This window comes from bacterium, from assembly GCA_021372535.1.
Lineage (GTDB): Bacteria > Latescibacterota > Latescibacteria > Latescibacterales > Latescibacteraceae > JAFGMP01.
Window position 1 is genome coordinate 1 of record JAJFUH010000047.1, and the last position, 57,671, is coordinate 57,671.

Annotated in this window: 47 protein-coding genes (1 of these 47 running past the window's edge); 26 read left to right on the plus strand and 21 right to left on the minus strand. The window is 50.7% G+C overall.

Annotated features, from left to right (window positions below):
• Nucleotides 1-993, plus strand: a 993-nt coding sequence (locus tag LLG96_04780) for a radical SAM protein (protein MCE5249518.1), incomplete at its 5' end; no start/stop codon positions are given.
• A gap of 87 nt (nt 994-1,080) precedes the next feature.
• Here the strand turns inward: LLG96_04780 and LLG96_04785 are convergent.
• A complete protein-coding gene (locus LLG96_04785) occupies nt 1,081-2,319 on the minus strand; it encodes a beta-galactosidase (GenBank protein ID MCE5249519.1) in 1,239 nt (412 codons plus the stop codon).
• 287 nt (nt 2,320-2,606) lie between these two features.
• On the opposite strand from LLG96_04785, the gene LLG96_04790 reads away from it, so the two are divergent.
• The 3 genes from LLG96_04790 to LLG96_04800 are packed head-to-tail and all read left to right on the plus strand — an operon-like array spanning nt 2,607 to nt 6,493.
• Nucleotides 2,607-4,289, plus strand: coding sequence for a ribulokinase (locus tag LLG96_04790; GenBank protein MCE5249520.1), 1,683 nt, complete (start codon nt 2,607-2,609; stop codon nt 4,287-4,289).
• Between the two features lie 4 nt (nt 4,290-4,293).
• A complete protein-coding gene (locus tag LLG96_04795) occupies nt 4,294-5,007 on the plus strand; it encodes an L-ribulose-5-phosphate 4-epimerase (GenBank protein ID MCE5249521.1) in 714 nt (237 codons plus the stop codon).
• A gap of 4 nt (nt 5,008-5,011) precedes the next feature.
• Nucleotides 5,012-6,493, plus strand: a complete 1,482-nt coding sequence (locus LLG96_04800; protein ID MCE5249522.1) for a fucose isomerase — start codon at nt 5,012-5,014, stop codon at nt 6,491-6,493.
• A 347-nt stretch (nt 6,494-6,840) separates the two neighbouring features.
• Here the strand turns inward: LLG96_04800 and LLG96_04805 are convergent, their stop codons facing one another.
• The 6 genes from LLG96_04805 to LLG96_04830 form a co-directional block, all read right to left on the minus strand.
• A complete protein-coding gene (locus tag LLG96_04805) occupies nt 6,841-8,013 on the minus strand; it encodes a hypothetical protein (protein ID MCE5249523.1) in 1,173 nt (390 codons plus the stop codon).
• 25 nt (nt 8,014-8,038) lie between these two features.
• On the minus strand, nt 8,039-9,352 hold the full coding sequence (gene rlmD / locus LLG96_04810; protein ID MCE5249524.1) for a 23S rRNA (uracil(1939)-C(5))-methyltransferase RlmD: 1,314 nt from the start codon (nt 9,350-9,352) through the stop codon (nt 8,039-8,041).
• Between the two features lie 45 nt (nt 9,353-9,397).
• Complete coding sequence (gene yidD / locus LLG96_04815; protein MCE5249525.1) at nt 9,398-11,551, minus strand: membrane protein insertion efficiency factor YidD; 2,154 nt, start codon at nt 11,549-11,551, stop codon at nt 9,398-9,400.
• A 50-nt stretch (nt 11,552-11,601) separates the two neighbouring features.
• Nucleotides 11,602-12,045, minus strand: coding sequence for a hypothetical protein (locus LLG96_04820; protein ID MCE5249526.1), 444 nt, complete (start codon nt 12,043-12,045; stop codon nt 11,602-11,604).
• A gap of 198 nt (nt 12,046-12,243) precedes the next feature.
• Nucleotides 12,244-13,050 carry a hypothetical protein gene (locus LLG96_04825; protein ID MCE5249527.1) on the minus strand — a complete coding sequence of 269 codons (807 nt, stop codon included), beginning with the start codon at nt 13,048-13,050 and terminating at the stop codon, nt 12,244-12,246.
• Nucleotides 13,051-13,114: 64 nt separating this feature from the next.
• The gene (locus LLG96_04830; protein ID MCE5249528.1) at nt 13,115-16,144 is read right to left on the minus strand and encodes a hypothetical protein; all 3,030 of its coding nucleotides are present in this window, start codon (nt 16,142-16,144) and stop codon (nt 13,115-13,117) included.
• 242 nt (nt 16,145-16,386) lie between these two features.
• Between LLG96_04830 and LLG96_04835 the strand changes: the two genes are divergently transcribed.
• Both LLG96_04835 and LLG96_04840 read left to right on the plus strand, forming a co-directional pair.
• On the plus strand, nt 16,387-17,247 hold the full coding sequence (locus LLG96_04835; protein MCE5249529.1) for a TIGR02757 family protein: 861 nt from the start codon (nt 16,387-16,389) through the stop codon (nt 17,245-17,247).
• The gene (locus LLG96_04840; GenBank protein ID MCE5249530.1) at nt 17,208-18,074 is read left to right on the plus strand and encodes a hypothetical protein; all 867 of its coding nucleotides are present in this window, start codon (nt 17,208-17,210) and stop codon (nt 18,072-18,074) included. The genes LLG96_04835 and LLG96_04840 overlap by 40 nt, the downstream gene beginning before the upstream one ends.
• A gap of 45 nt (nt 18,075-18,119) precedes the next feature.
• On the opposite strand, the gene LLG96_04845 is transcribed toward LLG96_04840, so the two are convergent.
• Entirely contained in the window at nt 18,120-18,683 is a 564-nt protein-coding gene (locus tag LLG96_04845; GenBank protein ID MCE5249531.1) for an LOG family protein, read from the minus strand.
• Nucleotides 18,684-18,975: 292 nt separating this feature from the next.
• Between LLG96_04845 and LLG96_04850 the strand changes: the two genes are divergently transcribed.
• From LLG96_04850 to LLG96_04905, 12 genes are all read left to right on the plus strand, one after another.
• Nucleotides 18,976-19,716: a hypothetical protein gene (locus LLG96_04850; GenBank protein ID MCE5249532.1), complete on the plus strand. Its 741-nt coding sequence runs from the start codon at nt 18,976-18,978 to the stop codon at nt 19,714-19,716.
• 354 nt (nt 19,717-20,070) lie between these two features.
• On the plus strand, nt 20,071-21,048 hold the full coding sequence (locus LLG96_04855) for an MlaD family protein (GenBank protein MCE5249533.1): 978 nt from the start codon (nt 20,071-20,073) through the stop codon (nt 21,046-21,048).
• A 13-nt stretch (nt 21,049-21,061) separates the two neighbouring features.
• A complete protein-coding gene (locus LLG96_04860; GenBank protein MCE5249534.1) occupies nt 21,062-21,829 on the plus strand; it encodes a PqiC family protein in 768 nt (255 codons plus the stop codon).
• A gap of 1 nt (nt 21,830) precedes the next feature.
• On the plus strand, nt 21,831-23,360 hold the full coding sequence (locus LLG96_04865) for a hypothetical protein (GenBank protein MCE5249535.1): 1,530 nt from the start codon (nt 21,831-21,833) through the stop codon (nt 23,358-23,360).
• Between the two features lie 8 nt (nt 23,361-23,368).
• Nucleotides 23,369-24,460 (plus strand): ABC transporter permease, encoded by a 1,092-nt coding sequence (locus LLG96_04870; GenBank protein MCE5249536.1) that lies wholly within the window; start codon nt 23,369-23,371, stop codon nt 24,458-24,460.
• A gap of 142 nt (nt 24,461-24,602) precedes the next feature.
• Nucleotides 24,603-25,364, plus strand: coding sequence for an ATP-binding cassette domain-containing protein (locus tag LLG96_04875; GenBank protein MCE5249537.1), 762 nt, complete (start codon nt 24,603-24,605; stop codon nt 25,362-25,364).
• A 212-nt stretch (nt 25,365-25,576) separates the two neighbouring features.
• Nucleotides 25,577-25,780 (plus strand): hypothetical protein, encoded by a 204-nt coding sequence (locus LLG96_04880; GenBank protein ID MCE5249538.1) that lies wholly within the window; start codon nt 25,577-25,579, stop codon nt 25,778-25,780.
• Nucleotides 25,781-26,332: 552 nt separating this feature from the next.
• Entirely contained in the window at nt 26,333-26,545 is a 213-nt protein-coding gene (locus LLG96_04885; protein ID MCE5249539.1) for a DUF6485 family protein, read from the plus strand.
• A 56-nt stretch (nt 26,546-26,601) separates the two neighbouring features.
• Nucleotides 26,602-27,660 carry a DHHA1 domain-containing protein gene (locus LLG96_04890; protein MCE5249540.1) on the plus strand — a complete coding sequence of 353 codons (1,059 nt, stop codon included), beginning with the start codon at nt 26,602-26,604 and terminating at the stop codon, nt 27,658-27,660.
• Between the two features lie 99 nt (nt 27,661-27,759).
• A complete protein-coding gene (locus LLG96_04895) occupies nt 27,760-28,872 on the plus strand; it encodes a DUF5009 domain-containing protein (protein ID MCE5249541.1) in 1,113 nt (370 codons plus the stop codon).
• A 65-nt stretch (nt 28,873-28,937) separates the two neighbouring features.
• The gene (locus tag LLG96_04900) at nt 28,938-31,613 is read left to right on the plus strand and encodes a glycoside hydrolase family 3 C-terminal domain-containing protein (GenBank protein ID MCE5249542.1); all 2,676 of its coding nucleotides are present in this window, start codon (nt 28,938-28,940) and stop codon (nt 31,611-31,613) included.
• Nucleotides 31,614-31,797: 184 nt separating this feature from the next.
• The gene (locus LLG96_04905; protein ID MCE5249543.1) at nt 31,798-31,977 is read left to right on the plus strand and encodes a hypothetical protein; all 180 of its coding nucleotides are present in this window, start codon (nt 31,798-31,800) and stop codon (nt 31,975-31,977) included.
• Between the two features lie 174 nt (nt 31,978-32,151).
• On the opposite strand, the gene pruA is transcribed toward LLG96_04905, so the two are convergent.
• The 6 genes from pruA to LLG96_04935 form a co-directional block, all read right to left on the minus strand.
• Nucleotides 32,152-33,783, minus strand: a complete 1,632-nt coding sequence (pruA, locus tag LLG96_04910; protein MCE5249544.1) for an L-glutamate gamma-semialdehyde dehydrogenase — start codon at nt 33,781-33,783, stop codon at nt 32,152-32,154.
• A gap of 607 nt (nt 33,784-34,390) precedes the next feature.
• Nucleotides 34,391-35,572 carry a nucleotidyltransferase family protein gene (locus LLG96_04915; protein ID MCE5249545.1) on the minus strand — a complete coding sequence of 394 codons (1,182 nt, stop codon included), beginning with the start codon at nt 35,570-35,572 and terminating at the stop codon, nt 34,391-34,393.
• Complete coding sequence (locus LLG96_04920) at nt 35,565-36,683, minus strand: glycosyltransferase (GenBank protein ID MCE5249546.1); 1,119 nt, start codon at nt 36,681-36,683, stop codon at nt 35,565-35,567. Before LLG96_04920 ends, LLG96_04915 begins: the two co-directional genes overlap by 8 nt.
• A gap of 63 nt (nt 36,684-36,746) precedes the next feature.
• Nucleotides 36,747-36,929: a hypothetical protein gene (locus tag LLG96_04925; protein ID MCE5249547.1), complete on the minus strand. Its 183-nt coding sequence runs from the start codon at nt 36,927-36,929 to the stop codon at nt 36,747-36,749.
• On the minus strand, nt 36,911-37,780 hold the full coding sequence (locus LLG96_04930; GenBank protein ID MCE5249548.1) for a hypothetical protein: 870 nt from the start codon (nt 37,778-37,780) through the stop codon (nt 36,911-36,913). The genes LLG96_04925 and LLG96_04930 overlap by 19 nt, the downstream gene beginning before the upstream one ends.
• Nucleotides 37,768-38,076 (minus strand): PqqD family protein, encoded by a 309-nt coding sequence (locus LLG96_04935; GenBank protein ID MCE5249549.1) that lies wholly within the window; start codon nt 38,074-38,076, stop codon nt 37,768-37,770. Before LLG96_04935 ends, LLG96_04930 begins: the two co-directional genes overlap by 13 nt.
• Before the next feature lie 335 nt (nt 38,077-38,411).
• On the opposite strand from LLG96_04935, the gene LLG96_04940 reads away from it, so the two are divergent.
• From LLG96_04940 to LLG96_04950, 3 genes are all read left to right on the plus strand, one after another.
• Nucleotides 38,412-38,852: a hypothetical protein gene (locus LLG96_04940; GenBank protein ID MCE5249550.1), complete on the plus strand. Its 441-nt coding sequence runs from the start codon at nt 38,412-38,414 to the stop codon at nt 38,850-38,852.
• Nucleotides 38,853-39,053: 201 nt separating this feature from the next.
• Complete coding sequence (locus tag LLG96_04945; protein MCE5249551.1) at nt 39,054-40,490, plus strand: DUF362 domain-containing protein; 1,437 nt, start codon at nt 39,054-39,056, stop codon at nt 40,488-40,490.
• Nucleotides 40,491-40,702: 212 nt separating this feature from the next.
• Entirely contained in the window at nt 40,703-42,139 is a 1,437-nt protein-coding gene (locus tag LLG96_04950) for a DUF362 domain-containing protein (protein ID MCE5249552.1), read from the plus strand.
• A gap of 533 nt (nt 42,140-42,672) precedes the next feature.
• Here LLG96_04950 and LLG96_04955 read toward each other — a convergent pair.
• From LLG96_04955 to LLG96_04985, 7 genes are all read right to left on the minus strand, one after another.
• Nucleotides 42,673-43,053, minus strand: coding sequence for an MliC family protein (locus LLG96_04955; GenBank protein ID MCE5249553.1), 381 nt, complete (start codon nt 43,051-43,053; stop codon nt 42,673-42,675).
• Between the two features lie 80 nt (nt 43,054-43,133).
• A complete protein-coding gene (locus tag LLG96_04960) occupies nt 43,134-43,643 on the minus strand; it encodes a shikimate kinase (GenBank protein ID MCE5249554.1) in 510 nt (169 codons plus the stop codon).
• 110 nt (nt 43,644-43,753) lie between these two features.
• On the minus strand, nt 43,754-44,497 hold the full coding sequence (locus tag LLG96_04965) for a T9SS type A sorting domain-containing protein (GenBank protein ID MCE5249555.1): 744 nt from the start codon (nt 44,495-44,497) through the stop codon (nt 43,754-43,756).
• 724 nt (nt 44,498-45,221) lie between these two features.
• Complete coding sequence (locus LLG96_04970) at nt 45,222-45,566, minus strand: hypothetical protein (GenBank protein MCE5249556.1); 345 nt, start codon at nt 45,564-45,566, stop codon at nt 45,222-45,224.
• A gap of 13 nt (nt 45,567-45,579) precedes the next feature.
• Nucleotides 45,580-45,900, minus strand: a complete 321-nt coding sequence (locus tag LLG96_04975; GenBank protein ID MCE5249557.1) for a hypothetical protein — start codon at nt 45,898-45,900, stop codon at nt 45,580-45,582.
• A 327-nt stretch (nt 45,901-46,227) separates the two neighbouring features.
• Complete coding sequence (gene ileS, locus LLG96_04980) at nt 46,228-49,365, minus strand: isoleucine--tRNA ligase (GenBank protein MCE5249558.1); 3,138 nt, start codon at nt 49,363-49,365, stop codon at nt 46,228-46,230.
• A 321-nt stretch (nt 49,366-49,686) separates the two neighbouring features.
• Nucleotides 49,687-50,544, minus strand: coding sequence for a metallophosphoesterase (locus LLG96_04985; GenBank protein ID MCE5249559.1), 858 nt, complete (start codon nt 50,542-50,544; stop codon nt 49,687-49,689).
• A 517-nt stretch (nt 50,545-51,061) separates the two neighbouring features.
• Between LLG96_04985 and LLG96_04990 the strand changes: the two genes are divergently transcribed.
• The 5 genes from LLG96_04990 to LLG96_05010 all read left to right on the plus strand — a co-directional run.
• A complete protein-coding gene (locus tag LLG96_04990) occupies nt 51,062-52,090 on the plus strand; it encodes a glycosyltransferase (GenBank protein ID MCE5249560.1) in 1,029 nt (342 codons plus the stop codon).
• A gap of 85 nt (nt 52,091-52,175) precedes the next feature.
• Nucleotides 52,176-54,500 (plus strand): glycosyltransferase family 39 protein, encoded by a 2,325-nt coding sequence (locus LLG96_04995; GenBank protein MCE5249561.1) that lies wholly within the window; start codon nt 52,176-52,178, stop codon nt 54,498-54,500.
• Between the two features lie 91 nt (nt 54,501-54,591).
• Nucleotides 54,592-55,929 (plus strand): hypothetical protein, encoded by a 1,338-nt coding sequence (locus LLG96_05000; GenBank protein ID MCE5249562.1) that lies wholly within the window; start codon nt 54,592-54,594, stop codon nt 55,927-55,929.
• Nucleotides 55,930-56,026: 97 nt separating this feature from the next.
• Complete coding sequence (locus LLG96_05005; protein ID MCE5249563.1) at nt 56,027-57,403, plus strand: hypothetical protein; 1,377 nt, start codon at nt 56,027-56,029, stop codon at nt 57,401-57,403.
• A 73-nt stretch (nt 57,404-57,476) separates the two neighbouring features.
• A protein-coding gene (locus LLG96_05010; GenBank protein ID MCE5249564.1) for a TIGR00266 family protein crosses the window boundary here: on the plus strand, nt 57,477-57,671 show its beginning. It continues 561 nt past the right edge of the window; 195 of the gene's 756 nt are visible here — the first part of the coding sequence; the start codon lies at nt 57,477-57,479; its stop codon lies off the right edge, out of view.

Here is a 57,671-nt window from a genome sequence, read left to right on the forward strand (position 1 = left end):
AAAAAGCGCGGCATACCGGTTATCGCGGGAGGAGCGGGCTTTTCGTTCATCCCCGAAGGGATTTTACGGTATCTCGGCGCAGACTGGGGCGTTTACGGCCCCGGGGAGCGGGTGCTCGTCACGCTGCTCGACAGCCTTGAACAGAATCCCCCTCGGGTGGGAACGGTATTCGACGGCTGGGAAGCGGGATTTGATCCGGACATCGATCACCAGAGAGCGCCGGTCATCGACTATGGACGGTATACTGCAAACCGCGGCCTTCTCGGTTTTGAAACCCAGAAGGGGTGCCACGAATCGTGCTCCTTCTGTTCCGAGGGTAACAAACGTGTCCTGTTCAAAAAACCGGAAAAAATCGTTCAGGAACTGCGAGAACTCGCGCGGCAGGGTTTTACCGATTTTCACCTGTGCGACTCGGAATTCAACCAGAACCTCGATCACTGCAAGGCATTCCTCGGGAACCTCATCGGCAGGGGGCCGGAATTTTTGTGGGCCGTGTACATGAAGGTTGCGCCTTACGATGACGAGCTGTTCTCTCTTCTCAGGAAAAGCGGGGTGCAACTTATAACCCTTTCCGTACCAACCGGGCAAAACTCTTTCGAACACGCACGTGAGACAGGGCGACTGTCGAAAAAGCACGGTATCAAGCTCGCGGTCGATTTTCTCTGCGGCTTTCCCGGCGATACGGTGCAATCGGTGAAAGAGAGCCTCGAAAATCTGCGGAGGATAGAACCTGCAACTGTCGGTATAAACACATATTTCCGTCTCGGCCCGAAACTGCCGGTTACGAAGCGGATACTGGCATCTCCCGAATACACACAGCATCTTCTGGGAGCATTGCCCGAAGAAAATCCGGATTATGTCAAACCGGTTTTCTACAATCATATCACCGTGGAGATGCTCAGAGATATGGTCGGGGACGATCCCCTGTTCAAGATCGAAGGCTTCGAACAGACGAGCAATTACGAGCGGATACGTACAGGCGGGGTACAGTAATACTTACAGAGCCGGTATGTTATTGGAAACGGTGTAATCTTATTGATATGTGCGCCTGACGGATGCTTCAGGGAAATGTTACATGTATCATTTTTTACGGCCGGATTTTGATTTTTCCCAGGTGAAAATGACGACATCTCCGGGGCCAATATTGATGCCGGCTCCTGTGTTGATAAATGATTCCAGCGTTCCATCCTTTTGCACACGCTGAATCGCCGCATCTTTTTCCGTGTTGATAGTAAACTGCATATCATATTTGATGTTACTGTTGACGATAACGAGAAATTGCCGTCCACCGTTCTCCAGCCATGAAATGAGAGCGCTTTCCTCGTTGTTGAAATTTTCTATACTGGTAAAAGGGGGCATTACGGTAAACGGCTTTGTTCCCCGAGGGAGAACCGGGCCGGAATGCCCGACCGAAAGGACTTTCGCTCCGATAAAAACTCCGGCAAGATTCTGAATTTCCTCGTTGATCTGTTTTACCCGCTCATATACCACCGTTCTCTTGCCATCCGTTTCGATCGGGCCCTGGTGGAAATTCCACGTCGTGCTCCTGGGTGTCCAGTACGTAAAATACTGGATTCCCTGAGCGCCATAGGCCAGGTCACTGTAAATCTGGACCCGGAGATGAGATAGTGTGGGAACCGGATAAGGATCATGGGCAACCGCAAGAGCAAAAGCCCAGAACGGCTTGTTTGCCTTTCTGGAAGCTGCCGAGATTATTTCGAGATTCTCGTACCATTCGGGACGGAGCTTGTCGCCGATGACAGGGTAATGGTCGAAGGTGATGACCTGTACCGGTATGGTTCTGACGAATTCATCCACATATTCACGGTAGGTTGGAGTTCCGAGCTGCTCTGCCGTGGCATAATTGGGGAAAAGATTAATGTAGCAGAAATGCTCGTCGTCAACAGCCCGTATCCGTTTCACCCAGGCCGCAAGGTCGGGAAAATCCTTTGCATTGGGCTCGTCACGGAGATAGTATCCCGCCAGCGCCGGGTGGTTTTTGAAACGCCGGGCAATCCCCTCGGGGTCTTTACTGAGCTCGGGAATGCTGATGAACAGTTTGACGTTTGCGGCTTTCGCGATATCGAGGGCTTTTGCCATTGCATCGGCATCGGGGAAACCGGAGAAGCTCTGGTTGAATCCTGCATCCGCCATCTCGCGGTACCGTGAATATATCGTATGTTCTGCGGGCGGTCCCAGCCATGCGAGAATGGGAAGCGGGTCAGGTGATTTTAACCGGGCAGGCTGCGAAATGACAGGTGCGGACAATAAAACTAATGCAGAAACAGGCCAAATCCATTTAATCAAATCTTTTACCATTATTATCTCCTCCGAAATAAATTTGAAATCCACCAGAAAAATACGAGAAATATTATAAAACCTCAACAATGAAAATCATCAATTTCTTTTTCATTGAACCGGTCACAAAGATTTACAATGCCGGGAAAACAACAAATTTTGTCATCTGATTCAAGAGGCTGTTTCTTTTATCCAAAAAAAGTATTAAACTACTCAGGTACGGATTCATACTCTTTTCTGCTTTTACAACGACATGTGCGATTTTATACTTTTTTACCCTGATATGACGGCGTGAAGGAGGATACGGTATGGCCAGCGGCGCCAATTACGTGATTGGAATCGACTTCGGAACCGATTCGGTGCGGTCGCTCATAGTAAATGCCGAAAACGGCGAGGAGCTCGCAACCGCGGTTCATCATTTCACACGGTGGAAAGAGGGAAAATACTGCAATCCCGGAAAAAACAGGTTCCGTCAGCATCCCCTCGATCATATGGAAGGACTCGAAAAAACCATACGGGAATCCCTTCGGCAGGCTCCTCGCGGCGCTGCCGAATCGATCAAGGGAATTTCGGTGGATACCACCGGTTCGACCCCGGGGCCGGTAACCCGCGATGGAACAGCGCTCGGACTTGTTCCCGGATTCGAAGACAATCCCGATGCGCTCTTTGTTCTTTGGAAGGATCATACCGCCGTTGCCGAAGCTGAGGAGATCAATCATCTGGCGCGCTCATGGGGTGGCGTCGATTTCACCATGTATGTCGGTGGAATCTATTCTTCGGAATGGTTCTGGGCGAAGATGCTCCATGTTCTCAGAGAGAACAGCCATGTGCGCGAGGCCGCATTCTCATGGATTGAACACTGCGACTGGGTGACCGGTATTCTCACGGGTAACACGGCCCCCCTCACCATGAAACGGAGCCGTTGCGCGGCGGGTCACAAAGCCATGTGGCATGCATCGTTTGACGGGCTGCCTTCGCAGGATTTCCTCGCCCGTCTCGATCCGCTACTTTCAGGGATTCGCGAGCGACTCTATACCGAGACCTGTACCTCCGATGTTGTGGCCGGAACATTGTGCGCCGAATGGTCAAAACGGCTCGATCTTCCGGCAGGAATCCCCGTGGGTGTCGGTGCGTTCGACGCTCATATGGGTGCGGTCGGCGGCGCAATCAGGCCCTATGCCCTCTCCAAGGTTATCGGAACATCCACCTGCGATATGCTTGTCGCGCCGATGGAGGATATGGGTGACCGGCTTATACGGGGCATCTGCGGGCAGGTGGACGGCTCGATAATCCCCGGAATGCTCGGCATGGAAGCAGGACAGTCGGCGTTCGGAGACATCTATGCATGGTTCAGGGATGTGCTTGCCTGGCCACTCCGAAAGGGTATGTGCGGTGACGCCGCGAATGATGCCCGATCGATTGAACAGGCGGTTGATCGTATCATACCCGGGCTGACCGCAGAAGCGGAAAAACTCCCCATCGACGGGAACGGCATTGTCGCTCTCGACTGGATGAACGGCAGACGGACACCCGATGCCAACCAGATGCTCAAGGGTGCCATAACGGGTCTCAATCTCGGAAGCTCCGCCCCTGCGATATTCAGGGCGCTCATCGAGGCGACCGCGTTCGGTTCGAAAAAGATCGTGGAGCGCTTCGAATCCGAGGGAGTACCGATCAAAGAGGTTATCGCACTCGGCGGAGTAGCGAAAAAGTCGCCCTTTGTCATGCAGGTGCTCGCCGATGTGCTCAACCGGAATATCAGGGTGGCGAAATCCGAGCAGACCTGCGCGCTTGGCGCTGCAATGTTTGCAGCTACAGCCGGAGGAATCCACGGGAATGTCGAGAAAGCCATCGAAAAGATGGGAAGCGGATTCGAGCACGAATACAAACCTGATAAGGACCGTGCCGGACAGTACGGGATACTTTACGAGAGATACGGCAGGCTCGGCGCTTTTATCGAGGATGAAACAACGCGTGGGAAAAGGGGATAATCACATGACATCCCTCAAAGAACTCAGGGAGCGGGTCTGGGAAGCGAATATGGAGCTTCCCCGTCGTAACCTCGTTATCTACACCTTCGGGAACGCGAGCGGCATCGACCGTGACCGCGGGGTGTTCGCCATCAAACCGAGCGGTGTACCGTACGAGGACCTGACACCGGACAGCATGGTGCTCGTCGACCTCGAAAACACAGTTGTGGAAGGAACTCTTAATCCCTCGTCGGATACAAAAACCCATACGGTATTATACAGGAATTTCCCATCCATAGGGGGCATCGTCCATACCCATTCGCCATATGCAACCGCATGGGCGCAAGCCAAGAAATCCATACCCTGCCTGGGGACTACCCAGGCTGACCACATGCCGGGTAACATCCCATGTACGCTTGTTATGAGCGATGAACGGATTCAGCGTGATTATGAGGAAGAAACCGGTAACCAGATTCTCGAATGTTTCCGGAATAACTCATATGAGGACACCGAAATGGTGCTCGTGGCATGCCACGGACCTTTCACCTGGGGTACAACTCCCGAAAAGGCCGTCTACAACAGCGTGGTACTCGAAGAACTGGCACGTATCGCTTTCATTACTACGCTTATAAACCCGGCGGTACAGCCCCTGAAGGAGTCGCTGATTTCCGTGCACTACAGCCGCAAACATGGCACAGGCGCCACCTATGGCCAGACATCACCGAAGAAAGGAGCATGATAATATGATCAATATGCCTGAAGTTAAGATGGGAATTGTCGCAGTGAGCCGTGATTGTTTCCCGATTGAGCTGTCGAGAAAACGCAAAAACATGGTTGTGGCGGAATGCGCAAAGAAACGCATCCCGCTTGTTGACTGTGAAACGATTGTCGAAAACGAATGCGATGTTCTGAAGGCGCTCGACGAGCTCAACGAAAAGGGAGTCAATGCGCTCGTGGTCTATCTCGGTAATTTCGGCCCCGAAGGCCCGCTCTCGATGCTTGCCGAGCTTTTCGACGGCCCTTCCATGCTTGTCGGCTCGGCGGAAGAGACGAAGAACGATCTCATCGACGGCCGCGGGGATGCTTTCTGCGGGATGCTCAATGCCTCGTACAATATGGCGCTCAGATATGTCCGTCCCTATATCCCTGAATACCCTGTGGGGCTTCCCGCCGAGATTGCGGATAAAATCGCTGATTTCATGCCGACCGCCCGGGTGCTCCTGGGAGTCGGATCACTCAAGATTTTCTCATTCGGTCCCCGGCCGCAGGATTTTCTCGCCTGCAATGCGCCTGTCAAGCCTCTGTACGATCTGGGGATTGAAATCATGGAAAACAGCGAGCTCGATCTCCTCGATATATTCAACCGCGCCGACAATCCCGCCGCGATAGAGGCAATCGCCCGTGATATGGCCAAAGAACTCGGCCATGGCAACAACTATCCGGATATGCTCATCAAGCTGGCGCGGTACGAGTACGCGCTCCTCAAATTTGTGGAGGACAATCTGGGCGCATCCGAATACGGCATTCTTGCCAACAAGTGCTGGCCGGCGTTCGAGAAATATTTCGGATTCGTTCCGTGCTATGTCAATTCACGGCTTGCGGGCCGCGGGATACCGGTATCGTGCGAAGTCGATATCTACGGCGCCCTGAGCGAATACATGGTCTCGGCGGCGACCGATTTTCCCGCCACGCTGCTCGACATCAACAACACCGTACCACCCGATATGATCGAGGAGTCACGCGCGGTTGTCGGGGATTATAAACCGACCGACCTGTTCATGGGATTCCACTGCGGAAACACCGCCTCGTCATGCATGGCCACCTTTGCCCTCAAACACCAGATTATCATGAAACGGCTTATGGAGCCCGAAAGCGAGCCCGACATCACCCGTGGAACCCTCGATGGTATCATCAGACCGGGTGACATCACCATTTTCAGGCTTCAGGGCACCGCCGACACCGAACTCCGGTCGTACGTGGCCCAGGGCGAAGTCCTCGATATCGATCCGCGGTCTCACGGGAGCATCGGGGTATTCGCCGTCCGCGAAATGGGGCGGTTCTACCGTCATGTGCTCATCGGGAAGCAGTTTCCGCACCATACCGCTGTCGGATTCAAACATGCAGGCAAAGCGCTCTTCAACGCGGTTACCATGCTCGGTATCGACGACATTTCTCATAACCATCCGCACGGGGTATACTATCCGGACGAAAATCCGTACGGATGATAAAGCGCAGTCCAACTTCAATTTGAAAGGGAAACCCAGCGGTTTCCCTTTTTCTTTTATCTGGCTATTCAATAGAGCGTAAATTTATTTACACGTTAAAGTGTCATTCCCGTGAAAACGGGAATCCATTATCTATTGTTTATGTATGGCTTATGACAGAGCGATGGTAATACTGGATTCCCAATTCACTGCGTTCTTGGGAATGACAATACTTATACAATATATTTGCGATTATAAGCCAATAACTGTCCAGATTGTTTTATTATAATAATACTCTTGTTATAATTCTCAGTATTAGTCTGATAACAAACATAGTATTACAATATTATTTACATATACTTAAAAAATTATTCAGAGAGCATATCCCGTATCCTGATCAGCCGCCCGAATTCCGCATCCGGGGGAGTCGTATCGGAAACTCCCAGAATAAACCGTGACCGTCCCTTCACCGCTTCTATGGTCGTGTCCATGAACCGCTCGAAGTTATCCGCCGGATAATCGGGCATGAGTATCACGCTCGGTATTCCGCCCCAGACAGTCATGCCTTCTGTTTTCTCAAGCACCTCGTGGATATCGGATTTGGTCATGGGAGCGGTCGCCACCGCTTCGAGAATGTCGATTCCTGTCCGGCGGTAGAGATCGAAGAGTGCCTGGTTTTCGCCATCGGCATGAATGAGAACATATTTTCCCTGTTCATGAGCCATCCCGGCAAATCGTACTATCCACGGCATGATATGCTCCTCGTAAAACGGCGGATAGGTGATGGTCTCGTCCATATTGGCGCCGAACATGACAATCTCACCGGGAGATGCCGCCGCAAGTGGCATCAACTGTTCGAAATAACAGCCGATAGCATCCGCAAGCGCCTTCAGCTTGTCCGGAGTATCCATCATCGCCATGTAAAACATATTCATCTCCATGAGGTCGCGCATTATGTACTGCATGGGAGAACCCGGCATGCTGCCGTTTGCAACGACAACGGTATCCTCACCCGTTTCGTCAATCATCGCCAGCAATCCCCCGTATGAGGGCTCGACTTCGAGATGCTCGAAAAGGTATATAAGCGGTGCGTAATCCTCGTCACCCTTACATGCGTGTTCTGTAATCCATGATATGGTTGCACCGGAGGCACGCATTTCTTCAGTTCGTTCGAAGCTCACACGAACTGTGCCCTTCGGCGTCCGGTATGAAACCGTCGTCGTATATTCGTCAGACTCGATTTTCCGCTCGACACTCCGCAGTTCGACGTGATACGGCACCTGAGGAAGGTGATAGATGCCGATTCCACGGTCGGCCATCTGCGATGGGTCCCCGGGACGTATATAGTCTGGAACGACGAGATGACCGCCAACGCCGAGCTGCCGCGAGATATCGAGTGGGATCGCGCAGTCATGGTACTCTTCGGGCAGGGTTCCGCGGTACTGGTGAGCGTTGAACCAGATATCGAAGCGCGGCGCATAGGGAAGTATCTCGGGAATAACACCCTGTACGGTTCTCAGTAGGTCAGTTTTATGGCCCATTGTCTCTCTCCCAGAATATTAACATTCAGTCTCGCTCCAATTTCACAACAGTCTCGATATGAAATGTGTGGGGGAACATATCCACCGGAACAATTCTTTCAACGGAATAACCGTTTTCGGCGAATATTTTAAGATCACGGGCCAGTGTTGCCGGATTACATGAAATATAGACAATAGTGGATGCCCCAGGCGAACATACAGCTCGAACCGCCTTAAGACCGAGCCCCGTTCGCGGCGGGTCGATAAAAAGCACATCCGTTCCCTTCAGTGAGTCGATCACTTCCTGAGCTGTGCCCTTGACCGCCCTGAACCGTGAGAATCCTCCGTTCCGGGCATTGTAGATGCTGTCCCTGACCGCCGTTCCGGACACATCGAAGAGAAAAATATCTGTATCGGTAGGCGGAACGCCGAGCGAAAACAGCCCCACACCTCCGTATCCGTCGACAAGCTTTTGCCTGGAGTGTACGCCGGTCATTTCAGTGACTATATTCACCAGACTCTCGGTCTGGGGTATATTGATCTGAAAAAAGGAGCGCTCTTCGATTCTGAAGAGTTTTCCGTTCACTGTCTCGTACCGGTGACGGTCGCCATAGGTTTTCAGGTGACGGAGAGTATTTTCCCCACCGGTAATCCAGAGGCTTACACCGGCAAGATTCTCTATTTCTGTCAGCATGGTCTCTGCCAGCCCGGAACAGCCAGCTTCCGACCCAAAAACCATGCTGACGAGAGACGAGGGATGATTATGGGCGGCGCGGATGGTCAGCTCACGGATATCGGTGCGTTGAAATCGTTCTGTGAGAAGGCTGCGGAGAGCCACAGCGATATCATTTACCCGGTCTTCCGCCACGGGGCAGGATAGAATATCGACAATACGGTGCGACCGTCGCTCGTTATAACCGAATACGAGGCCCTGCGATGTCCGTTCCACAGGGTATCGCGCCACCGTACGATAATTACGGTCATTCGGTGAGGCATGGCACGGTTCGACTTCCGGGAGCTCGATACCGCCGATGCGTTTCAGCGTTTCCGAGACAATCGTCCGTTTCCAGGTGACCTGTGCCGGATAATCAACCGTCTGCCACTGGCACCCGCCGCACTGCGAAGCATACGGGCAGAAAGGCTCGACACGATCCGGTGAAGGGGTAACCAGTTCGCGTAACTCCCCTCGCATGAACGAACCCTTGTCCTGAAGTATTTCGATCCGGGCAACATCCCCCGGAACACCATCGGGCACGAATACCACGCGGCCGTCTGCATGACATACGGCATCCCCGCCATAGGCGAGGGATTCGATGGTAACGGTTTCTTCACTATGAGATATTGCCGGGTTCAATTCCATTCCGGATACACCGCCTTGATACGATATGTAAACGATTATTATATGCTACTTCAGGCTATATGGATCCATCGACCTGTCGAATGTTCTGACATCGTTTCTGATTGCGTTGAACAGCAGTCTGTTCTGAGTTTCGTTATACTCATGGCTGAAACGCTCCGCATTATAAAGATTCCCCGTATAGAACCGGTCGAACAGGAGAACGACGATCAATCCCGCATCGAGCCAGTTCTCGGACTGAATCGACCGGACAGTCGAATAAACGATCGAGCCGTTGATTATGAAAGCCCCCATGCCGTTCAGAGGTTTCCCGGCATACGCCTGTCCCAGACCGGGCACAGCCATCGAGAGATACCGCGCCAGTCGTGGCGATTTACGGGGGATTTTTTTCTGTGCGCTAAGTCTCTTGTAGACTATACCTGATGCGCGGTCAATATTATCATGTACATTATCTGTTGGTTTGGTGTCAAGCAAGGCGCGGGCGCCCTCCCAGTTATAATTAGCCAGGGAGACCCACGTTTTCAGGTACCGCGCTTCCGCAATACTTTCCGGATCGCGGCCCATCAGAATTTCCTCATCGATTTCGAGTTGTGCACGGTCGTCGTCGTTCCGCAGGTGGAGACGGGCAAGATCGAGCCGTGCTTTCTCCGCCAGCTCCGAATCGAGGTTTCTGTCGAGAATACGTTCATAGAGAACCCGGGCTTTTTCGTGCTCGCCTTCGTACTCGAGCGATTTCCCCAGCCTGTAGAGTACATTGATATCCTGTTCCTGTGCCGGTGTGAAAAAAAGGTACAGCCTGAAGGATCGTTCCGCTTCACGCCACCGTCCGGACCGGAAGAAACGGTCGCCGTCGCTTCGTGCGCTGTCTGAAAGGATAGGGTTGGGAACGCCTCCGTTTTCGTTTTCATGGTATGGTAGAAGGCTGGCGAAACGCCGGGCAGCGATCTGACCCGGTAAAAGACCTTTTTGGTTTGCCTTCGTCACCATATATCGAACAGCGTTGTCGACAGACCGGTGGTTTTCAGTACGAGCCGAGATAATGGAACCATAGACATTTCCGGCATAATATCCTGCCGCTGCAGCGCTGAAAAAGGCGGCTTTTGTCCAAGGTCCCGTTCCGATGGCACGGAGAGCCAGTCCGGATGTTGCGCCGGTCACGCCGAAGGAGAACACGGCATCCCCGTACCGTCCGGTATATACTCTTCCGAGCCCGGGTACGAGAGCCGAGAGCGGACCCGAAATCCTCCCTTTTTTATGGATGTGTGTTCCAGTAGAATCAAGCGATGCCAGTACAGCCCGGCTTGCATCTTCAATCTCGCGGTCGCCGGATTCCGAAAGCCCCTCCAGAGTAAGCCGGGCGCCGGAAAAATCTCCCTGTCGAATAGTCGACCATGCCGAAATATAGGTATGAAAATAGTCTATTGAATTATATTCTATTATAGACTTCAAGGAGTTGGTATCGTTCAAGATTTCACTCTTTGCAAGATATTCCATAAGCGCTATGTTACCTGCTCCTTCGAATTTATCCCCTGCAAGTGTCCTTGCTTCGTGAAATGCCGCTGCAGCCCCGGAATAATGGCTACACTCATACAGTATCCAGCCGCCGTGCACGAGCGCTTCAATTCGTATCTCGGGAGGAAATGATTTTCCCGTAAGCGCATGGTATTCCTCCATGGCAAGCTTTGTTTCCCCGAGATGTGCCATGGAATCGGCAAATTTCAAAAATGAATCGGGGTGATTGAACAGAACTGAAGAAGTATCGAAGACGGCTTTGTACCCGCCGAACGAAGCACCCGGTGTTTGCGGCAGGCTTTTCGGATGAGCCGATCCCCAGAGAAGGTGGTCTGTTACCGGGTCGCTGAAACGGCCGTCGGCAATCGGATATTCGCCGTATATAAAGTAATTGCAGCGCATGAGCCGGTCAAAAGTTATCAACGTGGCCTGAAACGGGTCGGTCGTTTCAAAGGCGTCCATACTGAATCGTGAGCATGACGGGTTGAAATGGCAGGTGGGAACATCCTGTTCGGAGATGAAAAACCGGTAAAACCAGATCGCACCGCGGCTGGGCAAACCCGCTAAACGGGCGGCGGGATTTCTGCGACTGATATGCAGCGAATCCGCAGGTGTGTCCGCCCATGCGGTAAAAGCGCGAGCAAGCGAGAACACCACAAAAAAAAGGGCCGTGATCAAAAACATTTTCATATGATCATCCGGCCCTTTGTACTTTTTATGAACAGGCATCAGCCCAGATATTACCTCTTCAGGTTTTCTTCTTTCTCGATCTCGGTCATGGTCTTGCCAGAATATGCTTCGATACCATTCGCCAACCAGGGATAGAGTTGAATTATTGGAATAGGGTAAAGCTTTTCCATTGACCTGATTTTACGTTCTTTGAATTCTTTACCGACTCTGGGACCAATACAGCAGCTTGCAAGGAATCCTTTTCCGCCGGCTGCCTTGTATCCGTAATCATACGAAAGCCATAAACGGAATACCCCACCGACATAGGGAAGGAGAGGTAGAACTTCCATGATATTGATTTCGGAACCCTCGTTCATTTCCTGCCCAACACGTGGTCCGAGACAGCAGCTTCCCAGCATGGGTCCGATGCCACCTTTGGCATATACGGGAAGAGCCGCAATCATAATACCGAGCAGGAGTGCGCAGATTAAGATTACCCTGTACCCTTTTTTCATGTTACCCCCCTGTGATTTTTTAAAAATATATCGATTGAATATATTCTCAATACTTCTAACATCCATTATTTTATGATATTTAAGAGAAGAGAATCTTGAAGAAGAATACTTAACGCATATACTTGTGTTGTAAAAAACATTATAACGAACAGTAAGTCAAGCAAATTCGTCTTAATGAATAAAAATTTTATTCATTTTTTACTTTTGATTTTTCTCAAGAGTACTTTCGAGAATCCAGTTTGTATCGCTTTTTCCCGGGATGCGAAACACCTCATCTTCTATGATAACATTGAGCTGAACCCTCGATAACTCGGTTGATTCGACATAGAGATTTTCGTTTGAAACTGAGGATGTTGCTATTTTTGTAGGGAAAAACAATGAATCGCCGATGCTTTTAAACTCAAGAAACTTCGTCTGGCTGACAAGTTTGTTCTCCCGGTCGAAATGCTCCACAGCGCGGACTGTCCATGTCTTCGGGTCAACTGCAATAAGGACAAAATTGAACAGGAGCGGTTTTTTCGGCGATGCTTTCAGGATGAGATTACCCTGTACCATATCAGCGAGTTTAACTGAAAACGCATCATTTATAAGAGAAAGGATATTCCCGAAAAGCGGTTCGGGGCCTGTGATAAAACGCTCGAGTTCATTCATGCTTCCGGCTTCTTTATAAATACCTTTATTCTCGGCGGGGAAAAAGAGCCGAAACGTTGTGCCGTCGAATCCGACATACTGGTGATTGTCGCCTACGAATTCCACGAGAATATGGTCGGGTTTCCTGACCGCAAACGTACCAGAATAGCTCTGTTTCTCGCCTCCTGATTCAAATGATCTGGTTATTCTCCCCCGCGCCGAAAACACCCGCGAATAAGTCTGCATGACATGTGTTATTACATCCGTGGTGTTATAATCGTCGAAATCATCTGCGGCTCCCGAAACGGGGATTGTCATTCCAGACAGTATAAATGCCAGCAGAACACGGTGTCCGTAATTACATAAACTTTTCATTGTTTATCTCATTTCCCTAGTCATAACACCGTTTACCTTATATTACCGGAACCACGATATTGAATCATTCCGGTGGGATTCGTACCACGGAAGTCCCGGGGACAATGTCCACAGGGGCTTCGTATCCACCGAATCGTACCGTTACAACAGGCGCCTTTTTCACCCAGCGGACAGGCACAACACCTTCCTTTCCCGTAGCGCCGGAAAAGCGGCCGTCAACATATACCCGGACTCCCTCGACGGGTACATTTCGGCTGTCAAGAGCGGAAATCCTGGTAACAAACGATATTCTGCCGGTCCATACGTCCCCCTTGAAATCATAAAAATTCACCTCTCCGGCGCGGATTTTAAAACTGACGCGCTGTGTTGAAATACTGTTATCGTCGGGGCTTAAAATTTTACCCGCGCCCTCGAGGGGAGAAAAGTACAGCGACATCGGCGCCTGTGCGGTGAATTTTGTATCCCCCGCATCGGCGAAAGTGCAGTCAAAGGCATATATTGCTTTAATCCCATCGACAGTGGATATACGCACAGAAAGGTTTGCGTCTGTCCACGAGGTTTTCCCGGCCTGAACTTCCCATGTGGTTGTGTGATCGGTAAATACAATATTTCCGGGATTCCGGGACTTGATTTCTAGAGGATAGAACTGGAGCTGGTGCGGCAGGAAAAGGGTAAAAAAGTCTCGTGATGCAGGATGCCGCACACGAATCCTCGTCCATTCGGCCTGCGGAGTATTCGAATATGTTTTTCCTGGGATTGACGTTTTCACCGAGGCAAGCACTTTCCATGATTCGGACCACGCCGCCGGGGGATACACGCTCCGGCTTTTTGAAAAGCCCCCGGAATCCGCAGTACCGGCAGAATCACCGATTGATTTCGTGATCCATTCGGCATAAGTCTTTAAGGATAACTCTTTCGGCTTTTTCCACACCATGTCCTCGGCGATTTTCAAATCGCTGGCGGGATTGATATCGTTTTTCGAAAGCGAGACAGGACATGTACCCGGAACCAGTGTAGCCGGCACAAATGAGGTCTTTCCGCTGTATTGCCCTTGCCAGTTCAGGGGAGTCGGAGTCAGCCACAGTACCGATCCGCCCTCCCTGACATAGCTCGCGATTTTAGCACTGTTTTCCGCCAGGGCGCGCTCTATACCCGCCGATGTCTGTGCGCCGATGACCAGCGAGTTGTAAACTGACAGGTTCGTTTCACTCAAATCTTTGTATGTCAGTATTTCGCAGGGAATCTTCAGGCGACTGAGCATATCGACAGCCTCACGCGATTCACCGATCATACCCGTAAGGAGAGGCTCACGTCCCTGTGAGAGAATGTTCCGGAGCAAATCGGTTCCGCATGAAGGCCCCCTGGCGAGCGCATCTGCAATGAGATCGATAAACGAAACGGTGATAGTACCCGTACCCAGCTCGGCTCTCATTAAAAGCGGCCAGTCCCATGTGGTACTTTCCTCCGGTTTTACCGCCGTATAATCAAGCGAACCTTCACCGGGAAAATGGGCTTCGAGATCGACATCGTATCCGGTCAGGAGGTGAAGCACATTATCCTCGGCGCCGACTGTTTCCACCGGCATCCGGAGATTCCATTCGAGCGGGTATGAAGACTCGATCTGATCCCAGACGAGCAGCGCATCGGGCTTGAGGAACAGAATATGACGGTAGTATGAATCGGGAGGTATATCGCTCCGGGGCAAACGTACCTTGCCGGAAACATAATCTGCCATATCTGTCGTCATGAACTGGTTGATTCCCTCGGGGTAAAAATCGGCGGGGATTTTCGTTCCGGAGAAGGTTGTTTCCAAAGCCGGTTCGGGAAAATTTGCCGTATCCTGAAGAACGGGAGTATCGCCCAGTCCCCGTCTGGTGACGATGTTGTGACGCCAGGCTGCATCATTCATCCCATGTTCCGCACATTCGCTGCTTCCGGAAGAACCATCATGAACAATAAGAGGAATTCCTTTCCAGATGAACGATAAACTGCCGTCGCCGGAGTGATTCGCCAGCTCTCTCCCGGGGACACCATCAGCGCTTCCGAAATTCACAATCACCATACTCTCGTCGGGAGAGCCATAATCATACCGAAGCACAGTGTTTCCGCCACCTGCGATAGTGCTTTTCCCTTCCGGCATACTTTCGGGATTCGAGGTGTCGGCAAACAGCAGAACGAGGGGATCGACCGGCTGTCCGCATTGTTTCCAGAACCAGAGCAGATGGGATGCAACATCGGGAGCATGACCGCTGACATCCGCTGCAGCCAGTACCACCGTACTCCCGGAGACGGTGTTTCCGGTGCCTGCTGTCATGATAAATCCCCGAATATGGGGTGACTGCTGCGGCAGGAGGACATTCATGTCATGTTCGAGAACTTTCAGAAGCCGCGGGTTCGAGAAATAATCGTTAACCTTGGCGTTTTTAAATGCTTTGGCGGTAATAATAAGATATTCTTCCGCATACGAGGCATATTCCGGGCTGTCGGTAATCCACGCCCCATAATCATCGATGGAATTTTCAAGATTTTTTTCCAGGAACTGCTTCGAGTGGTCAATGTAATGCCTGAAATCCGGATCATCGGAGAAATTAAGCGAATAGAGCGCAGATGATGCCACAAGACGCATGGCTGTTGCGCCGAGGCACCAGGAATCGTCATTCCATGCGTATATATCATACTGAAGATACGTATCGAGTATCTGTTTCATGGATTTCCTGATCGATTCGCGCCCGACGATATCCCACAGGTTTGCCCCGGATACGAGATCATAGATGACAAGGGATTCGTAGAGCTTTGCCGAAGCTGAGTCGGAAAAAGCCCCGCGAATCTGGGGCAGGTTTTTCTTCGCCGCCGCAAGGGCATCTTCGACTCTTTTTTTCACCGAATCTCCCATGGCGGGATTCCCTGTCAACAGATAATTGACAGCCGTGGCAAGCCCGTAATCCTCGGAAAGGGTGTGGCTGAAAAGAGGATTTTGAAGATTTCTCCTGCCTCTGGCCATGTCCGCGTCCGTTACGAGGACACCTGCCCGTACGGCAGCCGTCATGCAGAGCAGCACGAGGAGAAACAGGAATATTTTGTGGACAGGTTTCATTATATATCCTTTGGGGAGGCGGTGAAAAGGTAATTTTTCCACCCGCATGACTCAATAATTCCGTGTATCATGTTTATGGTTTATGGTTATTTTTGCCTTGTGCCTTGTGCCTTTTTCTTAAAGATAAAACTTTTTACAGGGATTGTGCAAGATGAATACGTTTCCGGCAATCCCCTTTCTTGACACCTGTAATGGAAAGGTATAGATTAACCGAAACATTAACGTTCCGTCCCGGAGGTTTCTTGAACGACCCTGCCGCGCTGAAAGCATGCCTCGACAGCCTTGCTGCCGATTATGATGCCCGTTTTCTCGATTCCGACCCCGTGGGACTTGTCCATCGCTACCGGTTCCACGAAGACATCGAAACCGCCGGATTCATCGTGTCTGTCCTTGCCTTCGGGAATGCGGTTCAGATAAGGAAAAGCGCTGAAACTGTTCTTGCGTACGCCGGAGATTCGCCTGCCCGGTTTGCACGTGGATTGACGCCGAAGAGTGCGCTCGAAGTCTTTAGTAATTTCAAGCACCGATGGACGACCGGCAGCGATATCGCCTTTCTTTTTTTTACACTCGGCCGTATTGTCGAAGAGGAAGGTTCGCTCGAAGCTCTCGTGCGGAAACTTGACAATCCGGGTGAAAAGACGATCGAAGAACTCATGGCGCGTTTGTCACGCTGGTTTGTTTTCAGATATACAGAAGATTTCGGAAAAAATCCGGGCCGGCCGGGAATATCATATCTCGTCCCTTCGCCTGCCGGGGGAAGCGCCTGTAAACGGCTGGCGCTGTTTTTCCGGTGGATGGTTCGCGGTCCGGATGGTGTCGATTTCGGGCTCTGGAAGTTCATAAACTCATCGAGACTTGTCATACCCCTCGATCGTCACATTGCACGAATGGCGGCGCTTCTCGGATTGAGCTCACGGCGTATTCAGGACTGGAAAATGGCAATCGAGATTACGGAATCGCTTCGGCAGCTCGACCCGGATGATCCTGTCAGGTATGATTTTGCGCTTGTCCGGCCGGGAATCCTGAGGAAATGTACCGCTGCAAAACAGGGAGACTGCCCCGAATGTTCGCTCCACAATATATGCACGGGTCGGTGGCTCTGAAAACCGCCGTTCTTCTGCTCGGATTCATGCTTTCGGGTGTGGCATATGGTCTTGAACCGGTCACCGCGCTCGATGACGGATTCGCGGTTCCCTCGAAGGCGGGATTGATCGAGGCCTCTCTTCATTTTCCGGGCGCCGAATCGTTCATAATGGGTCCCTTCGCAGTTGCGGCATGGACACGACCGTTCGGTGTCGATGACCTCTCAGTGACCACGGTTCATACCGGAACACGGTTCGGTAAAGCGGGAATATCTTTTTCCTTCAGCGGGTGCGGATTCGACCTGTACGGCGACGAGTCGGAGAAAATAGGTTTTTCCTATGCGTTTCTTGACCGTATTTCGTGCGGGATCAGGCTTACCCGGAACGCCATGCGCATCAGGGGATTCGGTGATGCATACGCACTGAGCGCCGATGGAGGTGTCGTGTTCCGTCCTGTCGAATCGGTATGGGTCGCAGGATCGTACGAGGACCTGTCGGGAGCCGAGCTTGGCGAATCACGCGAGCCGCTCGATGGACGGGCACGGCTCAGCGCGGCATGGTCGATGACCGGCGATTTCACGTTTCTCTGTTCTGCTTCGAAGGTGCGGTTGTACGATACATCATTTTCGGGGGGATTCACCGCCGGACTGTCGCCGCTTCTGACAGTCGGGGTAACGGGCGCCAGCGAGCCGGACCGGATGGAATTTCTCGGCATGGTGCATGTCAGAGGTTTGACATGGGCGTACCGGGGTTCTTACCATCGCGAGCTCGGCATGTCGCACGGTTTTTCTATATGCTGGACAGGGCAGCGGAAGACAGCCCGGGATCATGAGTCAATTATCAAATAGAAGATGAAATAATATGCCTGTACGGGTTGATTTTGAGGCGTAATTTCACAACCTCAGGCGTTTGAGCCCTGTATCGATGAAGCTGACAACCTGCTCGGGGGTATCGGCGTACATGAGCAGATGAATGTACGACGAAAATGACAGCTCATCGGGGAGTTCGCAGGCAAGAAAATCGATTATCTTTTTCCAGTGATCGCCGAAAAGAACAAGGGGCCGGGGCGGTATGCTCTTATTCTTCTCGAGTTCCCATGCGAAAAAAAGCTCGGTCAGAGTCCCCGAACCGCCGCGCATGATTACATACCCATCCGATATGTCGGTCAGTTTCAGGAGTCTGTCCGCATAGGTCGGGGTTTTTATCTCAGTATCGACATAGTCGTTCGGACGCGCATTGATGGATTCAAAAAAGGCGGTTGTCACTCCGATGGTTTTCCCGCCCGCCTTCTTTGCGCCAAGCGATGCGGCTTCCATGACTCCTCGGTATCCTCCGGTGACAACAGTGTATCCTGCCTGTCCGAGGTAATATCCTACAGCACGGGCCTCTTCATACCGTAAAGAACCCGGCTGCGGTCTTGAAGAGCCGAATACGGCGATTTTTTTCTCATGTTCCATGTTGCCGTTTCCTTTTCATGACCGGACACGTTTTATTCTATAAACATCGTATAATAACCGCAATGACCTGCTCACTGTCAAGGTCGTTCTCCGGCTTCGGAGATTATACGATAATAATCACGGCCCTCATTTACCGGATTTTCTCCTCCGGACGGGCAAAAGAAAGTATCGTATAAAAATGTTTTCAAGATATTGAGTTGCCCTGTGTTTTTATTGTTGTAAATAATGAGACTTATTGCTATATTCAGGAGAGATGAACAGCTTATGGTTCATTCCCCAGGGAGCGTATATCATGGTATTTCGTCCGGGCAGGTATTGTGCGCTGTTGTTTGCAGCGGCGGTGTTACTTATAGGTGTTTCGTGTAACAGTACGGTGAATGATGGTGTCCCGGGCGGTTCGGGTATCACATACGATTTCCGGTTCTCAACGAACACCGAGGAGTGGACCCAGGGATTTGCCGACTATCCGGTTGGCAAATTCATGAGCAGCTATTATGAGCTTACATTTCTGTACGCTCAGCTGCCGGAATATCTCGGCAGGAGTATGTACGGACTTTATATATCGAGTAATGACCACAGCGCCGATATATTCATGTACATCAAACACGAGCTTACAGGATTGAAACCGAACACTGCCTATGATATCGTTTTCCGTGTCGAAATCGCTTCCGAGGCGCTTGAGAGCGATGCCGGAGGGGCAGGCGTATACCTGAAAGCCGGCGCCGCCGTGAATGAGCCATTTTCGATTATCGAAGGCGAGTATTACCGGATGAACATTGACAAGGGAGATCAGGCCGCTGGCGGGAAAGATGCGCTTGTTCTCGGCCCCATCGGAATACCCGAACATACCACGGACGAACCATTCAGACTCAAAACATTCGAAAACTCTGCACCATTTGTTGTGACAACCGATTCAACGGGCGTCCTTTGGGTAATTGTAGGCACCGATTCGGGATATGTGGGTATCACGGATATTTACTATTCATCGATTAAAATAACCCTCACCGAACAGAAACAACTCGTTGAGCTATAAGATATCATCCTTCATTTTCAATTCTTTGTTATCCTTCTGTATCGTGCGATATCCATGTATATTTAGAAAAAGCGTTGTGAAAAACACCACATGAATGGATTTAAGCAGCCGGGGGTCGGCACATAGTGTCGATCCCCGATTGATAATTCGGGGACATGTTTTTATGCCCTTGACAGTAATAAAGCAATACATTTCGTTATCGGACGTGTGAAAAAGATAGTTTTACACCTCCCTCTTGAAGCTGTTCCTGCACTATTCAGTATAGTATTTTACATTGACATTACTCTTCAGGGTATTTACTTTACATAGTATTAGTAACGCTTAAAGTACGCGATTTTTCAACGAAAGAACCATATGGCGACCAAAGCTCAGAAGGTCAGGCTTTCCATTTTTCTTATCGGTTCCGGCGCCGTTCTGCTGGTTTTTTTCATCGCCCTTGTCGGCAGCAGAATTTTAAAGCGGATGGACCCCTATACCATTGTTTACGAAGAGATATCAGTAACGGGGCTGGAGCCGGGCGCTGCGGTAAAATACCACGGCGTTCAGGTTGGCCGGGTTGCGGACCTTTCGGTGAGGAATGCAACATCCATACAGGTTTCTATCCAGGTGGAGCATTTAACCCCGATCAAGAAGGATACGGAGGCGGTTGTATCCGCGGTCGGAATCACCGGTTTAAAGTTCATTGAGCTCACCGGCGGGACAGAAAGTTCGGAACTGCTGGAAGTCGGCGGCACGATCAAAGCTGGCCAATCGCTGTTCGACACCATATCCGGCCAGGCGGAAGTCATTCTGGCGAAGCTGGAGCAGGTAATCAACAATCTCAACCATCTCCTTGGCCCCGAAACAACAGTCTCCCTTCAGAATGCGCTCAATTCGGTATCGCTTGTGTCAACCAAAGTCGATACGCTTCTTACGGAAAACAGGTACTCCATAAACCGGAGTGTGGCCAATCTTGACAGCATCATGGAGAATCTCGCGGAAACCTCCCAGAAAACCACTGAACTGGTCACAACGGTACATTCTCTGGTTTCATCGGAAGATGTCACGGGGACTTTGTCGGATATCAGGAGCATCTCCGCGCAGGTCAGAACACAAATCGACAGCCTTCGTCTCGCCGAAACGACCGAGGAACTCCGTAAACTTCTTGTCAGCACGAATCAGATGGTTGTGCACTACGACCTCATTGGTATCAGGGCACGGGATGATATTCTCAAATCCATGAGTAATCTTGAACAGGCGCTTGATAACCTCAGGGAAGCAACCGATGTAATCCGGGAAAATCCTTCTGTGCTTCTGAGGGGACGTCAAACCACAGGCGACAGAATTGAATGACAGGGAGCGCTCGATGAGAAACCCTACGATAAATCATTTTTTCCTTCTCATGACCATCGGGATGATCGCACTATTCATGGCATGCGGTGTTCTGGGAGTGAAAAAACTTCCCACGAAAAACTACTATATAATTAATTATCCGTTCACAAAAAACGTTCCCCAGAACTCAAGGCGCCCGTACCCGTACGCTCTCCAGATAGGGAATTTTGAAATTCAGCCTATCTACAACCGTCAGAATGTCGTCTACCGGTATTCTCCCAACCAGATTCAGTACTATGAAGTCGAACGATGGGCCGTGAGGCCGGACTATATGATCACGAACCTCGTTTTTAAACACCTTGAGGAATCGGGTCTGACCAACCGTGTCGGTACCAACTTCTTCGAGTCACGGCCCGATTACCGGATCGAGGGGATGGTTGAATCGATCGAGCGGTATGATGCGGGCGACATCTTTTTTGCACACCTTGCCATGTCGATGAAAATGCTCCGCGTGGCTGACGGTACCCAGGTATGGGAGTATACATTCGACGAGAGGAAACAGGTATATCAGCGCGGGATGGTTTACACTGTTCAGGGACTATCCGCAATTTTTCAGTCGGAGATGAACATTGTTGTTGCTCAGATCGATTCCCTCTTTCTCAGTTACGGATCGGGAACGCCTCTTCAAAAAAAAGAAGCTCCCGATATAACGCAGAAACCTGCACAGACCGACTCGACAAAATCCGAAATCGATGAATCAGCCTTTGAAATCATTCCTGACAAACGTCCAAAAGAGAAATAGCATGATACGGTTTTTCCTGAGAATTGCGCTCTACCTTGTGTCGGGGCTTGTATGTGTGTCTCACGGCTTCACGCAGGAGACGACATGGGAAAGCCCGCCGGTCGCTACTCAGATCGACATGGATGACACGATTGTTCCTGTCGGGAAAGGAGCTGTCTTCTGTCCCTCGATGACCAATTCCGACAACGAGCCGGTATATGGTGTTCTCCGGGACGGCCATCGAGTGGAAGAGGCGCCGACAGGACACCGGATTCCGCTCGAACCGGGAGTTTACAAGGTCGTGTATGGTTCGGGCACTCTCGATCAGATGATGTCCAAGACAGTCAAGGTAGTCGAGGGTTCGACAAGCGTTCTTAAAGTCGACTGGTCCGGTCTTGTCATCGATGTGATCAACGAATCGAGAACAAAGGTTCGTGAATATTATGAACTTATCGATCTCAGTACCGGTGATTCCTACGGAATCGGTCAGGGAATCGAGCAGGGTCTCGACGAAAAACTGCGGACATGGATACTGCCTCCCGGACGGTATAAAATCGTCAAACCCGGGGGAAATATCAACGATGTCATTAACTTCGGCACGATACGGCTGGCGCCGGGAGAGCTGACATATGCAATTCTTGTTGTCGATTCGAATACGTTCAATTTCCTCGGTTTCGGGTATCGTTCGGATGTAAGACAGTTGGGGGGTTATAAAAAGAAATGGACGAAACTGAGCGAACTTGCCGGTAACGCTCTGCTCAATTATATCCCGTCAAGCGAATCCGGTACCGAAAGCGGCGGGAGCTTCACTTCCACCGTTCAGTGGCTCACCGATGCCCGCTACGAGTCCGGCAATCACATTATACCCATCTGGTCGAACCTTGAGGAAGGCCTGTCCATGCAGAATGACAAGGTACTCCGCAAATACACGGACAAGGCCGAATTAAAAGTGACTTACATATACCGCTTCACCAATCTTCTGAGCCCATATGTCAGGGGCGCAGCAGAAACACGGTTTTTTGCCACATCGGTTCATTTCGACAAACCCACCAGTTTCGCTGAAGTATCCGCAAAAGGAGACACCGTCCGGGTTGAAAATGATGCCGATAAAGTCAAACTCGGCGGACCGTTCAGTCCCATCTATCTCAAGCAGGGATTCGGCATCAACTCGATACTCATCAAGACACTGCCTGTCAATTTTAATCTGAGGGGCGGTTACGGCGCCCGCCAGACCCTTGCCCGTAAAGCGTACATTTATAACAGTGATACCAAGGTGCTCTCGCCAATTCAGAAAACCGATGTCACCGGGGCCGAATTCCTGCTTCTCGGCGATATCCGGCTTGGCCGGTATATCCTTTTCGATACCGAACTCGACATACTCATGCCGAGCAGGAAAACGGACAGCTGGGTGTTCGATGGAGAAAACAGGCTCAGGCTTTCGCTCACGAGCAATGTCAGCCTTTTATTTACCGCGGAGTTCTGGAAAAACGAGAGCGTCCTGAAAACCCAGACACGGTACCAGCTCCTGCTTCGTTTCTCCAAGTTCCTGTGAGGAAATGCATGAAATCCACCTTTACCGCACCGACTATCACCATGGACAATGGTGTGCTTGCCATTTCCGGCGACCTTGTCGCGATGACCGTAGGTGATGCCGAACGATCCGTATTACGGTTCGGCAGGGAAGCGATTTCGGTTGTTGACGGCTCGGGGATAAGCGGTTTCGATTCCTCGGGAGCCGTATTTATAAAATGCCTGAGTACCCCAAAAACCGAGCTGCGCGGATTCAGCGATAACTCCATCAGGCTCATCGAAATGGCCGTTCCCGTCGAAAAGGGCGTTCCCCAAAAACCCGAGAAGCCACGCTTGAGCCTTGAATATATCGGCGGTATCGCTTTACGGGAGATGGAAAACCTGACCGAAATCGCCATTCTCATCGTCGATATTCTGTTCTGGGCGGTGATCGGTATATTCAACAGGAAGCAGTACCGGAAAGGAACGTTTACCGAGCAGGCATACTACATGGGTTCGACCGCCCTGCCGATTGTCGGAACAATCCTGTTCCTTATCGGCGTCATTCTGACTCTTCAGAGCGCGGCACAGCTCCGGCAGTTCGGTGTATCGATCTTTGTGGTCAATCTCCTTGCCATCGGGCTTTCGCGCGAGTTTGCGCCGCTTATGACCGCAATTATCGTGAGCGGGCGCACCGGCTCGGCAATTGCATCGGAGATCGCCACGATGAAATTCACCGAAGAGCTTGACGCCATAAAAACACTCGGTCTCAATCCCCTGCGGTTTGTCGTGGTTCCGAAGCTCTGGGCAATGGTTCTGTGCATGCCTCTCCTGTCGATCATGGCGCTTTTTATCGGGCTTTCAGGCGGATTTCTTGTGTCCATCACCTATATGGAGCTTTCGCCCACAACGTTCTTTAACCAGCTTCTCCTGTCGCTCCTGTTCTGGGATGTTGTGACGGGGCTCATCAAATCCCTGTCGTTCGCGATTATCATTACAATCGTCGGAACCTACCGCGGGCTTACGTTCACAGGAGGCGCAGACGGTGTGGGACGGGCTACGACCGCCTCGGTGGTGACATCCATATTCGCTATTATCGTCATGGATTCCATCTGGGGGATAATATTTTACTTCCCGCACTGAGAAAGAAGGCAGCGAAAACCACGGGCGGCTTCCGAAGGGTGGTTTCCGGGCAGAATCGAGTGGAAAGACCATCCGGGCAGATGGATTACACTCGATGTTTTAGGGATTTTAAAACGCTATTATGTGAGAAAAGGCTTATCACATGAACGGCACATCGACCACCACCGATGAAAATATTCTCGAAATCGAGAATCTTCACTCATGGTACGGACCGCAGCATGTTCTCGATGGTGTTACGTTTTCGGTCAGAGCCGGTGAAATCATGGTCATTCTCGGTACCTCCGGCTGCGGCAAGTCCACACTCCTGAAAAACATTATCAGGCTCTACAAACCGGGCATGGGCAGCATACAGCTCCTTGGCAAGGAAATGACAGAGCTCGAGGAAGAGAACATCGAAACGGTGCTCCACGATGTGGGAGTCATGTACCAGCACGGCGCTCTGCTCAACTCGCTTACCGTGGGAGAAAATGTCGCTCTCCCGCTCGAAATGCACACATCCATGTCACCTGGACTGAGACATGAAATAGCGGAGCTCAAACTCGAACAGGTCGGGCTGAAGAACGTGTACTACCGTTATCCCAAGGAACTGTCGGGCGGAATGCAGAAACGTGCGGCTGTGGCACGGGCGATCGTGATGGACCCCAGCATTATCTTCTGCGATGAGCCCTCGGCGGGTCTCGATCCCGTCACTGCCCTCGGCCTCGACCGTCTGCTCATAACGCTCAATGAAACCCTCCGTATGAGCATCGTGGTTGTTACCCACGAGCTTGAAAGCATCAAACGCATAGCCCACCGTATCACCTACCTCGACAAGGGGAGAGTGCTCTTCACCGGTACCCTTGAAGATGCCCTGAATTCCGGTATTCCTACGATACAGGAATTTTTCCTCCTGACCGATAACTGATAGTTACCCGTACATTTGAGCCCGGCACTCTTTCATGTTTATAATAAATAACAGTTTATTAATTTATAAATATATCCCTTGATTAAATGGCGATTTTTTACTATTATTATGACAGGCAGGATCAGCCAGTTCAGGTTTCTGCTCTACAGGGTTTTTACTCATCGTGTACAGTTTTCTGATTCATGTAACCGTATATGAAAGAAGGTGATAGCATGAGAACCCTTGCGGAACACCACTGGTCTGCGGAAATGCTTCTAACGTTTTCTATTATCGCCGGTCTGACCATCGGCGGTCTTTTAGGCTGGGGCGTGGGAATGACAACCGATAACATCGGCGCGGGGATATCGATCGGCGTGTTGATCGGTCTTGTCGCCGGGCTGTCAATCGGCATTCTGGTTTCCGACCGGAATGAATAACCCCAATTTTTTCCCGGTTCTCCTGATATTTAAAAACAACCGTTCTCTCTTGAATGTTTTGAGGGACGGTTGTTTTTTTACGGTTTGCTCCCTTTTATGTTATTCGAAGCTTGTGTATACTGATCCGACAGTTATCCCTCCAATAATTTCTTATACCAAGTTTCAATCATTTATATAAAAATTCAGACGCCTGTTTTAGTATGGCTTAGACCCTGAAACGAGTTCAGGGTGACGTGTAAACAATAAGCCGTCATGCTGAACCTGTTTCAGCATCTATGATTCATGATATTTACCTGTATGACCATAACGCGGTATCACACTCTTCGTGCTGTGCTCAGTCACGGTTGGAAGGAGCACTGTTTAAAGAATTTTGTGAATTATTCAGATTAATACTGAAATATCTCCCGAATTGTGTTTGAATAACTTGACTTGACCTCACCAGTCATTATTATATTAATGTCCCGAATAAAAACCGGAAAAGGCTTTTTCCGGTGCCGTTTATTGACGATATTGGATTTTATATCCCTTCAATCCTGTTCATAAGAGGTAAGCATGAAATCCTGTTCCATGGAATCCAACAAGAAAACATGCCCCTGCACATATTCATCCTGCTCACGGTTTGGAATATGCTGTGAGTGCGTCGTTTATCATCGGCGAATGGGTGAGCTTCCCGCCTGTTATTTTCCCCGTGATGTTGAGAAAACGTATGACCGCTCGATTGAAACTTTTGTGAAAACCTATAAGGACCGGGGCAGATGGTGGTAAAATAAAGATATATTTCTAAAGTGGTTACTCAGACCTGTTCGTGAAAGATACCTTTAATGGCACATATACTTGCGCAAAAAAAAATCATCGAGTTTTTCGGCCTCCTGAAAAAACGTCGCCTCTACATCCAGACCCACGATATACCTGACCCTGATGCGATAGCTTCAGCCGAAGCATTCAGACTCATCGCGAAATCGTTCGGCGGCAGGGCAAAAATCGTTTCGAACGGGCTTCCGCACAGACGGGAGAACATAACGCTCCTCAAGGAGGGTAAAATCTCGATTACACCGCTTAAATCCCTCGTTATCAAGTCACCGGAGCACAGCGCCTGGGCTTTTATCGATTGTCTTCCCGGCGGAGGAAATGTGACGCTCCATCCGCTTGCTCCCGGAGACCTCTATATTGCCATTGACCATCATGGCAAACCCAATTCAATACCCCGAAAAGGCGAGAACGCTTTTTACATTCATGATTCGCATGCCGGAGCCACAGCAACGATTCTCGGCGAGCTGCTCCTGGGATTCGATATTCCGTTTCCGCCGCGGCTCGCTTCGGCTCTTTCATATGCCATCATCAGCGATACACAGGATTTTAACCGCGGGGCGTCGAAAAAAGACATTTCCGTATATGCCGATATCTTCCCGAAAGTGAACCACCGTCTCATATCACGCATCCGCAACACGACAAAACCACGTGATTTTTTCCGCACGATATACAACAGTCTCGGGAACGCCGAATATTACCGTCACATAGCCTGGGTACGTGTCGGAGAGGTAAAAAGCGGTGAAATCGTCGCCCAGATGGCTGATTTCATACTCTCTACCGAGCGTATAACATGGTCGCTTGCGCTCGGCTATACCGATGACAAGCTCTATCTTTCACTGAGGTCATCGAATCCCAAAGCGCAGTGCGGACACGCGATACGGCGGATTGTACCACGCTCTCCGTTCAACGTGGGCGGTCATGATCTTCTCGCCGGGGGACATATCCCGATTGACAGTTCGACGGATGTGGACAGTCTGATGGATAGTATCATTAAGCGGTTCATAAGGAATATTCTCCGTATTCCATCGTCCGCAAAAGTACCGGGCGGCAGTCTGCTCATCGGGCTATGAAACCGGAAAACGGGGTCACGGATCGGATCGGAAAGAAAAATCGCAGATATAACGGTCAATTCATTCATATAATTTATCCAATCGATCGGAGAATCATCAATGGACTTGAAAACAGGAGCAGCGCCTTCAGAGCGGATTGCATCGATCGACGCCCTGCGCGGTTTCGACATGTTCTGGATTATGGGAGCGGATTTTCTATTCAGAAAGCTGTTTACGCTGTCCGACAATCCTTTTTTCGTAAAAATCGGAGATCAGTTCGAGCATTCTGCATGGAACGGGTTTACGTTCGAGGACCTCATATTTCCGCTGTTTCTGTTTATCGTTGGTGTAGTTATGCCCTTCTCCCTGACAAAACGGCTCGACCGCGGCGAGTCGCGGAACCTGCTCTACCGTCACATCATCGTCCGGACCCTCGTTCTTCTGGCTTTCGGGCTGGTCTTTAACGGTTTCCTTGATTTCAGATTCGGAGCCATGCGGTATGCCGGGGTACTCCAGCGGATTGCCCTCTGTTATTTCTTCGCCGCCCTCATCGTCATGAATACCCGTGTCAGAGGCCAGGCCATATGGGCCGCCGGTATCCTCGTTTTTTACTGGGCTGTCATGATGCTTGTACCGGTGCCCGGGTACGGCGCCGGTGTACTCACTCCGGAAGGGAATCTTGCTTCGTTCATCGATCAGCATCTTCTCCCGGGCAGATTCTGCTGCTTCCAGTACGGCGACAATGAAGGTATCCTGAGCACCATTCCCGCAATCGCGACCACCCTCCTCGGCGTCCTGACCGGGCACTGGCTCAGGTCATCGGCGCCTGCTTCTCAGAAAGTCAGTTACATTTTCGGCGCCGGAGCGCTCTGTCTGGCTGCCGGTTCGGTCTGGAACGCTTTCTTTCCTGTCAACAAGCTCATCTGGACAAGCTCGTATGTCCTGTTCGCGGGCGGCTGGAGCCTTCTGCTTCTCGGACTGTTTTACTGGGTGATCGATATCCGTGGATATGGAAAATGGGCGTTCCCGCTCGTTATCATCGGCCTGAATCCGATTACTATCTATATGGCGCAGCGGTTTTTCGATTTCGAGTCGGTGGCGAATATCTTCGTGCACGCTTTTACCGGTTCGATGGGCGATTTCCAGCCTGTCTTCATGACAGTATGCGTGCTTTTTGTCAAATGGCTGTTCCTCTATTTCCTCTTCCGTCAGAAGATATTCCTGAAAGTATGACGGAAGTGAAAATATGGTAGAGTACTATATAGTGTAATCCCATTGAAAATAAGGAGTTCGAGAGTATGATCAACTTCAGTTCCATTGCGCTCTGCTCGGTGTTTGCCATACTCTCCCTGCCGTTCTGTCTTGGACAGATACGGGCTGACGGGAATCCGCCGCTTATTCCTTTCAATGACCCGTCGCTTTCGCTTGAGAAAAGGGCGGGGGATATCGTTGCGCGAATGACCATCGAGGAGAAGGTTTCCCAGATGATGAACAATGCCCCGGCGATAGACCGTCTGGGAATTCCCGCATATGACTGGTGGAACGAGTGTCTTCACGGAGTTGCGCGCGCCGGGAGGGCGACGGTTTTCCCGCAGGCTATCGGCCTTGCCGCCACGTGGGATACCGATCTCATGTACTGGGTAGCCACCGCGACATCGGATGAAGCCCGCGCCAAACACCACGAATTCCTCCGCAAAGGCAAACGGGGCATGTACGAGGGGCTGACATTCTGGTCTCCCAATATCAACATCTTCCGTGACCCCCGATGGGGGCGCGGCATGGAAACCTACGGCGAGGACCCCTTTCTGACCGGAAGCATGGCTGTTCAGTTCATCAGGGGACTCCAGGGCGATAATCCGAAATACCTGAAAGTCGTCGCCACCTCGAAACACTATGCGGTGCACAGCGGTCCCGAACCCGACCGTCACACCTTCGATGCCCGCATCGAGGAGCGCGATCTCCAGGAAACCTATCTTCCCCATTTCAGGATGAGTATCCTGGACGGCAAAGCATACTCCGTCATGGGCGCATACAACAGGTTCATGGGCGTTCCCTGCTGCGCGAGCGAACGTCTGCTCAAGAACATACTGAGGGATTCATGGGGATTCGACGGTTATGTCGTATCGGACTGCGGAGCTATCTATGATATCTTTCAAAATCACAAGGTCGCGCGGACGCCTGCCGAGGCCGCGGCTATGGCGGTCAGGGCCGGTTGCGATCTGAACTGCGGCACGGTCTATGAAAATCTCGTCGAGGCGGTCAAACAGGGACTTGTCACCGAGCAGGAAATCGATACGGCGGTCAGGCGGCTGTTCACCGCCCGGCTGAAACTCGGCATGTTCGACCCGCCGGAGATGGTTCCGTATGCCGCTATTCCCTATTCCGTCGTTGACTGCACCAAACACCGGGAGCTGGCACTCGAAGCGGCGCGGAAATCGATTGTGCTCCTCAAAAATGACCGGAACGCGCTCCCTCTCAAAAAAGATATTCCCACAATCGCCGTTATCGGGCCGAATGCGGACGATGTCGAGGTTCTCCTCGGCAATTACAACGGCACACCGGTCGATCCGGTTACTCCGCTTCGCGGAATCCGCGAAAAAGTCTCGAAAAACACGAAAGTCGTCTATGCCCCGGGCTGCGAATGGGCAGAAAATCTCTACCGGTTCGAAGTCGTCCCCTCCACGGCGCTTTTCACCACCGAAGACGGGAAAAGGCGTAATGGTTTGCGGGCTGAATACTTCAATAACCGCGAGCTGAAAGGGAAACCGGCTCTCACACGTACCGACCCGCAGATCGATTTTACCTGGTGGGACGGCGCACCGCTCAAAGACTTCAACGACGATGATTTCGGTGTGCGCTGGACGGGCGAACTCGTAGCACCTGTCACGGGAACCTATGCTCTCGGCGGAAACGGATTTTCCGGTTTTCGTATCTTTCTCGACGACAGGCAGCTTGTGACATTCGAAAGCCCCTACCACCCGGTGACCGTGTACGAAAACGTCAACCTCGAAGCCGGGAAGTCATACCGGCTCAGGGTCGAGTTTTACGAAAAGCAGGGCGATGCCCACATGAAACTGATCTGGAGCGTGCCCGCACGGGATTATAAAAAGGAGGCTGTCGATGCTGCGCGGCAGTCGGATGCGGTCATCATGGTAATGGGTCTTTCGCCCCGTCTCGAAGGAGAGGAGATGAAGGTTCAGGTCAAGGGATTCAAAGGCGGCGACCGTCTCGATATCAACCTTCCTGACATCCAGGAAGACCTCATCAGAACCATCAGCGCTCTCGGTAAGCCGACCGTGCTCGTGCTGCTCAACGGCAGCGCCGTTGCCGTAAACCAGGCGAACGACCTCGTACCCGCCATCATCGAGGCATGGTATCCGGGCCAGGCGGCTGGAACGGCTATCGCCGATGTGCTCTTCGGCGACTGCAACCCCGCGGGGAGGCTCCCGGTCACGTTCTACCGGTCGGTCGATCAGCTGCCGCCGTTCGGGGAATATGCCATGAAAGGCAGAACCTACCGTTATTTCACGGGCGATCCGCTCTATCCCTTCGGTCATGGGCTCAGTTATACATCCTTCTTGTATAGCGGTCTCACCCTGCCCAAGACGGCTGCTCCCGGGCAGGATGTCGCCGTTTCGGTGACCGTTACGAATACGGGCGCGATGGCAGGCGAGGAAGTCGTTCAGCTCTACCTCACCGATCTCGAAGCCTCCGCGCCGGTCCCCGTGAGATCGCTCTGCGGATTTCAGCGGATTTCCCTCAAACCCGGCGAAAAACAGGTCGTGAAATTCACCCTGAACCCCCGTCAGTTTTCGCTCATCGACACAGCGGACAGGCGGGTCATCGAGCCGGGAACGTTCGAGGTTGCGGCCGGCGGCAAACAGCCCGGTTTTTCCGGGTCTGCGGATGCCCCGACTACCGGAGTCGTCACCGGGCGCTTCACGGTTACAGGGAAGGTGACGGAGATAGAGTAAAAATCTTGTTGAATAATCCATGGTGCTGGCTTGTAGTAAAAGAGGGTGGTGAAAAGGTATCCTTTTCATGCGCCCTCTTTCTCTGTCGTCAGACAGGAAACTACATTGTACGTCAAATAATTGTACGTATTTCCTGTTCTGCAGGATGGTATGAAAATTTTATTCCCTCAATGAAAGGTCGATCATGATAGAATGTATCGAAAAAGAGGATGTGACACCCATCTGCCCGCACTGCAGCGAACTGGTTGATATGGTATGGTGCCGCTCGCTCGGAAGCGTGTTCGGGCGCCGCTATATTTACTTTTGTCCCCGATGCCGGAAAGTACTTGGCGTATCACATCGGAAAGGTTTCTGGATGGGATAATGATTCGTCCCGCCTGAAAGATGAGATGAAACGCCGCCCGACGTTTCATCTCTGACTTTACCGTGAAACTATGCGTCTATCCCCGCCCATCAAGATTCCAGTTTTTTCCTGGTTTGGCTTCCTCTATATACTTTCTTATAAGTATCTTCCCCTTGTGCCTTCTGCCTTTCTTTTTCACTTTTCAGCCATGAAGGGATATCGGTAATTGACCGGGGGAAGGAAGGTTTCTTTGATAGCCCGCGGCGATATCCAGCGCTCGAGATTCAGCCAGCTTCCGGCTTTGTCGTTCGTTCCCGATGCGCGCGACCCGCCGAACGGCTGCTGGCCAACCACCGCTCCGGTCGGCTTGTCGTTGATGTAGAAATTCCCGGCGGCATTACGGAGAGCTTTCACCGCTTTCACAATGGCGAAGCGGTCCTGGGCGAAGATACCACCGGTAAGCCCGTAAGGACTTGTCGTATTACAGAGCTGGAGCGTTTCTTCGTACTGTTTTTCGGGGTAAACGTAAATTGTGACCACGGGGCCGAAAATCTCCTCGCACATGAGCTTCGAATGGGGATCTTTGCTTTCGACGACCGTCGGCTGGATAAAATACCCCTCCGAATCGTCATATGTCCCGCCGCAGAGTATTTTCATTGTAGGATCATTTTTTGCAAACTCGATGTATTCAGTGATCGTCTTGAAAGCATTACGGTCGATGACGGCGTTCATGTAGTTACTGAAATCGCAGACATCGCCGACCTTTATCGTGGCGATCTCATCGAGCATCCGCTTCTTTACTTTCGGCCAGATATCGGACGGGATGTAAGCACGGCTCGATGCGGAGCATTTCTGGCCCTGGTACTCGAATGAGCCGCGGACGATCCCAGTGACGAGAGCGTCCAGATCGGCGGAACTGTGGGCAAAAATGAAGTCTTTGCCTCCTGTCTCTCCCACAATCCGGGGATATGAGTTGTATTTGCGTATGTCCGAGCCGATAGTATGCCAGATTGTTGAAAACACATAGGTTGACCCGGTGAAATGCACTCCGCCGAGATCGAGGTGATTGAGAATGGGAGGAGCTATGACCGGTCCCGGTCCGGGAATCATGTTGATAACGCCGTCCGGCATCCCGGCCTCTTTAAGCACCTGCATGATGTAGTATGACGGCAGCACCGCCGCCGACGATGGTTTCCAGACGACCGCATTGCCCATGAGCGCCGGTGCCGTAGGGAGATTCCCCGCAATCGATGTAAAATTGAACGGGGTAATGGCAAACACGAATCCTTCGAGCGGACGGTGTTCCATGTAGTTGAGGACATCTTTTGTGGAAATCGGCTGGTCGTCGTAAATCTCGGTCATGAAATACGGATTGAACCGCCAGAAATCGATCAGCTCGCATGCAGAGTCGATCTCGGCCTGATGGCAGGTCTTGCTCATGGAAAGCATGGTTGCCGCGTTGAGGGTCATGCGGTATTTCCCGGAGAGGAGTTCCGCCGCTTTCAGGAGCACTGTCGCCCGTGACGACCACTCCATCTCGCCCCAGGTAATCTTCGCCTCGTTCGCGGCAGTAATGGCCATCTCGGCTTCCCTGGTGCCTGCGCGATGGTAACGGCCTAGTACCTGCTTGAGATCATGCGGCGCCTTCATGTCAACCATGTCACCTGTCGTTACCTCACGGCCGCCGATGATGCAGGGGATTTCCATCGGATTGTCAAGCATTTCATTAAGCTTTGTCTTGAGCTCTTTACGTTCTTTTGTGCCCGGCGCATAGCTTAGTACCGGTTCGTTCTCAGGCTTGCGGATATGGAAGATTCCGTTAAACATGTGCTCCTCCCTTATAAAGATGAAATGCCGTAAATCAGTGAGGATCTTCTTGTGCGGCATCACAATACAGATATAGTTAATAAGGTGATCGAGCTGGTTACATGAAAATTCCCCCTTTTAAATTCCATAGCGCGGAACAGAAATTTTATCAGCGAATATAACTGACTTATACACGGATAGTTAGAATGTGCGATAACAGGAATATTCCAAAAGATAAAAAGCGTGTATGCCATTATGCAATACATTTTTTCACCGGGCTTCAGGATGACAATTAACACATTCTATTCACACGATTCAATGGAACGCGGATTTACGCAGACTGGATGGATATACACGGATTTGATATTTCTGATGTGAACGGCTGGTAATTACTAATGATAGTATATACAGTCTGTTATATCTATTTGTGTCTTAGTGACTTTGTGGTAAAATATTTTCGTGAATAATACTCATGACCATAGATGGTCGATAAGAAGGGTGAAAAGTATTTTCAGATAAACAGAGAGCTTTTCTCCGTGCCCTCCGTGTCTCCGTGGTGAAATATTTCATGAGTATTTTCAGCGAAATCTCAGATAAATCAGGGATAGATGTAAACGATTAATAATTTCTATCGTGTTTTTGCAGTGGATAAAGGACTTTTACGGAGCATGAAAGTGAGGTATTCAGTACCTATAAATACTAATCCCGCAAGAACTTTCATCCATCTGAACACTTTTTTGGGAAGTGAAGGTTCATTGTCTTCTCCGGGTTGAAAACGGTCGATATACCCGATGCTGCGCAGCATCCATATCAGAAAACGGATCCTCGACCGTATGCCGCGCGAAGAATAAAACCGGTACGCGGTGAAACGGTCACGGGCATCAGATAACCATGATTTTCTGTTCCATTGCCTGAGAACATGTACGCACCACGATTCCCATTTCTCGAGCTCCTGTACATCCGGCACCCGATCGCATATGATACCGAAGTAACGGGAACAGGCATACTGCATACCAGTGAATATACCCGGCATCATATCATAGATCGCCCGGTCATGAATGATTTCGTATGACAGAATTCCCCCTGAGTCGATGAGGTAAGCCAGTTCGATAAGCGAGTTCAGCCTTGGGAGATACGGCCTGTTCAAGGGATCGGAGCGCATGAGAATCCATGCGTGATCGGTATCGGAAGGAACGAGAGCGGGGACTCCCCATAGATTTACGCTCCATGCGTTTTCCCACATTGACTGCGACCATGTCCATGTTCCGGGGAGCATCGGATACGGCTCCGTGTGAATTTCGACAGCGGCTGCCCCGTCGGGATGTTTGAGAAGCGGTGCATGGTGTACCTGCCTGATACTCTCCCTGATTTCACCGTATCCTGCAGACCGGAGCACAGTGTCACATTCCGCTGCATCGCCGGCATGCACGAGCAGGTCGATATCGGCCATGAACCGGTATCCGAACGGAAAGAAACCCCTGATAAGCACCGCCGCGCCTTTCAGGAAGATGACGGGTATATTATGTTTGTCCATGAGTTCGGCGATGTTCCGCACTTGCAGAAGAAGCGCCGCCGACCGCTGTTTGTTCCGTTCGAATTCGGCGCTCAGGATATCCAGTACTTCCTTCGGGAATGAAGAGCCCCATTGTTCTATTGCCATGCGGGCCATCCATGGCGCGATTTTGAGCTTTCTCGCCAGGGACAGGAGCTGTTCACTGCTGTGCTGCACCCGCTCGGAAAGCGTCGAATATTCCGCACGGTCATCGAGGATATTCAACAGATAGCGGAATACGGGCTCACTGTCAACCATCGCCGGTTTTCTCCGTTTTTCGCAGTTTCGCTGTGCACAAATCGTATTTCACACGGTATTCGATTTTTTCGGGATTCATGTCGAGGAGTGTTTTATAGCAGTCTTTCCCCCTGCGGTAATCGCCGAGAAGAAAGACGCTTTCGCCAAGGGCTTCACGGGCGTAATCGCCGAACAACTTTTCAGGGTAGGACATGGTTTTATCGTAGGTGCCCGTCTCCCCCCACGAGATAAGCCGCTCGAAGCAGGGCACGGCTTCAGCGTGTCTGCCCTCGCGCATGAATTCCAGCCCTTGGTACCAGATGACGAAAGGATTTTCAGTGAAAAGCGACGCGGCTTCATCGATGAGAGGACGCACAGGTGTGTTCCTTTCACGGGCGAGCTCGATTGCATCCGTGAACGCCACAATATCTGCCGCGGAAGGATGGCTCTTTCCCCGGACGATGGAAAGCGCCGTTTCAAGCTCGATGTCCGCTCCCCGGGTATCTCCGGCTGTACGCAGACAGAGGGCGTAATGACGATGATTGTTCGCATTGCCGGGATCGCGTTCCAGTTCCCTGGCAAGAAGCGGCAGATATCTCGTATGTTTCGACGTCTGATCGCCTTCGTATCCATCATGGAGAACAGTCAGGGGGAGTATCCCGAATTCGGGAGCATCGTTGTGCAGTAATCGTCGAAGCGAGGGGAAAACCGACTCGTGGATGATGCCCTCGAATCTGAGGGCGGGATTATTCGGAAAGATACGGAGAGTCCGATACGGCGTCCAGTCCGTGAGGGGACGGTGATATACCTGCCAGCCGGCACCGTTCTTGCCTGCGAGGAGCGACCGGACTGAGGTTATATTTTCACAGATCACCCATTCATCGGCATCTATGCTGAAAATCCATCGCCCCGACGCCTGTGGAAGCACAGCATTTCGTGCCTTCGAGAAATCATGTTCCCACGGAACCTCAATAATCCGGGCTCCGCGGTCATGTGCAAGGGAAGCGGTGCGGTTATCGGGGCAGGTAATTCCGACGACAATATCTTCCGCCAGCCCCGTGAGAGAATCGAGGCACCGTTCTAAAGAAGCCTCTTCATCCCGAACTATCAAACAGGCAGAAAGGAGTGGCATCGGTTCTCTTTATCCTGCATATAATCTGAAGCGTTGTCTTTTCAGGCCGGGTTTTCCGCGCCATCAAATCGGGCTCACGGGGGGTGCCGCTACTTTTTTATCCGATGCCGCCTCTGCGTCCGGTGTGGACAGGCCTTTCATCGAAAACGACTGAACCACCGGAACCGTAAAAACAGTTGCAGCAGCTACCTTTTTCAGGAATGCGCGCTTGCCTGCATCGATTTTCTTCAAAGAATCATCCGACATGGCAAACCTCCTCTATCCGCCTGATCTGGTTCAGGCGTTTTTGTGAGTAATTCCGTTATAATTTCCATATTGCCAGAATATATGGTATAACACGACCGTTGTGATACAAATATACAGAGTTCCTTAATTATATCGGCGGATTTTATGCCCGGGTTGAGAATCTGAGTGAGCAGATTTTCCACCATTTCAGTCTGGGAACAGGCGCTGATTGCCGGTTTGCCGCCATGATGCGGATTGATGAAAAAAATCCGCTCCGAACCATTCCTGACCGGCGTTCGTTGTTCCCAGGATATGGCGGGATCATAAAAATAGAACATTCCGCCGTAGTGACTCGGATAGGGAGTGAGCTCGGCGCAGGCGGATTTCAGACCGGGAACGATATCGAGCGTTTTTTCCTTGAGGTGGAACTTTCGGGGAACAGGACGAAACGAGCCGTTTTTTACGAGGATGTATTCATCTCCAAACACATCGGCGCCCTGCATCGCAAGGGAGCAGAGAATCGATGTCTTCCCCGCGTTCTTTTCCCCGGATAGTATTCCGAGACTGCCGTCGAACGAGAAACATCCCGCGTGAATACACAGCTCGTCACGGTGATGAAACAACACAAGCGAATAGAACCATTCATGAAGATTGAGCACCGTCTGCACAGCGGAGGAGAAAAGCGGACTTCTCAGGTCGTTGAAGAGGATACGGTATCCGTCACCCTCGCTGTTGACGGTAAATACAAATGTGTGCCGGACCGGGCCATGGTCTTTTTCAACAGCGATGTCATTGAGCCTGTCCTGAATCTCCGGGCTCTGCGAATCAACGCTGATCGAGCAGTCGAGTATCTGAAATGTCATGACTGACATTGAACGATCAATCCCTTTTGGGTCATGTCCTCGAGGATGTTTTTAACCATGTCGGCAGGTGAATTGTCAAGAGTATATAATTCCTGAAAGAGGGAAATGATTTCTGCCTCACTGCTGGTGCCGGTACATAATTCCCAGACAATCATCGCGGAGTGATTGAGAAAATGAACGGTGTTGCTCTTCGGGTCATAGAGAACGAAGCCATCCTTAACCGTGTTGACCTCGATATCTTCGACCTGTCGATATGCCTGTCCCATGGGGAATCCATCGAACGAATTATATATTCTGAGGTGCACTTCGGCCTTCCGGACGGTAACCGCAGAAGCCCGTACGTATACCAATGAAATTGTTTATAATATATTGTTTTTTATGTCATAAATCAAGCGCTATTTTCCATGCTTCCTCCTGTTTTTATTTAAACGGTGTTTATTGAGTATTTTCATGGGATACTCAACGTACAAGAATCTCTTCATAGGGTGTTCATAAAAATGGTTTTGTGCCAGAAATGTGTTTCGTGATGCATGAATCATGGTTATATATACACTGTCAGAAATCCCCGACTTTTTTTTAATTACATTTGTCTGTAATTTGGTAACTTTTTTTAATAAGCACTGTTGTAAAGGATGTGGTAATGAACCATATGTATGTTTTGTGGCGGTATGCGTTGTCACTGAGGCTTGTTTTCCTGTTCGTTGTGATGATTATCGGTGTTTCCTGTTCCGAAAAACGGATAGCCGGACGGTATGAATCAATTATCGGGACATGGCGTACCGAGCGGGGAATTGTCATGAGCATACGGATGTCACCGGCCCAGGGCGCCGAGGCATCCATAAAACTGGCGGCAGGTTACGGGGGCAGCGATGTCGAAGTGGGGAAAGTCCTCATTTCGAACATCCGGCCGATGTATCAAGGTGGATTTTCAGGCATTTTTGAAATACCGGGGAATAAAAAGCCTGTCGAGGTCGAGATCAGTCTCGTTTCACCGGACACCCTTCTTATCATATCTCGTGACAGGAGGGTAAAAGGTAACAGGATGATCTGGCGGCGTATACAGGAAAAGCAGAAACAGTGATTGTCCGGGTATTGAGGTTTTTTGGTTGAATAATTTCTTTTATACGGTGAACTTTTCATGTTTTCAATAGTATAAATTAATGTCAGGCAGGCGGTTTAACGTATCTCTTCACCATCATCTGATATGTGTAAATAGAACGGATTAAGAGTAATATAGTAAGACTTCTTTATCCCAGTATAAATCCGCTGAGGAGCATGAATCATGAAACGACGACGGTTTTTGAAGACAATCGAGACGGGTGTTGCCGCATATGCCGGAGCCGGGTTGTTTGGATATGCCCTGCCGAATGGCGCCGAAGCGGCCGGAACCGGTGAAGGTATCAGTATTGCGGAGGGTTTATATTACATCGAAGAAGGAAAGAGCGGTAATACTATCCCCGAAATCAGGCCGGAGATTCTCGATAATCCCCATGCCGTGTTCCTTATCGAAACGCAGGTGGATGCAATCCGGGATAACCGCGGGTTTTTCCTCGAAGCACAGCCCCAGCTTCAGAATGCCGGTAAAAATGTCGCCGAGCAGGTGTTCACGAAGGGTTCCCGTAAGGGAGGCTCGACCCTGATAAAGCCGAATTTCACCGATATGCCCGACAGCGTTCTCAGCCCCGTATGCGGAGTCAACACCTCGCCAGACTTCATCGCCGGTTTTGTCGAGGGGCTCCGCGATCTCGGGAATACGAACGTTATGGTGGGCGAGCGTGGCGGTGGAACGGTGAATCACAGAAAAGCCGGAACGTATGATGTTTTCGACAAACATGATATCAAGCTGATCGAGGCAAGCTACAAGCGGTTTTCTCATTACGATAAAAACGAGCTTAACTGGAATAAAGTATCCGGGAAGCCCGTCGTATGGAAAAATATACCAACATTCCGTCCCATCGGCGATTCCGACAATCTCTTCATCAACATGCCGAAGCTCAAATGTCATAATCTTGGGTTGACGACGCTGGCAATAAAAAATCTTCAGGGCAGCGTTCCTGCCGGGTACGGGCATTACTGTAACCAGTGGGCGGCGCTCGAATATCTCTGCAAAGATTCGTATAACATCGATTTCAAGCGTGACTTTGTCGAGAACTATTACCAGAACGTAGAGGCAGCCTTCCTCAAGCACCGTGCCGCCGGTTTCAAATACTGGGATTATGAAAACGCATATCCGGTATACGAGAAAAAAGGCGGATGGGAAACATTCGGTAAAATCAGGAACGATGTGGAAAAGGTAAAGGAATTCATGAACGGCATCCCGGCGAACCTCATGTGGGATGAACAGTGGTGTCAGCGGGCTGTGGATTCGGCGCTTGCCATAAAACCCGGGATAAATATCATCGAAGGCGTTATCGGGAGGGACGGCAGCGGCTTCAATGTCGGGAAGGACGAGCTTGCGAATATCGTGGTTGTGGGCCTGTCTCCTCTTGAGGTCGATGCCGTGGGCTCGTACGTCATGGGTCAGAATCCATGCGAACTCCATTATACGAGGATTGCGAACGAGCGGGGACTCGGTGAGAACAATCCGGAAAAGATTGCGATCTATTGGATCAGAAATAATGAAATCGTTCCCCTTAAATCACTCACGGAAATCAGGCGAACCCCCCTCGGCGTCAACATCCATACCTGGGCAGAAACGGGCAAACGTCTTTTCTGGTAATATGGTTTACGAAAATACTATCGACGCTCCGGGGAATGAGTGTAAAGAGAGTGTCGTAATGGTTACATTATATTCTTATAAAAATCAAGTATATAAATTGTTTCCCGAGACTTTTGCCTTGAAACAACTTTGATTTCCACTGAATAATTGTTATATTTAAAAGCTGAATTGTAATTATTAAAAAAGCAAAAAAAGAATTATGAGGAGGAACGATGCAGCGAAGAGAATTTATACAGAAGACCGCAGTCGGTTCCACTGCTCTGGCCGGTGCCGGGCTGTTCGGGTATGCCATGCCGATGCCCGCGGAAGCTTTCGGAACAGGCGGCGGAATTGATGTCGCGGAAGGTCTCTCCATTCTGGAACAGGGTAAGGAAAAAAATATCATGCCTGAAATCAGGCCTGAGATTCGTAATAATCCACGAGCGGTATTCCTGATTGAAACGCATGTCGATTCCCCGCGCGACGAACGGGGCTTTTTTACCGAAGCACGTCCCCAGCTCGAAGAAACGGGGAAAAATGTCGTACCCCGGATTTTTGTAAAAGGCTCGAAAAAAGGTGGTTCGACCATAGTGAGGCCGAACTTCACCACAGTGCCTGACGATGTTTTGAGCCCGGTCTGCGGCATCAACACATCGTGCGATTTCATTGCCGGTTTTATCGAGGGACTCCGTGAGCTCGGCAATACGAATGTGATCACCTCCGCTCGGGGAACTTCGGTTCAGAATCACCGGAAAAACGGTATCTACGATGTATTCGACAGGCATAATATAAACCTGATAGAAGCGAATTACCGTCGGTTTTCCGATTATGAAAAGACCGATCTCAACTGGCACAAAGTCCCCGGAAAGCCCATGGTCTGGAAAAATATCCCGACATACCGTCCCATCGGCGACAAAGACAATTTCTTCATCAACATGCCGAAGCTCAAATGCCATAATCTGGGTCTGACGACGCTTTCCATTAAAAATCTCCAGGGAGTTGTACCCACCGGTTACGGCCATTACTGCAATAGCTGGGCATCACTCGAATTTTTGTGCAAACGATCTTATATGGTCAATTTCGACCGTGATTTCGTAAAGGATTATTATCAGAATGTGGAGTCCGCATTCCTCAAACACCGTGCCGAGGGATTCAAACACTGGGATATCGAGAATGCCTATCCCGTCTATGAAAAAAAGGGCGGATGGGAGGCCTTTAAAAAGGTCAAGGACAATCCCGATGATTTCAAGGAATTTACGAAAGACCTGCCGTCGCAGCTCATGTGGGATGAGCAGTGGACGCAGCGTGCGCTCGATTCCGCCTCGGCGATTATCCCCGATATCAATATAATCGAGGGTGTCATCGGCAGGGACGGCAGCGGATTCAATACCGGCAGGGATGAAATCTGCGATGTACTCGTTATCGGTCTGTCAAAAGTCGAGGTTGACTCCATCGGCTCTTACATCATGGGTCATGATCCTGCGCAGCTTCCCTATACGAGGGTAGCAAGAGAGCGCGGGCTCGGCGAATGCGACCCGTCCAAGATCGACCTCTACTGGATACATGAAAACGAAGTGACTCCCATCAGGGACCTTGCCGAGATAAAACGCACGCCGCTCGGTGTCAACATGCATACCTGGGCCGAGACCGGTAAACGGCTCTTCTGGTAAACGTTCAGGACAATATACCACAGAAAATCCCCGTCGGAGCTATGGCGGGGATTTTTTTTGATACCATATATGTATCTGGAAATCCAGTTTGATAAGCATAGAAAACTTTTTAAAATTATAATTGATAATTACTTCCGATAGTATGTGATCCCCTCTGTCTGCGGCATCCCCCCTTTTTTTAAGGAGGGAGCGGCTTTGGGGTACTTTTTATCCCCCTTTCTTTTTATAAGGGAGAAACGGCGAAGCCGAGGGGGATCAATTACCTCAGCTGATTTAACTGGATAACCGGATAATTGTATCTACCACGGATATACACGTATGAACGCGGATAAACAGTTTAAGTACAGATTCATCATGTATATTCGGAAAATTCTTAAGTTTCAATGAAACTTTTATAATAGTATGAAGAGGCGATGTCACTGATAACGGGCGAATGAAGGTTGAAACTGATTATATGAAAATACACGGATAAATTTAAAGTTGCAGGTCAGGCATCGCTCTATGTTGTCGCCCGCGCCATTTTATTTATCATGTCATTTTTTCTCGGGGGCTTCCCGTAATTCCTGGTATTTCGTTGTCCAGTTCCCCTCCGTGTCCCTGACATCGACACGGACCGTTCCCTGATGAGTCCACCACACGAGTTCTCTCTCATCGGTATACCGTACGCCCGAGGCGGAGACAACTTGCGGTAACGTGTATTCCCGACCATCGGGCATCTTTAATTTGACAAAATGGAGGCTGCCATCGGACAGGGAACCATATCTCGCCACAAAGCGATCCCCCTGCTCGCTTATGTATTGTACAGGCTTTCCGATGTCCACTGTCAATGTTTTCTGACGCAGGCTTGTGGCGCAACTGCACAGGGTTATGGTAAGTATGCTTACGGCTGTTATTGCCGTTTTTCGTCCGAACATAGTGTGTTCCCTTTTTTGTTTGCCGTACTGCTGTTTATGTTCCGGATTTCCCATATTAAACATAAACGGAGTTACCGGTATCACGCGTTCTGCAGCATGGCGGTGAGGTTGTCAGCGATTTCAAGCTGGCTCTTCGTCCCGCAGTCCATCACGATATCCGCATACTTTCGGTAGAGCGGCTCGCGTTCCCGCCATACGTCCCCGATGCTCCTGCCGGGGGTTTTCACGATTCCCCGAGAAAACACATCGATCCGTGCCATGATAAGCCCTATCGGTGTGTCGAGAAAAACGACAATCCCCGATTCCCTGAGATATGTTATCGCCCTGCTGCTCAGCACGACGCTCCCGCCGGGGGCGATGACGGTATCCCGCGTTGTCAGGCCGGTGATGTATCGCTCCTCGATCGCGAGGAATTCTTCCATACCGCGCCTGTCGATGATTTCCTGGAGAGACATACCCTCGCCGGTCTGAATGAGGAGGTCGGTGTCCACAAACGTGCGGCACAGCGTTTTGGCGAGTATTACGCCGACTGTAGACTTTCCCGACCCGGGCATGCCGGTGAGGATGATATTGTCTGAAGTAGTTTTCATGAGTTTTCTTTTTAGAGAGATATGATGAGTTATATTACACTCTGAATATATAACGTTTATGCTCCGATTTGAAAGAGATAATCCTGATGTGTTTATCGTATATCACTGTTTCATTTAACCATCACCATTTTCCCCGTTGTCGTCATCCCGCCGCAGGTCAGCCGGGCGAAGTAGATACCCGCCGAAACCGAGTTGCCGCTGTCGTCCCTGCCGTCCCACACGGTGGTGTGATGACCGGCAGCCATATTCTCCGAAACGAGCTCGCGGACTTTCTGCCCGGCTATATTGTAGATGATCAGGTCAGACTGTCCGGCTTCCGGCAGTGTAAACTCGATAGTGGTCGAGGGGTTGAAGGGGTTGGGGAAGGAGCGGATGAGGGGGAGAGGTTCCGGTTTCGATTCGTTTGTTTCGACATCCGTCGCTCCATAAGGATCGAAACTCAGGATATAACCTCCTGTCATGCATATCCACACCACACCGTCAAGATCGACAGCGCAGTCCACAGATTTCAGCGGTTCTCCCGTATAATCATCGGGAAGCTTTACATGACTGTCGAGATCGTATTGAAACCAGTTGGCTCCGTTATAACAGAGCAGGTAATAATCGGACAGGAACCATTTCTCGCCATGTTTCCCGAAAACAGTTTTATGGATGTTGAGGCCGGCTTCCTGAGACGCAAGGTCATAAAATGTCCGCGTTTTATCGTCATAGCTCCATACAACGCCGTTGCCGCCGAACCATTTGACGTTATCCGGGCCGACATCCACGGAATATACATCGACCAGCCTTGACGAGAGAAACGGTTCTTCATCGGTGAGACGCCATGCGCCTTCAGACGCTATATACCAAACCACATCATTATTATCAACAGCAAGATCATAGGCTCCGTAAACTTTTTTTTTCTTGGTCCATGATACATCTATTGTTCCAAATATATGAACTTGCCTTTCCCACTCATTATCATCAAAACTTATAATTCCATACACTTCATGTGAAATCCACTTTCTACTTTTATAATCCACTTTTAAAGAATTAATGAAAACAACCCACCCTTCTTGATCACCGGTAGAAAAAATTGCATGATAACTGCTGTTTTGAAAGTCAATAAATTGATTACCATCATAAGCGCGAATTATATCAAAGTTTAGATAAAGACCTTCATGTACAGAAATGCGAAACCAATATTGATTATTTTTATCTATAGCAATTTGTGTAATATCATTAAAATCATAATATCTATCATCATAAAACTGTATTTTTCCCCATGATTGTCCATTATAAGTAAAAACTCCATTACGGGAACCAAACCATTTTATATTAGATGAATCTACCCCAACAGAATAATATTCTCTTTTAATAGTTGAAGGATGAACATTGCCACCATCATTAATAATATCAAAAGTGCTGTCACTTGAACTGCAATATAACCATAAACCTATTGATGGATTTTTAATAGGAATTATGTTTTGAGCCAAAACATAATTACATAATATCATGTAAAATAGCAGTATATATTTTTTTCTCATTTACTTACCATCTGAAGAGGGGATATATATCCCCTCTTCAATTGAAATAATTTTAGAAATAGAGCCACCACTTTGAGTTAAAGAGCTTATCATAGGCAACGATGGTATAGTCATCTGTATAATGCAGAATCTTACTATCTCCGGTATCGTCATTGTGTTTGACAAGATAGATGAAATTTGCATTTCCTGCCATGCTCAGGAGATTGGTCGATGATGAAAACGAATCGCTCGTTGTATTTGTCAGCGACAACGGGTTGGCAAGTGTTTGATAATATATTCGTACATTATAGGGCGATGTCGTTTCTTTCACCCCTATCATGAGTTTTTTGCTTGCCCCGAGCCAGAAACATAGTGCGGAAATATATTTCCCCGATGTCGGGCCATAAATCCTGTTCACAGACAGGGTATTGTTACTGATCGTTCCTCGACACTCCCCGCGGTGTTCCGACCCAGAGAACACCATCCTTATCGAAAGCCAGTTCGCGTGCCTCGTTGTTCACAAGCCCGTCCTTTTCACCATACACCGTCCAACTCGCGCCGTCATACCGCGCCACTCCGCCGCCGTCGGTGCCGAACCACAGCACACCGTTCGCATCCTCGGCAATCGCCCGTACTTCGTTTGCCGGGAGACCGTCCGCCGTGGTGAACTGTCGCCAGCTTCCGTCTCCGGCTGCCGCAACTGCGGACAGACATACTGCGATAATAAATGCACAGAATAATCGTTTTTTCATGATTTTACCCCCATTTTTGATGGTTTTTACATATTTGACGGATATATTCCGCCATAAACATCATTTATTGCGGGTATAAACGATATATTTGTACACGTAAGAGGTGTTTATTATCTAAAAAATATGCCTTATATCACCAGTATAATGAACAGTATTATATGGGTACTAATATATTGAGGAAGGTAATGAAATAAAATGTGATGCAGATCACAAAATTTGAAAATAATGAGAAAATATTTGCTGATATTGGTTAAATCGTATAAAAAATCCGGCAGCACCGTTACCGTTCGGTGCTGCCGGATTCTGTTTTGCGTGTTCGTGGATACCCTACTTCTTCGCCAGCATGATCTCCATCTCGTCGCCCTGGATATCGACCTTTTCCGTGTATAACGGCTCGGTGAGCGCGCCGAGGTTGAGCTCGGTGGCGAGCACTTCTGTCTTGATGAAGTCCTTGTGTTTCGTGATCGCTTCCCTGAGATCGCCCTGAACATTGAGACCGAGCCTGATACGGTCGTCGGGGACGAGGTCGGCCTCACGGCGTGCGTTCTGCACGAGGCGGATGACATCGCGGGCAAGCCCCTCGAGCTCGAGGCTGCGGTCGATATGGAGGTCCAGACAGGCGAACAGCCCTCCGTCCGACATGCAGGCGTGCCCTTCCTCGGCGATAATCCGCAGTTCGAACTCACCCGGCTCGATGACTTCGCCGGCGGCAAGGAGTGTTCCGTCCTCCTGAATGACACCGCTGCCCGATTTGACCGCCGCGAGGACATCCTTCATCTTCTTTCCGAGGCGGGGGCCGAGAACGCGGGCGTCCACGGCGATTTCCTGACGGCCCATCACACCGACATCGTCGGTGAAGCTCACATTCTTCACATTGAGCTCGTCCATGATTATCTCGGTGTACGGCTCGGCGAGATGGGCATCCTTACCGGCGATAATGACCTCGATGAGGGGCTGGCGAACCCTGATGCGGTTCTGGTGACGGACGCCGTGACCGAGGGAGCACACTCTTCTTACCGCATCCATGCGCCGCAGGATAGTTTCATTCAGCGACAGTTCCGATGGCTTTGGCCAGTCGGCGAGGTGAACCGACCGCTTGTCCGTCAGGTTACGATACATGGACTCGACCGTGAACGGTAAGAGCGGCGCAGTCATCCTGCATGCCGTCACGAGCACCATATAGAGCGTATCGTACGCATCCTTCTTGTCGCTGTCCGATTCGCTCTTCCAGAACCGGCGGCGGTTTCTCCGGATATACCAGTTGGTGAGAATTTCCATGAACTCCTCGATGATCGAGCATGCGCCTGGGATATCGTACGTATCCATGGACGCGGTCACTTTTTCGAGCGTTTCCGAGAGCTTGGAGATGATGTATACATCCATCTCGTTCACGGAATCCGTTCGTATGACCGGCCGGTAACCGTCGATGTTAGCGTACAGCACAAGGAAGTAGTATGAATTCCAGAGGGGAGACAGCGCCCCTTTCTGCGCCTGCATGATGGCCTTGCCCTCCTGATCGAGCTGGAGATTGCCGCCGCGCAGAATGGAATTGTTCATGAGGAACCACCGGAGTGTATCGGAGCCGATGGATTCCATGACATCGTCGAGCGGGGGATAATTTCTGAGCCGTTTTGACAGCTTCTGCCCGTTTTCATCGAGCACGACGCCGTGGCAGATGCTGTTGAGGAATGCGGGCTTGCCGAACAGTCCGGTCGAGAGCACGATGAGCGTATAGAACCAGCCCCGTGTCTGGGCAATGTATTCGACAATGAAGTCGGCCGGGAAATTGTTCTCGAACCACGTTTTGTTCTCGAACGGGTAATGCACCTGGGCGTAGGGCATCGATCCCGATTCGAACCAGCAGTCGAGGACATCCTCGATACGCCTGATAGTCCCCCCGCAGTCGGGGCAGGGACGGGTGAGCTCGTCAACGTACGGCCGGTGAAGATCGGTGATTTTTGTGCCGAAATCGTTCTCCATGTCCGCTATGGAACCATAAACGTCGCGGTGCCCGCACTGCCTGTTATCGCACTCCCATACGGGAAGCGGCGTACCCCAGTAACGGTTGCGTGAGATCGACCAGTCGCGCGCTTCGGCAATCCATCGCCCGAACTGGCCGTCCCGGATGTGTTCGGGTATCCAGTTTATCTGCTGGTTGAGTTCGAGCATGCGATCCTTGATGGCGGTGACCTTCACATACCATGAAGGGAATGCCCGGTAGATGAGCGGCGTATCGCACCGCCAGCAGAATGGGTAATTGTGCTCGATGGTATCGTGGCGGACGAGAACTCCTTCGTCCCTGAGACGGCGGATGATGTCACGGTTGGCGTCGAACACATTCATGCCTTTGTAATCGGGGACGCGCTCGTCGAACATGCCCTGATAATCGACCGGCGTGATGGTCGGGATGCCGTTGGCGTCGCAGAGTTTCTGGTCATCCTCGCCGAATCCCGGGGCCATGTGAACAATACCCGTGCCGTCCTCGGTGGTGACAAAGTCCCCGGCCATGATGGTAAACGCATTCGGGGTATCGGCAAAATAATCGAACATCGGAATGTAGGTAAGCCCCACAAGCTCCGATCCCTTGAGGGTTTTCACCTTCTCGGCGTTCTGGAGCTGTTTTTTGTATGCCTCGACGCGTTCCACGGCGATGAGATAGTGGGTATTCCCTTCGCGGAAAAGCGCATAATCGATGTTCGCGCCAACTGCGATGCCGAGGTTCGATGGGAGCGTCCACGGGGTCGTCGTCCATACGAGCAGACTCGTGTTCGCGGGCAGCCTGTCCGAATCATTGAGCCTGAAAAGCACCGTAATGGCAGGGTCCTGTTTGGGACGGGTCGAGTTGTCGATGCGGGTTTCAAAGTTGGAAAGCGGCGTTTCGCACCGGGTGCAGTAGGCAAGCACCCGTGATCCTTCATAGATAAGCCCCTTGTCGTAGAGAGACTTGAATGCCCAGAGAACGCTTTCCATGTAGTCCGTGTCCATGGTCTTGTAGTCGTTCTTGAAATCGACCCATCGGCCCTGACGGGTTACCACGCGCTCCCATTCGTCGACATACTTGAGGACGAGACTCCGGCAACCCTCGTTAAAGCGGGCCATGCCATAATCGAGAATCTGAACCCTGCCGTGGATACCGGCGGTTTTTTCCATCTCCATTTCGGCGGGAAGACCATGACAGTCCCATCCGAACCTGCGGGAAACATGACAGCCCTGCATGGTTTTATAACGGGGGACGACATCCTTGACATAACCGGTAAGTACGTGGCCATAATGGGGCAGGCCGTTGGCAAATGGCGGGCCGTCGTAAAACACATAATCACGGCCGTCCGACTGTCTGAATCTTACCGATTCTTCGAATGTTCCATCGGCTTTCCAGAATTTCAGAATTTCCTGTTCGACCGCCGGGAAATCCGGTTTCGGAGAAACGGGATTGAATACGTTTTTCTGTTTCGTTTTTTGACTCACTGTATGGTATACTCCTCTGCCTCTATGAGCGTTGTGATAAACATCTTTTACGTGGATATAGGCTGTCAAGGGACGGCACGAAGTGCTGATCCCCGATTAATGATTCGGGGACAAGCTTACATGCCCTTGACAGCAAACAAACAACACATTTCGTCATGGGACTCGTGAAAAATATACTTTTTCACAGCCCTCCTATATCGTTAATCAGTATGTAAACATTGGAATTAATCTTATAATATAATAACTTGAGAATAAGAATACAAGCTCTGCCGTGGTTATCTTCCATGAAAAGGAGAAGCGCGGCCTTTTCCGAATCTTTCCTTAAACTTCGCAGCTTGCCTGTTTCCCGTATCCCTCGATCGACAGTCCTCCGGCCCTGCGGATATGAACTATGGCGTACGCATTGTTCTCAAGCGTCGAACCCTCGACCGCGGCTCTGAGCGAAATATAGGGAATGCCGTTGATTGTGGCGGAGGCTCCCTTGTGGTCATGTCCCTGGAAGACAAGCCTCACATTGCCTGCATGCTCGAGTATGGAGCGGATTTCCGGGGCGTTTTTTACCCCGTGCGGATTATCCTCGTCATGGAGATTCTGGTGGACGAAGACAATGGTTGTTTTGCTGAGGCTTTTCGCGAGATCCGCTTTGAGCCATTCCTGCTGGGGAGGGTGGATATAGGTTTGGGTCCAGTCGAAATTGCCCGCGTTATAATCCGAGCCGTCACCGTTGTAATTTGCATCGAGAACGATGAAATGGAGAGTGCCCTCATCGAACGAGTAGTAATTTCCGGTCATACCGGTGTACCGGATGAATTCTTCCTTCGAAAATGTCGCCACATCGTGGTTGCCAAGGACATAATACCGTTTACCCGCGAATGACGAGAAGATACCGTCGATGGTTTCAAGATAGCCGGTTTCGGTTTCCCTGTCGGCTTTGTCGATGATATCGCCGAGCTCGATGACAAAGGCGGGCCCGAGGGAGTTGCATGTCTCGATGAAGGCCCGCAGCTTTGTGTCGGATTCGCGGTAATAACGGTTTATGTTCATATCCTTGTCGGCATAGTGAAGATCGGTAATAACACCGAAAACCAGACTGTCTTTCTTTTGTGCGGACTTCATGGTATCCTTATGGATTAATGTGCAGCCAACCAGACCTGCGGCCGATGTGCATCCGGTTTTCATGAAAGCTCGCCGTGAGCAGTGGTATGTGTCTGAAAAGCGACGGGATAATTTGTACTTATTAAGCATTATGGGATTCCACCGGGCTTTCGGAATTGTGGTCAATATATTTTTCCCCGAAAATATATAATTGAGTTAATGATTGATTAACAAGGTTTTTTTTGCTAATTTCATAATAATATTTCTTTTCAACAGACCGATAATGGGAAAAACAGTTCATGACCATGGATGGTCACAACACAGGACAGGAAAGTATTTTCAGATAAATATGAGTTTTCCTCCGTATCTCTGTTTCTCCGTGGTTAATCCGGATTATTCATAACAATATTACCACGAAGACACGAAGACACGAAGACACGAATTTATATAACATATTATTTGTATTATTGTTAGAAATTATTAAACGTTAACACCTGAAAGATTTAATTAAAAATAAAAATCCGCGAAAATCCGCGTTCTATAATATTATTAAATAGATCGGGATAAACTGTTCATGAATATTTTCAGATAAAAACGGTTTATGAATTCACAAAGATACCTTCCGAAGATAAGCGTCATAATCCCCACTCTCAACGCCGAACGTACCCTCGATCGATGTCTTGAAGCGCTGCGGGCGCAGGATTATCCCCGTGAACTCGTGGAGATTGTCATTGCCGATGGCGGCTCGACAGACCGCACACTCGATATTGCTGGACAGTACGGGGTCGACAGGATTGTTCCCAATCCCCTCAAAACGGGCGAGGCCGGCAAGGCTGCCGCTATCGAAGCTTCGACCGGAGACCTTCTCGCACTCGTGGATTCGGACAATACTCTCGATGACACAGGGTATTTTTCACGGGCAGCGCGGGTGCTCGAAAATCCGTCAGTCGCGGCTGCCGAACCCATCGAATGGACATTCGATTCCGGTGATACCCTCGTAAACCGCTACTGCGCTCTCATCGGAGTGAATGACCCGATCTGCTATTTCCTCGGGAATTACAACCGGTACAGTCATCTCTCGCGGAAGTTCACCGGAATGCGGCTTGAAACTACAACCGATACACCCGACGCGATTATCGCTGATATCAGTCCCGATGCGGTGCCCACTTTCGGAGCGAATGGTTTTATCGTGCGTCGCACGGCGCTCGATGGACTCGACTGGAAGCCGTACTACTTCGACATCGATGTCTTCCAGCAGATGGTGAGGAGCGGCCATAACCGTATCGGAGTCATGAAGACCGGGATTCGCCATCTCTACTGCGACCGTGTGGCGACCTTCGGGAGAAAGCAGGCGCGGAGAATCGGCGATTATCTTCATCATAAAAAAAGGAAAAGCCGGACATACGATTACAGGGCTGTTCCTGCCCGGCGTTATATTATATTTGTCCTTTACACGATTACCGTACTCCCTCTCATGGTTCAGTCGGTGCGGGGCTATCTCCATAAACCCGATAGCGCATGGTGGTTTCACCCGATCGCCTGCTGGATTACCCTGTGGGAATACGGATGGGGGACAGTCCGTTCGTTTCTCGGCGTTGGAGAATACGATAGAACGACATGGAAACAGTGAAATTATAAGTGGTGTTGAGAGAAACGGGTTTCCGATAGAAACCGGCTGTGTCATGGGATACTGACGATCAGAAAGGGAAAAGATCGTGGCAAAGAAGAAAAAAACATACGCTCGGAAGATCGAACCTGCTCCTGTTCAGGCTCCGGGAAAAACGCTCACGGAGTATATCCCGCTGCCCGGACTCGCAGCTGCGGGAATTTATACGGTGATTGCCTGTCTGCTCACGTTTCCGCTCATTTTCAGGATGAACAGTTCCATTTACGGTTTTTACGATCACATTTCGACCGACCTGTTCGCCACGATACACTACTATTTCTGGTGGATGAAGGAAGCGGTGGCCGGGCTGAAAACATCGCCGCTCATCTGCCCGCTTATCGCTGCGCCTTTCGGATCGAGGATGGTTTTCACCAATTTCACCGGTTTCGCCCAGCTTCCGGTCACCATCCTGTTCGGACATCTTTTCAGCAATAACTTCGCCATTCTCTTCAACATTATTGTATCGGGTCTCGGAGCGTTTTTCCTCGTGCGGCATATTACGAAGAGCCCGGTCGCCGGATTTATCGGGGGAATCATCTATGCATTCTGCCCCAATATGATGGTGCGGTCGTATACGACGTTCGATTCCACTCAGGTGCAGTGGATACCGTTCTATACACTCTTTCTGCTCAGATTCATCGAGGACCGGACATGGAAAAATGCACTGTTGGCCGGTGTTTTTCTCCTCTTCAATATCCTTTTCTCCATGCCGTACTATCTCGTCTACCTTCCGGTTCACACCATCGTGATTCTGGCGGGATATGCGCTCTGGCATGTCTACGGAAACCGTCGGGGATTCGGCGGCTTTGTGCATGACATCCTCACCCCCGATGCTCTGAAAGCCTGGGTAAAAGCGGGGATTGTTCTCGCTGTTCTCGTGGTGCTTTTCGGCTTTTACTACAAGGTTGTCATCGGCGGGCAGGCAACCATGGAACAGGTTCAGCGGACGAAAGCCCAGCTTGCGGAACTCTCCCTCAAACCCTCTGATTATCTCGTCCCTCACCCGCGAAGCGCGCTTTTCAAGGGTAATTTCAAGGAAACATACTGGGATGCTGTCGAACGTCCCGAGAAAAATTCTGACAGCAATGTCGCTTATGTCGGGTACATAGCTCTTGCACTGGCTGTTCTCGGTCTGATTAAAGGAGCGAGACCCGTGTCGTGGATTTTCCTTGCAGCCGCGGCTGTGGCGTTCTGGTCCACCATGGGACCGAACTCTCCCTCGGGGCTCATTCATGCGCTTTATGCCCCGTTCGCCCGCCGGATACTGATCTACAAGGTTTTTGTGCAGCTTTCGGTCGCCGTGCTCGCGGGGATGGGCGCCGCATATCTGTTCCGGCAGATGAAAACCGTATCCGCCGAAGGAATTCTCCTGGGGATTCTTACGGTCACCATGCTGCTCGAATATGCGATTGTTCCTCCGGCGCTTTCTGTCGATCTCAGCCATAATCCAGCGGTGTACGAGCGTATCCGCGACCTCCCCGGGGATGCGAAGATTATCGAAGTTCCCCTCCGGAGAAATAACGGCAATCTCTATCAGGGATATCTCTATTACCAGACGGTGCACGGAAAGAGCCTGTTCAACCCGTACTTCGGTCTCGGAAGGGTTCCCGAACGGATACGGCCGTTCTACCGTCAGATGGAGGTTCCCATGGAGGCGCAGGAATACTGCAATTTAGCCGCGCTGCGCTATCTCGGCATCACGCATCTCACATACCATCATGTTATTGCGACAAAGACTGTCATCTTCAGGGGATTTATCGCGCCGGGTTTTCAGGCGGGGACTTTAGAAGGTCTTAATCCGGTCTGCCGTAACGACAAGGACCCTCAGGAGGACGAATTCGAGAGCCCTTACGATTACACGTTCGCCGATCTCTACGAAATCACCGCTGAACCGAATCCGGTTGCCCTCGTGTTCGATTACCGCAGCCCGTACGATCAGGTGCCGGGGGTTACGGATCGTGATGGTTTCATCCCGGAAATCGGCTGGGTATCGGCGTTTTTCGATACAACAGCGTCATTTTATTATCCCTGGCCCCATGTCAGCAAGACGGAGAAACTCGTTCGCATGATGCACCATGACGGCAGGGTGACCGCTGTCAACCTTTCCGGTGAACCGGTTGACTTTTCCATCAGCTTTATTGCCGAATCGGATGACGAAGGCCGTGAACTGACAGTTCGGTGGAACAACGGCTCCGATGCTGCTCCATCAATTATCGGGCCGTCGCCGGTGACCTGTGAAGCCGGACCGTTTCATCTCGACGGCGGTGCCACCGGCGAGATTACCATCCGCTGTGCCCGTGAAGCGTTCAAGTACGGCCCCGACAGTATCGAAACGCAGGCGGTATTGAGTGATTTCAGGGTTATTAAGAGATAGACAGGGGAAAGTAACCATTACGAGGTTAATCCCTATTCATGAGAAAATCGGTATAAATCATTGTATTATATTTACTTCATGGGAGGATGTTATGAAACGTAGCGCTCTGATACTCAGCGCCATTATGGTTGTACTGTTGTCGGTGGCTGTAACTGCCGTGATGGCTGCCGATGACCGCGTGCCCGGCGCCGTTTACAAGGAAGGACCGGTGACGGGAAAAATGATCGATGCCGGATTTTTGTACGGTGACTCGAATTATCACGGTATCATACAGGCATCGGACGGCAATGTCTATTATGTCATCTGTTCGCACAATAAAGCCGCCGGCGCCCGGATGTTCCGCTACAATCCGAAGAGCGGCGAAGTCAAGATGCTCGGAGACCTCACCGATGTGGTCGGCGAGGACAGGACGAAGGTCATCAACCAGGGCAAGGTTCATGGCGATATATACGAGGTCAACGGCAAGCTCTATTTCGGAACCCATGCCGGCGCATACGACCGTACATACCCCGGCGGGCATTTCATGAGCTATGATCTCAAAACGGAGAAATTCGAGGATTTCGGTATCGGGGCTCCGCACCAGGGTCTCGTCGCCATGAGCATGGATACGAAACGCATGAGAATGTATGCCATTTCCTGGCCCGGGTACAATTTTCTGTACTGCGATGTGAAATCCCGGAAAATCGAGAAATGGGAAGAGGCTTATGCCCCCGTAATCATGCAGGGACCGCGCTCGATCGGCATCGATCCCCGGACCGGCAACGCGTACTGGCACAATATGGATGATACGATCGCCTGTTTCAACTATGAAAAGAACGTTGTGGAAACGCTCAGCGGGCCAAAATTCGACGCTCCCATGTTCCATATTCCCCTCGATAAGTCCGTGGGGTGTGTCTGGCGCTCGATACGATGGAGCGAAAGTATGGGGAGATTTTACGGGATCATGTATTACAGCGACTGGCTGTTTTCTTTCGAGCCGAAAACTGCCGACCTCGAAATCTTAGACCGCATCGCTTCGGCGCCGAACAGGAAAACGGGGAAAACCACGTACAGTTCTCTCGCGTTCGAACTATCTCGTGACGGAAACGTCGTATATTACATCGCCCCCAGCGAAGCGTTGAAACCGGACGGGACAACCGATACGGAGCTCCACCTGGTCACCTACGATATTCCGCTCAGACGGTATGTCGATCATGGCGCGATTACACTCGATGACGGGCGTAAACCGCGGTACTGTCAGGGGCTCGAAGTTGGTACTGACGGTAATCTTTACATTGCCGCCTGGATTCCTTTTACCGATGTTTCGAGCGAAAAGGGGAAAAAGATGATCGAGATAGCCACCGGCGGGAAACCGGCGCTTGAGATCGAACGGAGCAAAAATCTTCAGGAGATCAATCTCATCGCCATTAAAAACCCTTATAGCCGTTGAGCTGCCGGGGGAAGTCATTGTTGCCGTTTCAAGATGAAAAGCGGAAAATATGTGCTTTCTCATATTCAGGAAATCACCAATACAGGGAGCGCGGAACATGATACGAAATCTCCTGTACATCGGTATGATGCTCGCTGGGATGTCCGGGATCGTCCGGACGGGTCAGGCAGAGTCACAACAGCAGACACGGGAACCGTCGGTGATTTACCGTGATGGACCGGTGATCGGGAAGATGATCGACGCCGGATTTCTTTACGGCGAGACGAACTACCATGCGATACAGCAGGCTTCGGACGGTAATGTCTATTACGCAATCGGTTCTCAGCGTCCCAATTCGAATGCGTGTATGTTTCGGTACGATCCCCGTACCGGCAAAGCCGATACGATCGGGAATGTCAACGATATTCTCGGCGAAGACAGGACAAAGGTGTTCTCCCAGAGCAAGATTCACTGCGATCTGTATGAAAAGGACGGCAAACTCTATTTCGGAACGCAGGGCGGCGTCTACCAGGGCGGGAACCTCGGCCCTTATCCCGGCGGGCATTTCATGAGCTATGATCTCAAGATGGGCGCATTCCATGATTACGGCATCGGGGAGCCCGGTGAGGGCATGGTGACCATGAGCATGGATACGGCGCGAGGAAGGATGTATACGGTTACTTGGCCCGGTCTCAAATTCATTTGTTACGACATATCGACAGGGACGATAAGATCGTTCGGAAAATCGGTTGCCACGCCCGATATCACCGATTCCCTGAGCGCGCCGGGGCCGCGATCGCTCGGTGTGGATCCCCGTGACGGCAATGTTTACTGGCACAATATGGACGATACAATCGCGTGTTACGATTACACAAAAAACACCGTTTCGACCATTGAAAAACCCCGTTTTGATCTGCCGATCCTCCAGGTGCGGAAACCCGGACTCGACAGGGTTTACTGGCGTTCCATACGGTGGAGCGACGCATATCAGCGTTTTTATGGCGTCGATACCCATACCGAGTATCTTTTCTCTTTCGAACCTCACAGCGGCGAACTCGAAATCATCGACCGTATCGCATCCGCTCCGGTAAGAAAGTCGGGGGGCCGTGCCGGAGCGAGCATGGCGTTCGAGCTTTCGCGGGACGGGAAAACCGTGTACTATATTGCCGGCGCACCGGCTGTTATGCCGGGGACAAAGATAAGAACGTCTGAGCTCCATCTCGTGACCTATGAAATTTCACTGAGGCGGTATGTCGATCACGGGCCGATCGAGCTCGATGACGGACGAAAGCCGAACTACTGCCAGGGGCTCGATGTTGGTACGGACGGTAATCTGTACATCGTCTGCACCATACCGTTTACCGACCTCGGGAGTGAAAAGGGAAAACGGCTTGTCGCTATTCACCATACCGGAACGCCGCCGGAAAAACTGAAATACAGCGTGTCGGAAACCAATCTGGTCGTGATGAAAAATCCGCTGGCAGAAAAAAAGTGAGATTTTCAGACGGTTCACCGTCGATAAACAGATGCTGAGCATTGGAAAGAACATACAATAACAGGAGAATATCATGGCTCACCAGATTGACTACAAACTTGTCGGCGACGACATGCAGGCGGCGATTATCACCCTCGATCCCGGTGAAACGGTGCAGGCGGAATCCGGGGCGATGATGTTCATGGAGGACGGCATCGAGGCGACCACTGAGATGCAGGGAGGACTGCTCGGCGGCGTGAAACGTCTCGTGAGCGGCGAATCCCTGTTC

Excerpts from the sequence above, each read along its gene's own strand:
- LLG96_04785 (MCE5249519.1), bottom strand. The coding sequence starts at position 2,319 with ATGGTAAAAGATTTGATTAAATGGATTTGGCCTGTTTCTGCATTAGTT.
- LLG96_04790 (MCE5249520.1), top strand. The coding sequence starts at position 2,607 with ATGGCCAGCGGCGCCAATTACGTGATTGGAATCGACTTCGGAACCGAT.
- LLG96_04795 (MCE5249521.1), top strand. The coding sequence starts at position 4,294 with ATGACATCCCTCAAAGAACTCAGGGAGCGGGTCTGGGAAGCGAATATG.
- LLG96_04800 (MCE5249522.1), top strand. The coding sequence starts at position 5,012 with ATGATCAATATGCCTGAAGTTAAGATGGGAATTGTCGCAGTGAGCCGT.
- LLG96_04805 (MCE5249523.1), bottom strand. The coding sequence starts at position 8,013 with ATGGGCCATAAAACTGACCTACTGAGAACCGTACAGGGTGTTATTCCC.
- rlmD (MCE5249524.1), bottom strand. The coding sequence starts at position 9,352 with ATGGAATTGAACCCGGCAATATCTCATAGTGAAGAAACCGTTACCATC.
- yidD (MCE5249525.1), bottom strand. The coding sequence starts at position 11,551 with ATGAAAATGTTTTTGATCACGGCCCTTTTTTTTGTGGTGTTCTCGCTT.
- LLG96_04820 (MCE5249526.1), bottom strand. The coding sequence starts at position 12,045 with ATGAAAAAAGGGTACAGGGTAATCTTAATCTGCGCACTCCTGCTCGGT.
- LLG96_04825 (MCE5249527.1), bottom strand. The coding sequence starts at position 13,050 with ATGAAAAGTTTATGTAATTACGGACACCGTGTTCTGCTGGCATTTATA.
- LLG96_04830 (MCE5249528.1), bottom strand. The coding sequence starts at position 16,144 with ATGAAACCTGTCCACAAAATATTCCTGTTTCTCCTCGTGCTGCTCTGC.
- LLG96_04840 (MCE5249530.1), top strand. The coding sequence starts at position 17,208 with ATGTTCGCTCCACAATATATGCACGGGTCGGTGGCTCTGAAAACCGCC.
- LLG96_04845 (MCE5249531.1), bottom strand. The coding sequence starts at position 18,683 with ATGGAACATGAGAAAAAAATCGCCGTATTCGGCTCTTCAAGACCGCAG.
- LLG96_04850 (MCE5249532.1), top strand. The coding sequence starts at position 18,976 with ATGGTATTTCGTCCGGGCAGGTATTGTGCGCTGTTGTTTGCAGCGGCG.
- LLG96_04855 (MCE5249533.1), top strand. The coding sequence starts at position 20,071 with ATGGCGACCAAAGCTCAGAAGGTCAGGCTTTCCATTTTTCTTATCGGT.
- LLG96_04860 (MCE5249534.1), top strand. The coding sequence starts at position 21,062 with ATGAGAAACCCTACGATAAATCATTTTTTCCTTCTCATGACCATCGGG.
- LLG96_04865 (MCE5249535.1), top strand. The coding sequence starts at position 21,831 with ATGATACGGTTTTTCCTGAGAATTGCGCTCTACCTTGTGTCGGGGCTT.
- LLG96_04870 (MCE5249536.1), top strand. The coding sequence starts at position 23,369 with ATGAAATCCACCTTTACCGCACCGACTATCACCATGGACAATGGTGTG.
- LLG96_04875 (MCE5249537.1), top strand. The coding sequence starts at position 24,603 with ATGAACGGCACATCGACCACCACCGATGAAAATATTCTCGAAATCGAG.
- LLG96_04880 (MCE5249538.1), top strand. The coding sequence starts at position 25,577 with ATGAGAACCCTTGCGGAACACCACTGGTCTGCGGAAATGCTTCTAACG.
- LLG96_04885 (MCE5249539.1), top strand. The coding sequence starts at position 26,333 with ATGAAATCCTGTTCCATGGAATCCAACAAGAAAACATGCCCCTGCACA.
- LLG96_04890 (MCE5249540.1), top strand. The coding sequence starts at position 26,602 with ATGGCACATATACTTGCGCAAAAAAAAATCATCGAGTTTTTCGGCCTC.
- LLG96_04895 (MCE5249541.1), top strand. The coding sequence starts at position 27,760 with ATGGACTTGAAAACAGGAGCAGCGCCTTCAGAGCGGATTGCATCGATC.
- LLG96_04900 (MCE5249542.1), top strand. The coding sequence starts at position 28,938 with ATGATCAACTTCAGTTCCATTGCGCTCTGCTCGGTGTTTGCCATACTC.
- LLG96_04905 (MCE5249543.1), top strand. The coding sequence starts at position 31,798 with ATGATAGAATGTATCGAAAAAGAGGATGTGACACCCATCTGCCCGCAC.
- pruA (MCE5249544.1), bottom strand. The coding sequence starts at position 33,783 with ATGTTTAACGGAATCTTCCATATCCGCAAGCCTGAGAACGAACCGGTA.
- LLG96_04915 (MCE5249545.1), bottom strand. The coding sequence starts at position 35,572 with ATGGTTGACAGTGAGCCCGTATTCCGCTATCTGTTGAATATCCTCGAT.
- LLG96_04920 (MCE5249546.1), bottom strand. The coding sequence starts at position 36,683 with ATGCCACTCCTTTCTGCCTGTTTGATAGTTCGGGATGAAGAGGCTTCT.
- LLG96_04925 (MCE5249547.1), bottom strand. The coding sequence starts at position 36,929 with ATGTCGGATGATTCTTTGAAGAAAATCGATGCAGGCAAGCGCGCATTC.
- LLG96_04930 (MCE5249548.1), bottom strand. The coding sequence starts at position 37,780 with ATGTCAGTCATGACATTTCAGATACTCGACTGCTCGATCAGCGTTGAT.
- LLG96_04940 (MCE5249550.1), top strand. The coding sequence starts at position 38,412 with ATGAACCATATGTATGTTTTGTGGCGGTATGCGTTGTCACTGAGGCTT.
- LLG96_04945 (MCE5249551.1), top strand. The coding sequence starts at position 39,054 with ATGAAACGACGACGGTTTTTGAAGACAATCGAGACGGGTGTTGCCGCA.
- LLG96_04950 (MCE5249552.1), top strand. The coding sequence starts at position 40,703 with ATGCAGCGAAGAGAATTTATACAGAAGACCGCAGTCGGTTCCACTGCT.
- LLG96_04955 (MCE5249553.1), bottom strand. The coding sequence starts at position 43,053 with ATGTTCGGACGAAAAACGGCAATAACAGCCGTAAGCATACTTACCATA.
- LLG96_04960 (MCE5249554.1), bottom strand. The coding sequence starts at position 43,643 with ATGAAAACTACTTCAGACAATATCATCCTCACCGGCATGCCCGGGTCG.
- LLG96_04975 (MCE5249557.1), bottom strand. The coding sequence starts at position 45,900 with ATGAAAAAACGATTATTCTGTGCATTTATTATCGCAGTATGTCTGTCC.
- LLG96_04985 (MCE5249559.1), bottom strand. The coding sequence starts at position 50,544 with ATGAAAACCGGATGCACATCGGCCGCAGGTCTGGTTGGCTGCACATTA.
- LLG96_04990 (MCE5249560.1), top strand. The coding sequence starts at position 51,062 with ATGAATTCACAAAGATACCTTCCGAAGATAAGCGTCATAATCCCCACT.
- LLG96_05000 (MCE5249562.1), top strand. The coding sequence starts at position 54,592 with ATGAAACGTAGCGCTCTGATACTCAGCGCCATTATGGTTGTACTGTTG.
- LLG96_05005 (MCE5249563.1), top strand. The coding sequence starts at position 56,027 with ATGATACGAAATCTCCTGTACATCGGTATGATGCTCGCTGGGATGTCC.